Genomic DNA, 57,671 nt, shown 5'->3' with positions numbered 1-57,671 from the left:
AGAAATAAACTATCAAGTGGTGTAGTTATATTATTTAGTAATGTAGGTGGTAAGGTAAATTTAATAGCTATGTCTACTAAAGATGTATTAGATAAGGGAATTCATTGCGGTAAGATAATTAAAGAAGTAGCTTCTATAGTTGGAGGCGGTGGTGGAGGAAGACCAGATATGGCTCAAGCTGGTGGTAAGAATCCTGAAAATATCAAAGCTGCAGTAGAAAAAGCATACGAAGTAGTAGATAATTTAGTAAAATAGTGTACTTTTAAACTTTTATAAGGTATAATATAATTAATTTAAAAACCTTGTATAGAATTAAAAATATGTGAAATACTATAACTAGGAAACTATTAACTAAATATAAGTAAGGAGGTGGAGCTGCATTTAGCAGCGATTGTATGAATAATAACTTAGACCAAACAATGCAGTTTAACTTAAACATCAACAAAGGAGATTTAACTAAATCCATACTAACAGATGTTTACAATGCGTTACAGGAGAAAGGTTATAATCCAGTAAACCAACTGGTTGGATATCTTATTTCAGGGGACCCTTCTTACATCACAAGCTACAACGGAGCAAGAGCTTTACTAAGAAAACTTGAAAGAGATGAAATTCTTGAGGAAGTTATAAAATCTTATTTAGAAATAAAATAAAGAGTGCCCGTTAATTCGGGCACTCTTTAATATTTTAAGGAGATAAAATGAGAATATTAGGATTAGATATCGGCTCGAAAACAATTGGGGTTGCAATAAGTGATCCATTAGGATGGACTGCACAAGGAATTACTACTATCAGAAGAAGCAAGAAGGAAAAGGATCTTGAGGACATAAAAAAGATTTGTAATGAATATTCTGTAGAGACAATAGTAATTGGACTTCCTAAAAATATGAACGGTACTATAGGTGAAGCAGGTGAGAAGGTACAAGAATTTGCAGAACTTATAAAAGAATTTACTGGAGTTAATATTGAGATGTGGGATGAAAGATTAACTACAGTAGCGGCCCATAGGGCTATGTTAGAAGCTGATTTATCAAGAGGTAAGAGAAAGAAGATAGTAGATAAAATAGCAGCTACTTACATACTTCAAGGCTATTTAGATAGACTAAGTAATAAATGATTTTTGAATTTCAATTGAAAATTATTATTGACAAGTTTAAAGGTAAAAATTACAATTATAAAGAAGGAGTTTATTTTTATGGATAAAGATTTAAAGCAATTAGAATTATATGACGAAGATGGAAACTTAGTGAAATTAAACGTAGTAGCTTTTTTTGATATGGTTAATCCTGATACAGAAGAAAAAAGTGAGTACGTTATAGTTTATGATGATAACTACACTGAAGATGACATTTTTGCCTTAAAGGTAGGAGTAGATGAAGATGGTGATGATTTACTAATACCTATAGATGATGAAGTTGAACTTGCTGCAGTGCAAGAAGCATATGATACTATTTTTTCAGAAGAAGAATAGTAAGGGAAAAAATAAATTAAGAAAGGGGTGTTGACTGTGGAACATTCAAATAGTATAGACTTTAATGTTTTAAAGGAAGACTTAAAGCAAAAAGGATATAAATTAACGCCTCAAAGAAGAGCGATAGTAGATACTATTATTGAAAAGGAAGGCGAACATTTAACTGCAGAGGAAATATATGATGAGGTTAAAAAAAGCTGCCCAGAAATAGGTTTAGCAACAGTATATAGAACTATAATTCTATTAGAAGAGTTAGGAGTTATATGTAAGCTTGATTTAGATGATGGTTGTAGTAGGTATGAACTAGTTCGTAAAGATGAAGGTCATAGACACCATCATTTAGTATGTAATGAGTGTAAATGTGTCATAGAAGTACAAGATGATCTTTTAGATGAATTAGAAGAAGAGGTTGAAAGATCTTATGGGTTTAAGATCTTAGATCATAGTGTTAAATTCTTTGGCGTTTGTAGAAAGTGTCAAAGTAAAATGGAATTAGAAGAAAAGAAGTAGGATGAAAAGGTGGCCTTGTTTGTAGGCAACCTTTGAAATACATATTATAGAAGAAGGAGGGGACATATTGAAAAACGAGAAGGCAAAGGTTAGAATTATTCCTTTAGGTGGGATTAATGAAATAGGCAAGAATATAACTGCAATAGAATATAAAGATGACATAATAGTTATAGATTGTGGACTTAAATTCCCAGATGAAGATATGTTCGGTATAGATTTAGTTATACCAGATATAAGTTATTTATTAAAAAATAGAGATAAGATTAGAGGAATATTTTTAACTCACGGTCATGAGGACCATATAGGGGCACTACCTTATGTATTAAGGCAGTTAAATGTACCTGTGTATGGAACAAAACTTACTCTTGGAATAGTTGAGACAAAGCTTAAGGAACATGGACTTTTAAGTTCAACTGAGCTTGTTAGAGTTAAACCAAGAGATGTAATAAAATTAAATTCAGTATCTGTAGAATTTATAAAAACAAACCATTCAATAGCAGATTCAGTTGCAATAGCAATTCACACTCCATTAGGAGTAGTACTACACACAGGTGATTTTAAAATAGATTATACACCTATTGATGGAGAACCAATGGATTTCGCTAGATTTGCAGAAATAGGTAAGAGAGGTGTATTAGCTATGCTGGCTGACTCAACTAATGTTGAAAAGCCGGGATATACATTATCTGAAAGAGTTGTAGGAGAAAGCTTTGCAAGACTTTTTGGTAAGGCAAAGGGAAGAATAATTGTTGCAACATTTGCATCAAATGTTCATAGAATACAGCAAATTATTGATGCTGCTAGCATGTATGGAAGAAAAGTAGCAGTATCAGGAAGAAGTATGGAAAATATAGTTGCTGTAGCTGCAGAACTTGGATATTTAGAGTTTGAAAAAGATATATTAGTTGGTATTGACCAAATTAATAAATATAATAACGATCAAATTGTTATAATAACTACAGGTAGCCAAGGTGAGCCAATGTCTGCACTTGCAAGAATGGCAAACTCTGAACACAGAAAGGTAAATATTGTAGAAGGAGATACTGTAATTATTTCTGCTACACCTATTCCTGGAAACGAAAAAACAGTTTCTAAGGTAATTAATAGATTATTCCAAAAGGGTGCAGAAGTAATATACAAATCACTAGCAGAAATTCATGTTTCTGGCCATGCTTGCCAAGAAGAGTTAAAGCTAATGCAATGTTTAGTTAAACCAAAGTTCTTTATTCCAGTTCACGGAGAATATAGACATTTAAAACAACATGGTGAGCTTGCAATATCTTTAGGCATGCCACAAGAAAATATTGTAATACCTGAAAATGGTGGAGTAATTGAAGTTAATAGAAACAGCATCAGAAAAAATGGAACAGTAACTTCTGGACAGGTATTCGTTGATGGATTAGGAGTTGGAGATGTTGGAAATATAGTATTAAGAGATAGAAAACATTTATCTCAAGATGGTATATTAACAGTAGTTGTAACTCTATCAAAAGAAAATAACTCAATTATTGCAGGACCAGATATTATTTCAAGAGGCTTTGTTTATGTAAGAGAATCAGAAGGATTGATGGATGAAGCTAAGGAAATAGTTAAGGAAACATTAAGAAGTTGTGAAGAAAACAACATTACAGATTGGGCTAGCTTAAAGTCTAAAGTAAGAGATGATCTTAGAGTGTATTTATATGAAAAGACAAAGAGAAAGCCAATGATATTACCAATTATAATGGAAATATAATCTTTAAGGTTGACATTTCTTTATAATAATCTTAGAATAAATATAGTTTAAATAAATCATTAGAAAATTGGATGCCTAGGTATCCAATTTTATTTTGGAAAAAATAATTTATAGGTTTACATTGATAAAAAAACCTTATTGGAGGAAATTTAATGAATTTAAGTAGTAGAGATGATATTAGAAATATTGCTATAATAGCTCACGTTGACCATGGTAAAACTACATTAGTTGATGCGTTATTAAAAGGAAGTCATATTTTTAGATCAAATGAAAAAGTTGAAGAGAGAGTTATGGACTCTAATGATTTAGAAAAAGAAAGAGGAATTACTATTCTTTCAAAGAATACAGCACTAATGTACAATGGAGTTAAAATAAATGTTGTAGATACTCCAGGACATGCTGATTTTGGTGGAGAAGTTGAACGTGTTCTTAAGATGGTTGATTCAGTACTATTAGTAGTTGACTCTTATGAAGGACCAATGCCACAAACAAAGTTCGTATTAAAGAAGGCTTTAGAATTAGGTCTTAAACCTATAGTTGTTATAAATAAGATAGATAAACCAAATGCAAGACCAGAAGATGTAATTGATGAAGTGTTCGAATTATTTATAGAGCTTGGTGCTGATGATGAACAATTAGATTTCCCAATAATCTATGCTTCAGCTAGAGAAGGATTTGCAAGACATAATGTAGAAGATACAAATAATGATATGGTACCATTATTTGAAACTATTATAGAAAATGTTGAAGCTCCAAAGGGAGAATTAGATGGACCATTCCAAATGCTTATTACTACATTAGATACTAACGAGTATGTAGGAAGAATTGCAATTGGAAAGATTCATAGAGGAAAAGTTAAAAAGAATCAACAAGTTGCTTTAGTAAGACAAGATGGAAGTACTTCAAATTATAAAGTATCTAGTATATTTACATATAACGGGTTAAATAGAGAAGATGTACAAGAAGCTTCATTAGGAGATATTATTGCGTTAAGTGGTATTCCAGATTGTAATATTGGGGAAACTATAGCTGATGCTTTAAATCCTGAAGCATTACCATTCGTTGAAATCGACGAACCAACATTAAGCATGAACTTTATGGTTAATGATTCTCCATTTGCAGGTAGAGAAGGAGAATTTGTAACATCAAGACATTTAAGAGATAGATTATTAAAGGAACTTGAAACTAATGTAAGTTTAAGAGTAAATGAAATATCACCAGAGTGTTTTGAAGTTTCAGGAAGAGGAGAACTTCATTTATCTATATTAATAGAAACTATGAGAAGAGAAGGCTATGAATTCCAAGTTTCAAAGGCGAATGTTATATTAAAAGAAGAAAATGGCAAGAAGCTTGAGCCTATGGAATACTTAACAATAGATGTTCCGGAAGAATTCATGGGACCTGTTATGGAAAAACTTGGACCAAGAAAAGCTGAAATGGTAAATATGACTTCTGCTGTTAATGGATATACAAGACTTGAATTCATTATTCCTGCAAGAGGATTAATTGGATTTAGAAATGAGTTTATGACTGATACTAAAGGTAATGGTATAATGAACCACGTATTCCATAGCTATGATAGCTATAAAGGAGAACTTCCAGGAAGAAGTAGAGGATCTATTTGTTCATTTGAAGATGGAGATGCTATAACTTACGGTCTATTCAATGCTCAAGAAAGAGGAACGTTATTTATAGGGGCAGGAATCCCTGTTTACCAAGGTATGATAGTTGGAGAATGTTCAAGAGCAGAAGATATAGATATTAACGTTTGTAAGGGTAAAAAGCTTACTAATACTAGAGCCTCAGGTTCAGATGATGCAGTAAAGCTTACACCACCAAGACAAATGTCATTAGAACAATGTCTTGAATTTATAAATGCAGACGAATTAGTAGAAGTAACGCCAGAAAATATTAGAATGAGAAAGAGAATTTTAGATTCTGCTGAAAGAAGAAGAATTTCAAGTAGAAGTAAAAAATAATAAAAATCTTTATTATCAAAAAGAAAAGTATTATAATAGGGTAAATAGCCTAAATTAGGCTATTTACTTTCTATGTAGGGGGTTTTTATGAGAACTTTAAGCAAAAAAACTATATCTATTATGATAATACTATTGTTTTTACTTATATTAGTATCTTTTGTTTCTGTAATTAATAGTCCTTTAAAGGGAAATGAAGACGTTGTAGTAAGAGTTGAAGAAGGGGATAATTTTTATAGTATTATAAATAGGCTAGAGGAAGATAAAAAACTTAAGGGTGTTCCAATTATAAAACTATATGTTAAGTTTTCAGGTAAGAGTATAGATATTAAACCAGGGGAATACCTGTTATCTAAAGATTCTTCAGTTACTGATATTATTGATTCATTAAATACTGAATCTTCTTTAAATAAAGTTAAATTTACTATTCCTGAAGGATATACTATAGATGATATAGCTAATAAGCTAGAAGAAGAAGGTATTTGTAGTAAGGATGACTTTATTTTAGGTATAAAAGAATACCCATTACCGTCTTATGTAAAATCTAATGAAGAAAAAAGATACAACTTAGAAGGATATTTATTTCCTGATACATATATAATAGAAATCGGTGAAACGCCTAAAACAATAATTGATAAGATGATTAAGAGGTTTGAAGAAGTACTAGATGAAGCAACCAAATCAACAAATGTAACTGTAAAGAATGAAGATATAGAAACAGTAGTTACTATTGCTTCAATGATAGAAAAAGAAGCAAGGTTAGATAATGAAAGACCTACTATTGCTTCAGTAATTATTAACAGGTTAAACATTGATATGAAGCTTCAAATAGATGCAACTGTAATTTATGCTCTTGGAGAACATGTTAATACAGTCACTTATGATCACTTAGAAGTAGATTCACCTTATAATACTTATAAAAATTATGGATTACCTGTTGGGCCAATTTCTAACCCAGGAGTAGAGTCAATTAAAGCTACATTAAAACCTGATAGTACAGATTATCTATTTTATGTGTTAATGAATGATAATAGTCACTATTTTACAAATGATGATAAGGATTTTTTAAGAAAGCAAGAGGAGCTTGGTTACTAATATAATTACTTAATATTTTGGAGGATACCATGAGCGGAATTACCCATGATTATATGGAAGATTATATAAGGAGCTTAATACCAGAGTCTACTAATCAATATAAAGAATTAGAGGATTTTGCAAAGGAGCATAAAGTTCCTATAGCTCAAAAAGAAACTGCTAAATTTTTAGAGTTCATAGTTAGTATGAAGAAACCTTTGAGAATATTAGAACTTGGTACTGCAATAGGCTATTCAGCTATATTAATGTACGAAGCATCTGGTTATAAGGCAAGTATTACTACTATTGAACGTGATGAAAATATGATAAAATATGCTAGTGAAAACTTTAAAAAATACGATTTAGAAGACAAAATAGAAATTAAAGCAGGAGATTGTCTTGAAGTGTTAGAAAGCTTGGAAGAACCTTATGATTTGATTTTTATGGATGCAGGTAAAGGTCATTATAATCACTTTTTACCTCATTGTTTAAGACTTCTAAAGGAAGATGGAATTATAGTTGCCGATAATGTATTATTTAGGGGAATGGTAGCATCTAATGATTTAGTTAAGAGGAGAAAAATAACTATAGTAAAAAGAATGAGACAATACTTAGATTTAGTTTCTAAGGATGAAAATTTAATAACTTCTGTAATACCAATGGGGGATGGAATTGCAGTGACTAAAAGGAGGTAAGGATAATGAAAAAACCAGAGATTTTAGCACCAGCAGGGAGCCTAGAAAAATTAAAAATAGCTATAGATTTCGGTGCAGATGCCGTTTATATAGGTGGAGGAAGATTAAATTTAAGAGCCTTTTCAGACAATTTTACTAATGATGAAATGGCTGAAGGAATTAAATATTGTCATGATAGAGGGAAAAAATTATATGTTACTATGAATGTATTCCCAAGAAATCATGATTTAACAGGAGTAGAAGAGTATATAAAAGGTCTTTATGATTTAGGAGTAGATGCAATTATAGTTGCTGACCCTTCAATAATTATGGCAGCAAGAACTGCAGCTCCAGATTTAGAAATACATTTAAGCACTCAAGCTAATGTTACAAACTGGATGGCTACTAAGTTCTGGCATGAACAAGGTGCTAAGAGAGTAGTTTTAGCTAGAGAATTAACTTTTAATGAAATAAATGTTATTAAAGAAAATATACCTGAAGAATGTGAACTTGAAGTATTCATTCATGGATCAATGTGCATTGCATATTCAGGAAGATGCTTAATTTCTAACTATATGTTAGGAAGAGATGCTAATAAGGGTATATGTTCAAATGCATGTAGATATAAATATTATTTAGTAGAAGAAACTAGACCTAATGAATATTATCCAGTAGTTGAAGATGATGATGGAACTTACATTATGAATTCTAAAGACTTATGTATGATTAATCATATTCCAGAACTTATAAAAAGTGGAGTTCATTCTTTTAAAATTGAAGGAAGAATGAAGAGTGAATTTTATGTTGCGTCAGTAGTTAAAGCATATAGAGCAGCGATAGATGCTTACTTTGAAAATCCAGAAGGATATAAGTTTAAGGAAGAATGGCTTGAAACACTTCTTAAGATTAGTCATAGACAATATCACACAGGTTTCTTCTTTGGAAAGACTGGTGAGCAAAACTACGATGGATCTTCATATGTAAGAGATTATGATATAGTTGGAGTAGTAAAGAGCTATGATAAAGAAACTAAAGAAGCTACAATTCTTCAAAAAAATAGAGTATTTGAAGGAGATGAAGTAGAGGTTCTAAGAGCACATACTCCATACTTTAATGTTAAATTAAATGAAATGTTTGATATGGAAAAGAATAAGCCAACAAATGTAGCAAACAGAGCACATATGATGTTCAAAGTTAAAGTAGATACTGAGCTTAAGGAAAATGATATGTTAGTTAAAGGAAAAAGAGTTTTAGAGCTTTAAACATAAGAAGGAGGAACTATAATGGAAAAGCCAATACTAATTGGAATAACTGGTGGAACAGGATCAGGTAAAAGTAGTATTGCAGATGCTATATATTCTAGTTTTTCAACTGAATGTATAGCTATGATTCAGCAAGATATGTATTATAAAGATCAAAGCCATCTATCTATGGAAGAGAGAGTTAAAACTAACTATGATCATCCAAGAGCCTTTGATAATGATTTGTTAATAAGCCATTTAGAAGCTTTAATGAAGGGCGAGGCAATAGATAAGCCAATATATGATTTCTCATGTCATAATAGAGCTAAAGAAACTATTAAAGTATATCCGAGACGTATAATAATAGTTGAAGGAATATTAGTTTTAGAAGATGAAAGACTTAGAGATCTATTAGATATTAAAGTATATGTTGATACAGATGCTGATATTAGGATATTGAGAAGATTAGTTAGAGATATAAACGAAAGAGGAAGAACTGTAGACTCAGTTGTAACTCAATATTTAGAAGTAGTAAGACCTATGCACTTACAGTTTACTGAACCGACTAAAAGATATGCAGATATTATAGTTCCAGAAGGCGGACAAAATAAAGTTGCTATTGATATACTTGTAACTAAAATAAAAGATATTTTAAAATAATGAATAAACAATACCTTCCAAGGCTAGAATTAAGCCTAGGGAGGTGTTTTTTTGTTTAAAAAAAATAATAAAATCCATAAGAAAAGAATATTTTTAGTGAGTGGGTTTTTTTCGATAATAAGTGTGATTTTAGTAATAAGATTGTATTTTCTCTTGATACATCCTTCTAAAATAGTTTCAGGAGATATAGAGAACTATCAATATGAGAACACTGCACAAAACAGATATAAAGTTTTAGATGCGAATGGAAAAGATTTAACTAAATACAATAAAAAATATATATTAGTTTTAGATACTAAACCATTTATGCTTAATAATTATGAAGAAACTTTAGAAGATTTAATGGCGCTTAATTTCATAATGAAGTCTGAAGATGCTGATTTTAATTATTCAGATATTATGAAGGAAGATGGAAAGATATATTATAATATTAGCGAAGAGACATTCAATAAGGTTAATAAACTTAAAAATATTAAGGGTATATATACTTATATTTATGATGAAGTAGATGCAAAAGAAGCTTGGAAAACTAATAATTTTTTATCTAATATTAATAATGATAATGTAGTAGAGGGATCTTTAGAAAAAGATTTAAATGAATATTTAAAAGATAATTCTTATCCAGCATCAAAGTTTTATTTAGATGATAAGGCTATCTATGGTGAAGGTGAAGAGGTTTTAGAAAATAATAATAATATTCAATTAACTATAGATTCAGATATTGAAGATAAAATAAGAGAAATATTAAACAAAAAAGACTATGAATTTTTGAAGAATATCGGAGTTGTATTAACTGAAGCAAATACTGGTAAGATTAGAGCTATGGTTCAAAAGGATGAAAGTCAAGCAAGTGTAAATTTAGGGATAGGTCAATTAGGATATGAACCGGGATCAATTTTTAAAGTTATAACAGAAGCAATTGCATTAGACAAAGGTCTTGTAAGTTCAACAGATACATTTCTTTGTTCTGGAGAAATATGTATGAAGGATGGGAAACCATACAGTCATGGATGGCTATCTATTGAAGATGCACTAAAGGTATCATGTAATGATGTTTTTGCTAAAGTTGGCAATAAAATAGGATACAGTGACATGATAGATTATATAGGTAATATGGGATTGTTTAAGCCTGTTTTAAATTTAAAGGGTGATAACAGAAATGAAGCTTCAGGGGTAAAGCCTACATTAGAAAATAGTATGAACAATATAGCTATAGGTCAAACGGTTATGGTAACACCTCTTCAAATGGCTGGATTATATAACACTGTTGTAAATGATGGAATATATAATAAACCAACAATCATCGAGTCAATTGTTGATGATAATAACAATATTGTTAAAGAGTTTAAGAGTAAAGAAACTAGAATATTTAGTGAAACCGCAGCTAAATTAACACAGGACACTATGGCTAAAGTAATATGGCAGGGATCTGGGTTTGAAGCTAAGGTTGAAGGTGTTAACATAGGTGGAAAAACAGGAACATCAACTGGTAGTGGTGGAACAAATCATGGATGGTTTGCAGGATATTTTGAAATGAACAATAAATATTATACTCTAGTAGTAATAGCACCCAATATAGGGGAGAAGCATCCAGATGGAAGAGAACTTGGAGGAGGAAATACTGGTGCTCCTATTTTTAGAGATATTGTAACAGAACTTACAAAAGGTTAGTCATAAAATAACTAGTAGTTTTATGTAATAATAAATTTAAAATTCTAACGCAATATTTTAAATTTTCATCATATTATATAATAAGCACTACTAGGAGGAAGTTCTGTGTTTTTTTTATCTAATATTTTAGAATTGCTTTGTAATTCAGTTTTTTTAACAGGATATATTACAGGCAACAATACATTTCCAAAGCCTCTTGATGAAGAGGAAGAGGAGCGTTATTTAAAGCTATTTAAAGAAGGGGATAAAGAGGCTAAAAGTATATTGATTGAGAGAAATTTGAGATTAGTTGCTCATATTGTGAAAAAATATAATTTCCCAAATAAGGATATAGATGAATTAATATCTATTGGTACAGTTGGATTAATTAAAGCAATAGATTCTTTTGACGCAGGTAAGGGAACGAGACTTGCAACATATGCTTCAAGATGTATCGAAAATGAAATACTTATGCTTTTTAGAAATAATAAAAAACAAAAAAATGAAGTCTATCTTCAAGATCCAATAGGGGTTGATAAAGAAGGTAATGAAATCTGTCTTATTGATGTATTAAGCAGTGAGAGGGACTCGGTATTAGAAAAAGTTGAAAGTAATTTACAGATAAGGCAGCTTTATAAAAAGATAGGTGCATCACTTACAGAAAGAGAAGGTTCTATATTGAAAATGAGATATGGACTTATTGATGGTATGTGCCGAACTCAAAGAGAAATAGCAGCACTTTTAGGTATATCTAGATCTTATGTCTCTAGGATAGAAAAAAAAGCGCTAAAAAAACTTAAAAAAGAACTATCAAGTAAGTAAAAAACTACTAAAGATAAGAATATTTTAAATAATATGATAGAAATAAAAAGGAAACTTGGGAATTTTATCGAATTATTTAAATTATAGCAATGACCTAGGAGGTAAATGTGGTGTATGTGTTAAATGAATTGTTAAAGGAAACGATAAATAGAGGAGCTTCAGATTTACATTTAACTGTTGGATTACCTCCAACTATAAGATTAAACGGTAAATTAATAAGGCTTGGAGAAGAAAGATTACTTCCAGATGATCTAAAGGAATATGCGCAGGAAATATTACAAGAGAATTTTGATAAATATACTAATATAGGAGAATTCGATACTTCATATTCTGTAGCAGGAACTGGTAGATTCAGAGTAAATGTATTTAAACAAAGAAATAGTGATGCAATAGCTATTAGAGTAATTGCATTAAAAATACCAACTTTAGATGAGTTAAAGCATCCAAAGGTAATAAAAGATATAGTTCAAAAACAAAGAGGACTAGTTTTAGTTACAGGGCCAACGGGTAGTGGTAAAAGTACAACTTTAGCAGCAATGATAAATGAAATTAACAATACTAGGGAGGCTCATATTATTACTTTAGAAGATCCGATAGAATATTTGCATAAGCATAATAAATGTATAATCAATCAAAGGGAAATTGGTAAAGATAGTTCAAGCTATCAAAGTGCATTAAAGGCAATATTAAGAGAAGATCCGGATGTTATACTTGTAGGGGAGATGAGAGATTTAGAAACTATTTCAATTGCAATTACAGCAGCTGAAACTGGTCATTTGGTATTCTCCACACTACATACAATAGGTGCTGCCAAAACCATAGATAGAATAATTGACGTATTTCCACCTCATCAACAACAGCAAATTAGAGTTCAATTAGCTGCTGTTCTTCAAGGAGTTATATCTCAACAGTTAGTTCCTATTGCTTATAAAGCGGGTAGAGTTGCAGCTTTGGAAGTTATGACTACAACACCAGGTATTCAAAACCTAGTTAGAGAAGGTAAAACGCATCAAATTGAATCTGCAATTCAAACAGGTGGAAAATATGGTATGAAAACTATGGATATGGCTTTAGCAGAGTTATATAAAAAAGGTATTATCGATGAAGAGACTGCTTTAACATATTCAGTTGATAAAGAAACTATTAAAAGAATAATGATTTTATAAAAAACAGAGTTTGCTCTGTTTTTTATAAAATCGAAATAGTTAAAAGGAAATTTTGAATTTACGTTGAATATACTTATATATCTTAATTATAATTATGATTATAAAATACATAAGATTTTATTAAAATGTAGATTATGTCTAGGAAAAGGTTGAGTTATTTGAATTTAAATGATAAAATTATAATTGAATTTCATTAAATTTAATAAAAAAAATTAAGGAATTATTATGTAATTCGTTTTTGATAAATTTTTTATTAAAATAATGATAAGTTGGAATTATAATTTTATAGGTGAAAAAACTACACATACTATCTTTATATTACAAATTTCTAAGGTTTACATAGCTAAACTATTGTTAAGTATGTATAGTATGTTGTAAAATTAAATTATAACAATATTTAAGAATTATATTATGGAGAGAAACAAAGTAGAAAATTACTAGTAGATATTTTCTAAAGGAGGAGTTATTTTGTTAGATTTCGAAGTAGATATGCAAGAATTAACCAATATTAAAGTTGTTGGTTGTGGAGGCGGCGGTGGAAATGCCGTTAATAGAATGATTGCAGAAGGGTTAAAGAATGTAGAGTTTATAGCTGTTAATACAGATAAACAAGCTTTAATGTTATCACATGCTAATGTTAAAATTCAAATTGGAGAAAAATTAACAAAAGGTTTAGGTGCAGGAGCTAACCCTGAAATAGGTAAAAAAGCAGCAGAAGAAAGCAGAGAAGAAATAGCAGAAGCTATAAAAGGTGCCAATATGGTATTTATTACTGCTGGTATGGGTGGCGGAACTGGTACTGGTGCAGCACCTATAGTTGCAGAAATCGCTAAGGCAATGAACATATTAACAGTAGGAGTAGTAACAAAACCATTCCCATTTGAAGGAAAGAGAAGAATGAGACATGCGGAAATGGGAATTGAAAATCTTATGAAGGCAGTAGATACATTAGTTATAATTCCTAATGAAAGACTATTAAGTATGGCTGATAAGAAAACAACTCTTTTAGATTCATTTAGATTAGCTGATGACGTATTAAGACAAGGTGTACAAGCTATTTCTGACCTTATCACTATACCAGGGGTAGTTAACGCAGACTTTGCTGACATAGAAACTGTTATGTTAAATAAAGGTTTAGCTCATATGGGAGTTGGACATGGTACTGGTGATAATAAAGCTCATGACGCAGTTAAGCAAGCTATTTCATCACCTCTTTTAGAAACATCTATTGATGGCGCAACTGGAGTTATTATTAACTTTACAGGTGGAGTAGACTTAGGTGCTATAGAAGTATATGAAGCAGCAGATATAGTAAGAGAATCAGCAGATCCTGATGCAAACATAATATTTGGTGCAGTTATTGATGAAACTTTAAATGATGAAATAAGAATTACAGTTATTGCAACTGGATTTGAAGATGATAATGAAAAACTTATAAATCGTGAACCGATATTCGATAAAAAAGTTGTAAAAGAGACTAAGGAAAAAGTAGTTGAAGCTCCAAAAGAGAATGTAAAAAAAGTTGATCCTCTTTTAGATTTTGAGACTGATAGCGTAAATATACCTAGTTTCTTAAGATCAAGAAAATAAGAATGTATTTGAGACCAAGAATTTATTTCTTGGTCTTTTTTTTATTTTGGAACATATTAATAATTAAAATCTATATTTGTTATATTTTATTGCTTTAATCAAATAAGTGTAATTATATGTAATAAATGATAGATGAAAATAAAGAATACATTGATTTATTATGACAAAATTTTATAACTCAACAGTTTATAATTTATATTAAAGGAGGGGGAGAGATGATTGTCTACATAGATATACTTTTAATTGAAAATTTTATAGTGAATTTATTTTTGCTATTAATAACATTTAAGGTGCTTAGATATAAGTATTATAAGACTATTTATTTAGCGGCTGTTATTGGCTCATTATATACATTGGTATTATTCTATGATAATAAAATTCTAGTCTCAATACCATTTAAAATGATAGTAGCTATATTAATGATAATAATTAGTATGAAAAGCATTAATTTCTTAAAGACTATAAAGTCTTTATTAACTTTCATAATATCATCTTTTATATTATGCGGATTAACATTTTCTTTTTCCTTCTTAGAGAATTATTATAGTGTTTTTAATTCATACAGTATTAGTAATTACTCACTAAAATATTTAATACTTGCCCTAATGTGCTTCTATATAGTTTCTATAAAAGTTGCAGATTATATTAAAGATAGAGCGAAGGTAAGTAGTTTTATTTATGATATTGAAGTGAGTAGTGCTGAAAAAACTATATTTATAAAAGGATTATTAGATACAGGAAATGCTCTTAGAGAACCTGTTACTAACTTACCTTGTATTATAGTTGAAAAAGATTTTTTAGAAGAATTTAATGTTAAGAGTAACGAAGAATTTACAATTCCATTTAGGACTATAGGTGAAGAAGGGAATCTTAAGGGATTTAAAATTAATGATGTAAGAATTAGAGGAGCAGATATGGAATGGAAGGTTGTAGATGTTATTATTTGTAGATGTAAGAATAAATTAAGTAAAGAAAATGAGTTTAATGCATTATTATCAAGAGGAGTAATTTAAAGGTATGATGAGTTTAAAAATATTATTAAATAAGATATTAGTGAAACTAGGGATATTCAAAGAAGAAGTTTTTTATGTTGGAGGAAGTGAGGCTCTTCCACCACCTTTAAAAAAAGAGGAAGAAGAGGAATTAGTAGAAAAGTTAATTCATGGAGACGAATCAATAAGAGATATATTAATAGAAAGAAATTTAAGACTTGTTGTATATATTGCAAGAAAGTTTGAAAATACAGGTGTAGGTGTAGAAGACTTAATTTCTGTTGGAACTATAGGATTGATTAAGGCAGTTAACACATTTAATCCTGAGAAAAAAATAAAACTCGCAACATATGCTTCTAGATGTATAGAAAATGAAATACTAATGTATTTAAGAAGAAATAGTAAAGTGAAGGCAGAAATATCTTTTTATGAACCTTTAAATATAGATTGGGATGGTAATGAACTTTTATTATCAGATATATTAGGAACAGAAAATGATACTGTATATAACTTAATAGAAGACGAAGTTGATAGGGAACTTTTATTTTTAGCTCTTAAAAATTTGAATGATAGAGAAAAAGAAATAGTAAGACTAAGATTTGGTTTAAATGGAACTAGGGAAAAGACACAAAAGGAAGTTGCTGATATGCTTGGTATATCACAATCTTATATTTCTAGACTAGAAAAGAAAATAATTAATAGATTAAAGAAAGAAATCAATAAAATGATTTAAGGTTGTCTTGGGTATAAAAGATATTACTATCGGGGATACTCTTTAATGCAGTATGATATTACTTCTAAAGGAGTTGATTAGCTTGATTATTAATAAGGTAGAAATATGTGGAGTAAACACATCCAAGTTACCTGTATTAAAAGAAAAAGAAAAAAGAGAGCTACTTTTGAAAATGAGGGATGGAGATAAAAGTGCAAGAGAATCCTTTATAAAAGGGAATTTAAGATTGGTTTTAAGTGTAATTCAAAGATTTAATAATAGAGGTGAAAATGTTGATGATTTATTTCAAGTTGGATGTATTGGTTTAATGAAAGCAATTGACAATTTTGATTTAAGTCAAAATGTAAAATTTTCTACCTATGCAGTTCCTATGATTATAGGAGAAATAAGACGCTATTTAAGAGATAATAACTCTATTAGGGTAAGTAGATCATTAAGAGATATAGCATATAAGGCTTTACTCGTAAGAGATAAGTTAGTTAAAGATAATAATAAAGAGCCTACTGTATCTCAAATTGCTAAAGAACTGAATTTGCCGCGAGAAGAAGTAGTATTTGCATTAGATGCTATACAAGATCCAGTTTCTTTATTTGAGCCTATTTATCATGATGGTGGAGATGCAATATATGTAATGGATCAAATAAGTGATTCTAAAAACACAGATGAAAGTTGGCTTGAAAATATATCTATAAAAGAAGCCATGAAAAAGCTTAATGATAGAGAAAAGCTTATTTTAACTTTAAGATTTTTTAATGGAAGAACTCAAATGGAAGTAGCTGATGAAATTGGAATTTCACAAGCTCAAGTGTCAAGATTAGAAAAAACTGCATTAAAGCATATGAGAAAATATGTTTAGAGCTCTTTTATAGAGCTCTAAAAAAGAAAGAAATATGTACATGCTATTATGAAAAGGGGGATTTTTATGGGTTTTTTTGATAACAATGAAATTGAGAATGAAGAAATATTAGAAGAAAATGATATCGCACTACATTCTTTAAATGCTCTTAGAACAATGGAAGTAATAGATATTAAAACAGGATCTAAAATTGGATTTATTAAGGATTTTGTTATAGATATAAAAGAAAGTAGAATAGTATCAATATTACTACCTGGAATGGCAAAAGGGTGGTTTGGCAAGGAAGAAGATATAGAAATTCCTTGGGATAAAGTGAAAAAAGCAGGAATGGAAGTTGTATTAGTGGATAGTAGTGATGTTGATGGCCTTAAGAAGTAAAAAATCCTAGCAAATAATAAGGAAAATATGTATAATTTATAGTGTACTAGATAAGTTAGGAAAGGCGTGAATTAAATGAGGTGTCCATTTTGTTCCTTTGAGGAAAGTAAGGTAGTTGATTCGAGATCCACAGATGATAATACTACAATAAGAAGGCGTAGAGAATGCTTGAAATGCAGTAAAAGATATACTACATATGAAAAGGTAGAAGATATTCCAATATTGGTTGTTAAAAGAGATTCTACAAGAGAGAATTTTAACAAAGAAAAGATCATTAATGGATTAATCAGAGCGTGTCAAAAAAGACCTATTTCTAGAATGCAAATTGAGTCCATCGCAGAGGATATAGAAAAAACTATAAGTAATAAGATGATAACAGAAGTAAATTCTAAGGATATCGGAGAAATGGTAATGGATAGACTTAAGGATATTGATGAGATATCTTATGTAAGATTTGCATCTGTATATAGGGAATTTAAAGATATTAATACATTTTTAGAAGAAATAAAAAGTTTAGTTCATAAAAAATAGGACTGTTTATAATGATTTAAGGATCGTTTTAGCAGTCCTTTTTCATATTCTTTTTAATTTTCTATGAGTTTTATATAAAGAAATGGCTTTTTATTTTAATTAAATTTAAGTTAAAAGTAAGTTAAAAATGATATTAAAATTTAAATTAAATAGCAAAAAGTCCATAATAATGGTAAAATTAATAAAAATATATTAATGAGGTGAATCAATGAAAATCTTGTATGCTAAAGATTTTAAAAGGATGTTAGACTTTCTAACAATAAATTTAGATGGGGTAACGGTAGCTTTTTCAACGGCAGAAAATGATAGAAGCTTTAATAGGCACAAGGACTATGGTATAGATAATCTAAATAGCATTGTTAAAGATTTTAAGATAAATAATATAGAATACTTAAATCAAATTCACAGTGATGAGGTGCTAATTTATAAAAGTGAACTTGGAAGTATTATTGATCAAGAAGGGGATGCATTAATTACTAGCGACAAAAAATGTGCTATAGGCGTATTTACTGCAGATTGCGTTCCAATTATTATAGTTGATGAAAAAAACAAGGTGATTGCTGCTATTCATAGTGGATGGAAAGGAACTTATAATTCAATAGTTTCTAGAACATTAGAAAAGATGGAAAATGAATTTAATATAGATAAAAGTAATACAAAGATATTTATTGGACCACATATTAGACAATGTTGTTATGAAATATCAGAGGAACTTAAAGAAAAATTTATAGATAAGACTAAGATAAATGAAGATATTCTATTTAAAGATAGAAATCTAAGTTTAGAAGAATGTATATTAAAAGATATTAGAGAGTTTGGTATAAAAGAGGATAATATATATTCTTTAAATCTTTGTACTCATTGTGAAGAAGAATTAAAATTATTTTCTTATAGAAAATCTGTTGGGACATATGGAAGATTATTTTCATTTGCTTTTATTAAATAGGGAGGTTTAGTGATGCAAGAAAAAATATTAGTAGTAGATGATGAAGATCATATTGTAGAGTTAATAAGCTATAATCTAATTAATTCAGGGTATACCGTGTTAACTGCAAATAACGGGTTAGATGCAGTTAGCATAATAAAAAAGGAAAGACCAAGTTTAGTTTTATTAGATTTAATGCTTCCAGGATTAGATGGCTTTGATGTTTGTAAGGCTGTAAGAAGTGACTCTGACACTAAAGATATTTCAATAATTATGTTAACTGCAAAGGGTGAGGAGTTAGATAAAATCTTAGGACTTGAACTAGGTGCAGATGACTATATAACAAAACCATTTTCTATTAGAGAACTTTTAGCTAGAATAAAAGCAATTTTAAGAAGAACAAAATCTTCAGCTGGAAATGAAGAATTATTTAAGACTAATGAGATATACATTAACTTTGATAGAAGAGAAGTAATTATCTTAGATAATAAAATAGATTTGACATTAAAGGAATTTGAACTTTTAGAGATTCTAGTTAAAAACAGAGGTAAAATATTAACTAGGGAAACTTTATTAGATAAAATATGGGGATACGAATATGTTGGCGAAACAAGAACTGTAGATGTTCATATAAGATATTTACGAAAGAAAATAGAAGTAGATGATAAGAATCCAAGATTTATAGAAACTATAAGGGGAGTAGGATATAGGTTTAATCCTAATTATAATTAAATTATGAAGAAGAGAATACTTTTTTCTTCTTTAATTACTGTTATTTTTGCATTAGTTATAGTAACCTGCTCATTTATTGCCTTAGTAAATATAAAGGGAATAGAAGTAACTAAAGAAACTTTAAAAAATTATAATGATATCTTAATTAAAACTGATAGTTTAAATAGTGATTTCTTAAAGGATTTTACTATTAATAGTTCAAAGGTTAGATTTACTTTTGTAGATAAGAATGGAAAAGTAATTAAAGATACAGAAAATGAGACTTTAGAAAATCATTTAGATAGAGAAGAAATAACAAATGCTTTTACACTAGGAGAAGCATCAACAACTAGACATAGTAATACCCAAGGCGTTAATGTAGTATATTATGCGACTAAGGTTAATGATAATTTAGTTATAAGATCTTCAGTGCCTTTAAATACTATTGAATTTTTTGCTAAAAATTATACTATCTATTATTTAATTGTTATTTTACTTGTGTTATTTTTATCCATTGGACTTTCATTAAAGTTAATTAGAGCAGTAATTTATCCGTTGAAGGAGTTAAAATCTGTTACTAATAAGATTGCTAATGGAGATTATAGTAGAAGAGTAAATATTTATACTAATGACGAAATTGGTTCACTAGCAAATACTTTTAACAATATGGCAGATCAATTACAGTCTAAAATAAGTGATTCTTTAGACAAGCAAAATAAGCTTGAAGCCATATTAGAAAGTATGGAAAGTGGAGTAATTGCAGTAGACAATAATAAGAAAGTTATTTTAATTAATCCCTATGCTAAAAATCTTTTTGGAATCGATGGGAATATTATAGGAGAAAATATTTCGGAGCATATAATAGATTATGATTTAATTAGTTTTATTAAAAGTATCCATGAAATTGAAACTAAAGAGATTAAACTTATGCATCCTATTGAAAGGGAACTTAGAATAAAGAAGGCACCTATAATTAATTATAGAAAAATGCCTATGGGGATAGTTGTTACTGTATTAGATATTACAGATATAAAAAGATTAGAAAATATAAGGAGTCAATTTGTTGCAAATGTATCTCATGAGTTAAAGACTCCACTAACATCTATAAAGGGTTTTGCAGAAACTTTAAAATATGTAGATGATGCTAGTACTAGGGAAAAGTTCTTAGACATAATAGATAAAGAAGCTGAAAGACTGACTAGTTTAATTAATGATATTTTAATTTTATCAAATATAGAAAATAGCAATAAGATGATAGAAGAGGAATTTACTCCTAGTGAGATTATTGAAGATGTAATTAATATGTTTACAACTAATGTTAGTAAAAAGGAAGTAATCATAAATTATGAAGGTAGTAAATCTGGAATACTTATAGGCGATAAAGACAAATTCTTTCAAATGATGTTAAACCTAGTTGAAAATGGAATAAAATATTCTAGTTCAAAAACAATAATAAATATTAATTCATATGAAAAAGGTGACTATTATTTTATTACAGTTGAAGATAATGGAATAGGAATTCCTAAGGAAGATTTACCAAGAATATTTGAACGGTTTTATAGGGTTGATAAGTCTAGAGCTAAAGGGGGAACTGGGCTAGGACTTGCAATAGTTAAGCATATAGTAAAGATGTTTAATGGTGAGATATATGTAAAGTCTATTTTAAATGAAGGAACTAAGTTTACTATAAAACTTAGAAAATCAAAAAGGTTAGCAGAATATAATTATTAATTAAAAGCTATATCAAAATTTATTGATATAGCTTTTTTTATAATATTTTATTTAAGACTATAAGAGTATAAATAAGCTACATAAAAGTAATTATTTGTAAGGTTATGTTAAATTCATTTAACAATATCATAACTTTTCTTAACCTTTAAATAATATTAACTTAACTTTCAGAGATTAATATAAGTATGTAAAGTGAATTAATAAAAAAGGCGAAACGTCAATTTGGAGGAGAATTTTATGAAAAGAAAAAGTTTAAAACTTTTATGTACTGCATTATTAATTTCTGTAGTGGGAGGAGCTATTGCTGGATGTGGAAACTCTGGTGAAAAAGCAGAAGGTGGTAGTTCAAACCCAGTAACTATATCAGTATCAGGATCTACTTCAGTTGGACCTCTTATGGAAAAGATTGCTGAAAAGTATGAAAGTACAAATAGTAACGTTTCTATAGAAATTAATCAAGTTGGATCTTCAGCAGGAATTAAAGATGCAATAAATGGAGTTTCTGAAATCGGAATGTCTTCAAGAGAACTTAAGGCAGAAGAAGAAAGCCAAGTTAAATCAAATGTAATAGCATATGATGGAATAGCAATTATAACTAATAAAAACAATCCGATTAAAAACATAACTTTAGAACAAATTCAAGGAATATATACAGGAAAAATAACTAACTGGAATCAGATCGAAGGTGGAAAGGATGCTCCGATAGTAGTAGTATCAAGAGAAGAAGGATCAGGAACTAGAGATGCATTCCAAGAAATAGTTAAATATAAATCAGAAGAATTAAAAGCTGATGCTATGATATCTAATGGTAATGGTGGAGTTAAAGAATCAGTTGTTGGAAATGAAAATGCAATTGGATTTGTATCATTCGAATACTTAGATGATAAAGTAAATGTTGCAAATGTAGAAAACGTAGAACCTAAAGCAGATTTAGTTAAGTCAGGAGATTATAAAATTTCAAGACCATTCTTACTTGTAAATAAAGATGGAGCGTTAAGTGAAGATGGACAAAAACTTATAGACTTTATATTAAGTGATGAAGGACAAACAATAGTTAAAGAAAACAAGTTAATTCCAATTAAATAACTTGACATATTAAGAATGCTCCCTAGTTGAGCATTCTTACTTTCATAGGAGAGTGTATTAATGTTAAATGTTAAAAGAAACAACAATAGTAAATATGTAATAGAAAAAGTATCTAAGGCAATATTTTTAGTAAGTGCTCTTATTGCAGTAGTAAGCTTATTATTAATTATAGGCTTTGTATTTTATAAAGGACTTACACCTTTTGTAAGTAAAGGATATTCTTTTAAGGAGTTTTTATTTGGTACTAAGTGGATACCAAGCTCAGATCAATTTGGAATATTACCTATGGTTTTAGCTTCTATATTCGGAACGTTAGGATCTTTAATATTAGGAGTACCAATAGGAATATTAACAGCTATATTTATAGCTGAAATTGCACCTAAAAGAATAGGAAAGATTATATCTGGAGCAGTAGAACTTTTAGCAGGAATTCCATCAGTATTATATGGGGTTTTTGGATTGGCAGTTATAGTTCCTTGGATTATGAATACATTTAATTTACCAAAGGGACAAAGCTTATTAGCAATTATTATAGTATTATCAATTATGATGTTGCCAACAATAGTTACAGTTTCAGAAACTGCAATAAGAGCAGTTCCTAAATCATATAAGGAAGGTTCTTTAGCTTTAGGTGCTTCGCATATAGAAACAACATTTAAGGTTGTAGTTCCAGCTGCAAAATCTGGTATTTTAGCAGGGGTAGTTTTAGGAATAGGTAGAGCAATAGGTGAAACTATGGCTATTATATTGGTTGCAGGAAATTCACCTGTAATCCCTACATCAATAATGGATTCTGTAAGACCATTAACTACTAATATAGCACTTGAAATGGGGTATGCCTTTGGAACTCATCAAGAAATGCTATTTGCTACAGGCGTTATATTATTCTTATTCATATTATTATTAAACTTAGTTTTAAGTAAACTTTCTAATAAGGAAGGTAACTGATTATGAGGAAATTTAAAGAAAATATTTTAAAATTGTTACTTTGGTTATCTGCTATAGCAACAGTAGCAGTGCTAGTATTTATTTTAGGATTTATATTTATTAAAGGATATAAATTAATCAACATAGATTTTATTACTAAAAATTACTCTCCTTCAGGAGATGGTGGAATATTACCGATGATAGTTTCTACTTTATATACAGTATTTATCTCTATTATAGTGGCAACACCAATTGGAGTATTAGCAGCAATATATTTAACAGAATATGCAAAGCAAGGTAAGATGGTAAAATTAATTAGATTTGCAACTGAAAGTTTATCAGGAATACCATCTATTGTATATGGTTTATTTGGTTCTATATTCTTCGTAATAACATTGAAGTTTGGTTACTCATTACTTGCAGGTTCTTTAACAGTAGCAATTATAATATTACCTGTAATAATTAGAACTACAGAAGAAGCTTTGAAAGCTGTACCAACTTCATATAAAGAAGCTTCATTAGGTCTTGGTGCAACAAGATTCCAAACTCTTTATAAAGTAGTAGTTCCAAGTGCATTACCAGGAATACTAGTTGGTGTAATACTTTCGATTGGACGTGTAGTTGGAGAATCAGCAGCTATATTATTAACAGCAGGAACAGTCGCTAAAATGCCTAAAGGGATAATGTCAAGTGCAAGAACTTTAACAGTTCAATCTTATTTGGTTACTCAAGAGGCAGGAAATATAGAACAAGCTGCAGCTGTAGGAATTGTATTAATAGCAATTATACTAGTTTTAAATATATCAGCTAAGCTTATTAGTAAGAAGTTTAGCAAGGCAAATTATTAAAAAGTGCTATGAGGTGTAAAGTATGTCAAATGAACAAGTAAAAAAGATTCAAGTTCGTGATTTGAATTTATATTATGGAGATAATCAAGCGTTAAAGAACATAAACATAGATTTAGAAGCAAATAAGGTAACTGCTTTTATAGGTCCATCTGGATGCGGTAAATCTACATTCTTAAGAACTTTAAACAGAATGAATGATTTAATAGATGGAGTGAAAATAGATGGGGAAATATTAGTTGATGGAGAAGATATATATAAGAGTAAAGATGTAATAGCCCTTAGAACAAAGGTTGGGATGGTATTCCAAAAGCCAAATCCTTTCCCTATGTCTATTTACGATAATATAGCATATGGTCCTAGATTACATGGAATAAAAGATAAAAAGACTCTTGATGAAATTGTTGAGAAAAGCTTAAAAGGTGCTGCTTTATATGACGAGGTTAAGGACAGGCTTAAAAAGAGCGCTTTAGGGCTATCAGGTGGTCAACAACAGAGGTTATGTATAGCTAGAACTATTGCTGTTTCTCCTGAAATTATATTAATGGATGAACCAACATCCGCTTTAGATCCAATTTCTACGAATAAAATGGAAGAATTAATGGAAGAATTGAAGAAGAAATATACAGTTATAATAGTAACCCATAATATGCAACAAGCTGGAAGAATAGCAGATAAAACAGCATTCTTCTTAAATGGAGAAATTATAGAATATGCTGATACTGAAGAAATATTCTATAAGCCTAAGGATAAGAGAACAGAAGATTATATTACTGGAAGATTCGGTTAAAAATTATAAGAGGTGATTTGAAAATGATGAGAGAATTGTTAAGTAATAAGATTAAGCTACTTAACTCAGAATTAATTGAAATGGCTAGCTTGGTAGAAAAGCAAATAGTAGATAGTATGACAGCCTTAAAGGATCAAGACATAGATTTAGCAAAAAGTGTAATTAAAAATGATGATAAGGTAGATGATTTTCAAAAGCTTATTGAAGAAAAATGTATTAAGTTTATGGCTACTGAATCTCCAGTTGCAGGAGATCTAAGAAATATATATACTACTTCTAAAATAGTAACAGATTTAGAAAGAATGGCAGATTATGCAGTAGATATTTGTAAGATTGTACCTAGAGTTAAAGGAGTAGATTTTTCAGATGATATATCTCCAATTTGGGAGCTTGTAGATATAGTTACAAATATGATTAAGCTTGCTATTGAGGCATATGTTAAAGGTGATGAAAAAGCTGCTTATGAAATATGTGATATGGATGATAGAGTAGACGAAATATATAGGGGAATGTTTGGAATAGTTCTTAAAAAGATGGTAAAAGATGAATCTATGATTAATCAAGGAACACAAATATTATTTGCTTCTAAATACTTAGAAAGATTAGGCGATCATGTTACTAATATTTGTGAATGGATAATATTCTCTAAAAAAGGTAATTACGTTGATTTAAATGAATAATCTATAAATCTAACTTAATTTTTAATTGGGGCTGTCAGAAGACAGTCCTTTTATTGCTTTTATCATCATTAAATTACAAAGATAAGGTTACTTTTTATGTTGACTAGATAGTATTATTAATGTAAGATAACATCAAGTGATTATTAAAATTAGGATAACTATGTTTAAGTGAATAATTGCTGTAATAAGAATAAATGTATATTTGTATTGATTTGATTTTTCTATATAAATAGATTTTAATTTTATAAATATTGAGGTGAGGAAAGTGAAAAATTTAATAAAAAAAGTTGATGAAGGAAGTATAGCTGAAGAGGTAGGTATTGAAGTAAATGATGTTCTAATATCTATAAATGGTACTCCAATTGACGATATAATTGATTATAAGTTTTTAGCAGTAGATGAAGAGGTACTACTAGAAATAGAAAAGCCAGACGGAGAAATATGGGAGTATGAAATAGAAAAAGAATACGGGGAAGATTTAGGTCTTGAATTCCAAGGCGGTATAATGGATAAAGCAAAAAGCTGTTCAAATAAATGCATGTTTTGCTTTATAGATCAACTTCCAAAAGGGATGAGAAATACATTATATTTTAAGGATGATGATTCTAGATTATCATTTTTACAAGGTAATTTCGTTACACTAACTAATATGAAGGATGAAGATATAGATAGAATAATAAGATATAAAATAAGTCCTATAAATATATCTGTACATACTACTAATCCAGAACTTAGAGTTAAGATGCTTAAAAATAGATTTGCTGGATCTATTATGGAAAGGCTTAAGAAATTAAAAGATGCTGAAATAGAAATGCATGCACAAGTTGTATGTATACCTAATGTAAATAATGGTGAGGAATTAAGAAAGACTGTAAGTGACTTATATGAACTTAGACCATATGTAAAGAATGTAGCAGTAGTACCAGTAGGGGTAACAAAATTTAGAGAAAATCTTCCTCAGTTAGAAACCTTTACAAGTGAAACATCAAGAAATGAAATAATGATGATTAAGGATTTACAAGAGAAGTATATAAAAGAAACTGGAGCACCGTTTGTTAGATTATCTGATGAGTTTTATATAGTTGCAGGATTAGATGTACCTAATAATGAATTTTATTCAGAATACGAACAGCTTGAAGATGGTGTCGGAATGATTAGATACTATAGAGAAGCTGTAGAAGGTGCTATAAATAATTTAGATGTTAAATTAAAAGGAAGTTTCTCAATGGTAACAGGTGAACTTGCCTTTGAAGAAATAAAAAGATCAGCAGACCTTATAATGAAACATAATCCTAATATAAGTATTGACGTATATAAGGTTATAAATAACTTCTTTGGAAATACTATAACAGTAGCAGGTCTGTTAACAGGAACTGATATAATTGATCAACTTAAGGGCAAAATTAATTCAGAGTATTTAATTATGCCAAATAATATGTTTAGAAAAGGCTATGAATTAGCACCAGCTGACATGGTAATGTTAGATGATTTAAGAATTAACGATATAGAAGAAGCTTTAAATGTTAAGGTTATAGTTTGTGATTATACTGGTGATGACCTTATTGACATAATAAATGCAAATTGCAAGGAGGATTAATAATGGGTAAACCGATAGTAGCCATTGTTGGAAGACCTAATGTAGGTAAATCGACATTATTTAATAAATTAGCAGGACAGAGAATATCTATAGTACAAGATACTCCTGGTGTAACAAGGGATAGAGTTTATGCTCAAGCAGAATGGTTAAGTTATAACTTTACTATGATAGATACAGGTGGTATTGAGCCTGAAAGAGAAGATATAATTGTAAAACAAATGAGAAGGCAAGCTAATATTGCTATTGAAACAGCAGATGTAATTGTATTTGTTGTTGATGGAAAAGAAGGATTAACACCAGCAGACCACGAAGTAGCTGGAATGCTTAGAAAGAGTAAAAAAGAAGTTGTCTTAGTAGTAAATAAAGTAGATTCTTTAAAAGAAGAAGACAATGCATGGGAATTCTATAATTTAGGTATAGGTGATCCTATAACTATATCAGCAGCTCAAGGATTAGGTCTTGGAGATATGCTTGATAGAGTAGTTGAAAACTTTGATAAGTTTAATGAAGCAGATGAAGAAGATGAATATATTAGAATTGCAATGATAGGAAAACCAAATGTAGGTAAATCTTCATTAATTAATAGACTTTTAGGAGAAGATAGATTAATAGTTTCTAATATACCAGGAACTACTAGAGACTCTATAGATAGTACATTAGAAACTGATCTTGGAAAGTTTGTATTAGTAGATACTGCTGGTCTTAGAAGAAAAAGCAAGGTAAAAGAAGAGATAGAAAGATATTCTGTAATTAGAACATATACTGCAATTGAAAGAGCTGATGTATGTATTTTAATGATAGATGCTACTGAAGGTGTAACAGAGCAAGATGAAAAGATAATAGGATATGCTCATGAAATGAATAAGGCTATAATGGTTATAGTTAATAAGTGGGATCTTATTGAAAAAGATGATAAAACAATGCAAAGATATAAAGAAGATTTACAAATGAGTTTAAAATTTTTAAAGTATGCTAAATATTTATTTATATCAGCAAAGACAGGACAAAGAACTCATAAAGTTTTAGAAATTGCAAAAGAATGTTATGAAAATTATTCAAAGAGAATTCCTACTGGTATTTTAAATGAAGTAATTAATAAAGCAGTTCTTATGAAAGAGCCTCCTATAGTTGGACTTAAGAGAATGAAAATTTATTATGCAACACAAGTTGCTACTAAACCACCGAAATTTATCTTCTTTGTTAATGATTCAAATGCAAGACATTTCTCATATGAAAGATATCTTGAGAATCAATTAAGAGATAGTTTCGATTTTAGTGGAACAGGTATTCAAATGGAATTTAAGGAGAGGAAGGAATAATTATGAGTAATGTGGCTTTTTTAGGAGGAGGAAGCTTTGGAACAGCTTTAGGAATATTATTGGCTAACAAGGGGTTAGATGTTAGTATTTATGATAGAGATAAAGCTGTTGTAGAAGATATAAACTTAAATAGAAAAAATGATAGGTATATAAAAGATTTAGTAATACCTAAAAATGTCACAGCTTTTAATGATTTAGATGAAGCGTTAAAAGATATAAAATTCTTAGTTCTAGCTGTGCCTTCACATGTTGTAAGGACAGCTGCTAGATCATTAAAAGGCAAGATTAATAGTGATGTTATAATTGTAAGCATTGCAAAGGGAATAGAGGAAGGTACTAATCTTAGGTTATCTGAAGTAATAGAAGAAGAGCTTCCTAATAATAAAATTGTAATATTATCTGGACCTAGCCATGCAGAAGAAGTTGCCTTCGATATTCCAACTACTGTTGTTGTTTCTTCAAAAGATAATGAGGCAGCAAGTATAGTTCAAGATTTATTCATGACAAGTAGCTTTAGAGTTTATAGTAATGAAGATCTAGTTGGAGTTGAGATAGGTGGAGCAGTAAAAAATATTATAGCTTTAGCTGCAGGAGTATGTGATGGTATTGGGTATGGAGATAATTCCAAAGCTGCCTTAATGACTAGGGGGATGGCTGAAATAGTTAGAGTAGGAATGAAGCTTGGTGGAAAGCCTGAAACCTTTCTAGGGTTAACTGGAATGGGTGACCTTATAGTTACTTGTACTAGTTTGCATTCAAGAAATAGAAGAGCTGGTTTCTTAATAGGTAGTGGAAAAAGTACAGAAGAAGCTACTAAAGAAGTTGGAATGGTAGTTGAAGGAATAAAGGCATGTAGAGTTTTTTATGAACTTAAAGAAAAACTTCAAGTAGAAATGCCAATTACAGATGTCCTATATAAGATATTATTTGCAAATAAGGACCCAAAAGATGCAGTTACCTTTTTAATGGGAAGAGAAAAAAAGAGTGAAATATATTAAAAAATAAAAGAATTAATGATTAAAAAATAAAAGGGTTTGGATGTCATTTAACCAAATTACTGAAAATAAATTAATTTTAAAAACTCCTTAGGGAGTTTTTTTATATCCCAAAATTATATTATAGTTTAATATATGATTTTAAATTATTATTTATATATTTAAAAAAGTTGTATATTTTTTTTAATACTAGAATATATATATAGTGTTAAAAATAAGTAGGAGGTACACCGTGGACAGCTTTAATATATATAAAGATATAGCTGAAAGGACGCAAGGGGACATTTATGTAGGTGTTGTTGGTCCTGTAAGAACTGGGAAATCTACATTTATTAAAAAGTTTATGGACCTTATGGTAATACCAAAGATTGATAATAATTATAAGAAGGAAAGAGCAAAAGATGAATTACCTCAAAGTGGTTCTGGTAAGAGTATTCATACTACTGAGCCTAAATTCGTACCTAATGAGGCAGTGGAAATAACAATTGATGAAGAAATAAAGTTTAAAGTTAGAATGGTTGACTGTGTAGGTTATATAGTAAAAGGAGCAATAGGTTATATGGATGGGGAAGAGGCTAAGATGGTAAACACTCCATGGTATGATTATGAAATTCCTTTTGAAGATGCAGCTGAAATAGGAACGAGAAAAGTTATTACTGATCATTCAACTATCGGACTTGTAGTAACTACTGATGGCAGTATAACAGGGATAGAAAGAAGTGAGTACTTAGAAGCAGAGGAGAGAGTAATAGAAGAGTTAAAGGCTATAAGAAAGCCTTTTATAGTTGTACTTAACACTAAACATATAAACTCTCCAGAAACAAGAACATTAAAGAAAGAACTAGAAGAAAAATATGATGTTTCAGTTCAGGTTATGGACGTAGCAAACATGAATGAAGATGATGTTGAAGATGTATTTAAACATGTACTTAAAGAATTCCCAGTTAGAGAAATAAACATAGATATGCCAACATGGGTAGAAAAATTAGAAGTTGATAATTGGCTTAAAAAAGATTTCTTTAATATAATAAAAAATATGTGCGAAAATATAAGTAGGGTTAGGGATGTTAAGGCTATTTCTGATATGCTTAAAGATGAAGAAAATTTAGCACCTGTTGAAATAAGCCAAGTAAACTTGGGTGAAGGAAAAGCAACTATTAAGATGAAACCTAAGGATGGAATTTTCTATAATATATTAAGTGGTATTTGTGATTTAGATGTAAAATGTGAAAGTGATTTATTATCAATTATTAAAGATTTGAATTTCGCTAAGAAAGAGTATGACAAGGTTAAAGATGCTTTAATAGATGTTAGAGAAACGGGATATGGATTAGTTCCACCTCAATTATCTGAAATGAAGTTTGAAGAACCTGAAATGGTTAAACAAGGAAATAGATTTGGGGTTAAATTAAAAGCTTCAGCACCATCATTGCATTTTATAAAGGCGAATATTAAAACTGAAATTAGCCCTATTATGGGATCTGAAAAAGAAAGTGAAGAGCTTGTAAAATCTCTAATGGAACAATTTGATAATGATCCTCAATCATTATGGCAAAGTAACATGTTTGGAAAGCCTTTAGAGGTTTTAATTAAAGAAGGCTTACAAAATAAACTATACAAGATGCCTGAAGATGTTCAAGTTAAAATCCAAAAAACTTTACAAAAGATAATTAATGAAGGTAGTGGCGGATTGATTTGTATTATATTATAATTTTTGAGGTTGGTGTGTAACCAACCTTAATTTTTTGAAATAATATAGTAAAGAATACTAATAAATGCTGTAATATAAGTCGATTATAAAAACTAATATACACTATATAGAATTGAGGGGTATTATGGAAGATAGATTTTGTACCTATAAGAGAGTTGGATATTTTAAAGACAAGATGGCAGAAAACTTAGGGGTAAAATTTACAGGAACCATTTATGCTTCCCTAGGGGTAGTAAGGCATATCAAAAAGAAACATGGCAAACATTTAGGAAAGAAAATTTTAAGTAATATGATTGAGCATATGAAAGAAGTAATAGAGGATCCTGATTATGTAGGAGTATATAGTATGACTAATGAGGGAGCTCATATTGAGTTAATAAAAGAAGGAGAAGTTAATATATTAATAGGGATTGATATTGATTATAAAAAAGACTATATCTATGTATCGACAATGTATCCAATTACGGATAGTAAAATAGATAGTAGAAAATTTAGCGGAAAATTAATTAGATATACTGGATAATTATCTGTTGAAAGAAAATTAGTATAAAGATATAATAGTATAGTAGTTTCAAGTATTAATTGTTGAGGTGAGAAAAGGCTCCTCACACGCTGTTTCAGTAAAAAGAGATGTAGGATACGCCGCCCTACCAACAATATATATTTTGTATTAAACTTTTGGGTTCACCAAGAGTTTTTATTTTATATTAAACTTTAGGAGGAGAGCTATGAAAAAAGTAGCAGTGGTATTTAATGGTGGAACTATATCTATGAAGGTAGATGAGAGAATAAAGGCAGCAGTACCTAGTCTTACGGGCGAAGAAATTATGTCTATGGTTGCTGGAATTGAAAATTATGCAGAAATTGAATCATATAGTTTTTCAAGTAAGCCTTCACCTCATATGACTTTAGAAGATATGCTAGGATTAAGTAAATTAATAAAAGAATTAGTTGAGAGAGATGATATAGAAGGTGTGGTTTTAACTCATGGAACTGATACATTAGAAGAAACGGCATACTTTCTAGATTTAACTATAGACACGGAAAAAGTTATAGTTGTAACAGGGGCTATGAGGAGTAGTTCGGAGTTAGGTTATGATGGACCTTTCAATTTAGCTACTTCAATTTGTACAGCTATTTCTGAAGATGCAAAAGGAAGAGGTGTTTTAGTTTGCTTTAATGGAGAATTAAATTCTGCGTCAGAAGTTACTAAAGCAAATTCTATGGCGTTAAATGCCTTTACAACACCTAATTTTGGACCTATAGGAATAGTAGATAATAATAAAGTATTATTTTATAGAAGAACAATAAAACATAGAGTTTATAATATAGATAGAGTAGTAGAAAAAGTTGCCTTAATAAAGTGCGTGGCAGGTATGGATTCTGAGTATATAGATTTTTTAATAGATAATGGATACAAGGGTATAGTTATAGAAGCTTTAGGTAGAGGGAATGTGCCACCTCAAATGATTGGTGGAATAAAGAGAGCCTTAAATAATAATGTACCAGTAGTGATAGTGTCTAGATGCTTTGAAGGTAGAGTATTTGAATCCTATGGTTATGAAGGTGGTGGAAAGATGCTTAAAGACTTAGGAGTATTTTTTGAAGAAAGTATGCCAGGTCAAAAAGCGAGAATTAAGTTAATAGTAGCATTATCTAGTGATAAGGCAATAGATATAGAGGAGTCTTTTAAGAAAAAAACGAATTTTAGATAAAAAGCCTTTAAGTTCATACGGTATTATTGACAAAGTTAGACATAAAATATATAATAATATTCGTAAGAGAGATAACTCATATAAAGTTGACGATAAGGGTCAAAAGTTTCTACCAAGATGCCGTAAATATCTTGACTATGAGTAAGGTGCTATTTTAGCATTTGAAAATCCTAAGAGTTATCTTTACAAAGATAACTCTTAGGATTTTTTTTACACATAAAACATAGGGGGATCAGAAATGGAAAATTCACAAAAGAAACAAGGCTTATTACCTATTCTATCAAACAAAGATGTAAATATTAAAAGAGAAATAATGGCTGGGATTACAACATTCTTAACTATGGCTTATATAGTAGCAGTAAATCCTAACATATTATCTGCAGCTGGAATGCCAGCAGGAGCATTAGTAACTGCTACATGTTTAGCAGCTGCAATAGGATGCATACTAATGGGACTATTTGCTAACCTGCCTTTTGCTTTAGCTTCAGGTATGGGACTTAATGCATTCTTTGCTTTCTCAGTAGTAATTGGTATGGGAATATCATGGGAAATGGCATTAACAGCAGTATTTATTGAAGGTATTATATTTATATTTTTATCATTATTTAAAGTTCGTGAAGCAGTAGTTAATTCTATACCTATGACTATGAAACATGCAGTAACAGCTGGTATAGGTATTTTTATAGCTTTCATTGGAATGGTTGGTTCAGGTTTAGTTATTAATGATGATTCTACATTAGTGAAAATGGGAGAATTTTCACCTACAGTAATGATTGCTTTAGTTGGATTAGTAATTATAGCTGTTTTAGATAAGAAAAAAGTAAAAGGTTCTATATTATTTGGTATTTTAACTAGTACTTTATTAGCTTGGGGATATGCTCTAATTAATCCTGAAGTGGCAACAAATCTTGGTATATACTTACCAGAAGGTGTATTCAAATTTGAAAGTATAGCACCTATAGCTGGAAAAATAGATTTTTCACATTTCTTTACTGCAGAGTCTGCTGGTAAATTAATAGTTGTAGTTTGTACATTCTTATTTGTTGATTTCTTTGATACAGTTGGAACATTAGTAGGTGTTGCTTCAAGAGCAAACATGTTAGATGAAAAAGGAAATGTACCAAATGCAGGTAGGGCTCTATTAGTAGATGCTATTGCTACAACAATTGGAGCAGTTTTAGGAGTTTCTACAGTTACTACATATGTTGAAAGTTCAACAGGAGTTGCAGCAGGTGGTAGAACTGGATATACAGCAATAACAGCAGGTGTTTTATTCTTAATTGCTATGTTCTTCTCACCAATATTTATAGCTATTCCATCATGTGCAACTGCACCAGCTCTAATTTATGTTGGATATTTAATGCTTGGAGCTGTTAAAAACATAGAATTTGATAACATTACAGAAGGCGTACCAGCGTTCATTACTATTTCTACAATGGCATTAACATATAGTATTGGTGATGGTTTAACTTTAGGAATATTATCTTATGTTGTAATTAATTTAATTTACAATGCAATATGCAAAGATGAGAAAAAGAGAACTAAAGTTTCTCCTGTAATGATAGTACTTGCTATAATATTTATATTTAAATTATTATTCTTATAAAAAATATAAAATATATATGATTTTAATTTGATATTTTACTAAAGTTTTAATTTGATTTTAATTTTATGTAATAACATTTAGTTAGATAATTAATTGAAATTAATTATATATAAATTAAAGAGATAACTCTTTTGATTTGTAAATCCCAAAAAAGAAGAAGCAGATAAGGTCTGCTTTTTCTTTTTTTTTATATCAAATGTTAACAATTTGTGAACAAAGCATTGACTTTACTTTGCTCTTAAATTATAGTAGATATGTTCTGAAAATAAGAAATAATTTATATTATGTATAAATAGCTTTGGAGGTATATATGGTTAAGAGTATGACTAGCTTTGGGCGAGCTAGTAATGAGGAAGGAAATAAGTATTTATTTTCTGTAGAAATGAAAAGTGTAAATAGCAGATATTTAGATGTAAATGTTAGAATACCAAAAAGTTATATTTCTTTAGAAGAAGAAATAAGAAAGCTAATTAATTCTAAACTTTCTAGAGGAAAGGTAGATGTATTTATTAATCAAAAGAGTTATTCTCAAAATGATGGAGTTTGTAAGCTTAACTTAAAGCTTGCAGAAAGCTACTACAATGCTTTAAAGGAAATAGAAGAAAATTTAAATGTTAAAAATGATATTACTGTAACACAAATAGCAAGATTTCCTGAAGTAATTAATATAGTAGAAGAAGAGGAATCAATAGATGAAATATGGAATTTGATTAAACCTCTTATTAATTCATCTTTAGATATGATGGAAGTTATGAGAATAACAGAAGGAGAAAAGCTTAAAGAAGATATATTAAAAAAGCTAGTAGAAATAGAAGATATAGTAGTAGAAATTGAGAAAATATCTGATTTAGTTCCAAAAGCCTATAAGAAAAAATTAGAAAGCAGAATAAAAGAATTACTTGACGGAGTAGATATTGATGAAGTAAGAATGGCTCAAGAAATTGCAATAATTTCAGATAAGTCAGCTGTAGATGAAGAAATTACAAGACTTAGAAGTCATTTGAATCAAATGAGACTAACTTTAAATGATGGAGAACAAATAGGAAGAAAGTTAGACTTTATAATTCAAGAAATGAACAGGGAAGCAAATACTATAGCTTCAAAATCAAGTGATATGGATATGACAAACTATGTCATTAACATAAAAAATCTAATAGAAAAAATAAGAGAACAAGTGCAAAATATAGAATAATTAGGAGGAAAATCATGGGAATCAAGTTAATTAACATTGGATTTGGTAACATAGTATCTGCAAATAGACTTGTTGCTATAGTAAGTCCAGAATCAGCACCTATTAAAAGAATAATTCAAGAGGCTAGGGATAGAGGGATGCTTATTGATGCAACCTATGGTAGAAGAACTAGAGCTGTTATTATAACAGATAGTGATCATGTGATTTTATCAGCTGTACAACCTGAAACTGTTGCACATAGATTAGTTGTTAAAGATGAAACAGTAGATGAGGTAGATGAATAATGCAAAGTAATAGAGGGGTATTAATAGTTATTTCAGGTCCATCAGGAGCTGGAAAAGGTACTATTTGTAAGGCTTTATTAGAAAAGCATAAAAATATTTATCTTTCAGTTTCAGCAACTACAAGACACCCTAGAGAAGGTGAAGTTGAAGGAGTTAATTACTATTTCTTAACAAAAGAAAATTTTGAAGAAAAGGTAAGAGAAAATGGTTTTTTAGAATATGCTAATGTACATGGTAATTTCTATGGTACACCTAAAGTAAATGTTGAAAAAATGCTTGATGATGGAAAAGATGTAATATTAGAAATAGATATTCAAGGTGCACTTCAAGTAAAAGAAAACTTTAAAGAAGGCGTATTTATATTTATTCTTCCACCATCTATGGAAGAGTTAAAGCAAAGAATAATTAAAAGAGGAAGCGAAACAGAAGAATCCTTAATGACTAGATTTAAAAATGCATATAAGGAAATTAATTACGTTTCAAAATATAACTATGCAGTAGTTAATGATACTTTAGAAGTAGCAGTCTCTAAAGTGGAAGCAATTATTTCTGCAGAAAAATGTAGAGTAGACAGAATAAAAGAAAATACAATTTTAGATTCTAAGGAGGGCTTAATTCATGAACAACTCTATGATTAATCCATCAATAATGGATTTATTAAATAAGGTAGATGATAGATATTCTCTAGTAATGGTAACATCAAAAAGGGCAAGACAAATAATTAATGGTAGTGAACCATTAGTGGCAACAAAGTCTAAAAAAGCTCTTACTATTGCAATAAATGAAGTAAATGAGGGGGAAGTTGGATTCGAACCAGCTCCTACAAAAGAAGGTTCTAGATAATATGGATAATAAAAGGTGTGTTTGTATAGGAGTTAGTGGAGGGATTGCTGCTTATAAGGCTTTAGATGTTGTAAGTGCATTAAGGAAAAAAGATATTGACGTTAGAGTTATAATGACTGAATCAGCAACAAAGTTTGTAACACCACTTCCATTTCAATCTTTAAGTCAAAATATGGTTACAACTGATATGTTTGAAGAACCAAAAGCTTTTGAAATACAACATATATCTTTAGCCAAGAGAGCAGATATTTTTTTAGTTGCACCAGCTACAGCTAATATTATTGGGAAAGTAGCGAACGGAATTGCAGATGATATGCTTTCAACTACTATTATGGCAACAAGAGCAAAGGTTATATTTGCTCCAGCAATGAATACTAATATGTATGAAAATAAAATAGTTCAATCAAACATAGAAAAACTTAAGGGATTAGGTTATGAATTTATTGAACCAGCATCCGGAAGGCTTGCTTGTGGAGATGAAGGTAAGGGTAAACTTGCAGATGTTAATACAATTGTAGAAAGAGTATTAGATGCACTAGAAAGTAAGGATATTCCTAAAGATTTACTTGGGAAGAAGGTCTTGATTAGTGCAGGACCTACATATTCAAATATAGACCCTGTTAGATTTATTACTAATAGATCTACAGGGAAAATGGGATATTATATAGCAGAAGAAGCAAGAAATAGGGGAGCAGAGGTAACTTTAGTTTCAGGACCTACTAACTTAAAGCCTCCTTCTGGAGTGAAAATTATTAATATTACTACTAATGAAGAAATGAAGAATGCTATATTTGAAAACTTTGAAAATAGCGATATTGTTATTAAGTCAGCTGCTGTAGCAGATTATAAAATAAAGAACTATAGCAATGAAAAAATAAAAAAAGGCGAAGGAGACTTAGTCTTAACATTTGTTAGAGATAATGATATATTAAAACTTCTTGGAGAAAAGAAGAAAAATCAAATCCTTGTTGGCTTTGCTGCAGAGAGTAATAATATACTTGAAAATGCAAAGAGAAAGCTAAAAAACAAGAATTTAGATTATATAGTGGCCAATGATATTACAAGTTCAGATACTGGATTTGGTAGTGATGATAATAAAGTAGTTATCTTTACAAAAGATGGAGAAGAAATTAATTTAGATAAGATGAGCAAAAGAAAAGTTGCTTCAAAAATCTTTGATACTATTTTAAGAAAGCGCTAAAATGCGCTTTCTTTTATATGATGATTAGTAGTACCTAATAAAAGGGTGAGTAAATTTGAAAAAATATGCAGAAATTGTTATTAATAATGATGCCTTAGATATAGATAAACCTTTTACTTATGAAATCCCAAAAGAATTGGAGGGAAAAGTTAAAATTGGTCAATGGGTGAAGGTACCTTTTGGAATAAAGAACTCACTTTCTGATGGATTTGTTATGGCTATAAAAGAAGAACAAGTAGAAGGCATTAGAATTAAGAGTATTAAGTTTATTGCTGAAGAAGAGCCACTTTTAAATGCTGATGATTTAAAAGTAATTGAATTTTTAAAAGAAAATTATCTATGTAGATACATTGATGGGATAAGGCTTTTAATTCCGCAAGGAGTATTAAAAGGTGCAAAAAATAAGATGAAGTTAGTAGTTTCTTCTGGAGTAGTCCCTACAGATGAAATTGAGGAAAAATATAAGGATATATTTGATTTTATACGAAATAATGAAGGTAAGTTTAACAAAAGTGAACTTATTAAAGAAAATGGATTTTCTAGCTATAAGCTTAATAAGCTTATAAAAGAGGGATATTTAAAAGTTTCTGAAGAAATAGTATATAGATATAATGTAAAAGAATATATTGATTATAAAGAGAAATCATTAACTATGGAGCAGATGAATGCACTAGAAACAATAAGAAGTTCAGATAATAATGTGTTTTTACTAAAAGGTGTTACTGGTTCAGGGAAAACTGAAATATATATGCAATTAGTAAAAGATGCAATTAATGAAAATAAGTCTTGTGTAGTTTTAGTGCCGGAAATTTCTTTAACCCCTCAAATGATAGAGAGATTTAAAGGAAGGTTTGGAAAAGAGGTAGCAGTATTCCATAGTAAACTTTCAGATGGTGAAAAATATGATGAATGGTATAGAGTTAAGAGTGGTAAGGCAAAACTAGTAATTGGAGCTAGAAGTGCTTTGTTTCTACCTTTTGTAAACTTAGGACTAATAATAATAGATGAAGAGCATGAAAACACGTACAAATCTGAGCAAAGCCCAAGATATGTTACTAGAGAAGTTGCAGAATATATTAGTATTTTAAAAGATGCAAAAGTTATATTAGGTTCGGCTACTCCATCAATTGAGACTTACTATAGAGCCTTAAGTTCTGAAATTCAATTAGTGGAATTAAATAATAGGGTAGATAATAAGCCTATGCCTAGCATGGAAATAGTTGATATGAGAGAAGAACTTAAAGATGGAAATATTTCTATGTTTAGTAGAAAACTATATCATGAAATGAAGGAAGCTCTAAGTAGAAAAGAGCAGATTATATTATTCTTAAATAGAAGAGGTTTCTCAACCTTTGTTTCATGTAGATCTTGTGGATACGTATTTAAATGTCCTAAATGCGATATTTCAATGACTTTTCACAGAAATGGATATTTGGTATGCCATTATTGTGGTCATGGAGAAGCTCAACCTAAAACTTGTCCGAAGTGTAAAAGTAAATATGTAAAACATTTTGGTGCAGGTACAGAGAGAGTAGAAGAAGAAGTAAAAAAATACTTCAAAGATGCAAGAGTGTTAAGGATGGATATGGATACTACAAGGAATAAAAACTCTCATGAGCATATATATAATTCCTTTAAGAATGGTGAAGGTGATATTTTAATAGGAACCCAAATGATATCTAAAGGATTGGATTTTGAAAATGTAACTTTAGTGGGTATTTTAGCAGCAGATATGTCATTAAATATCCCGGATTATAGAGCGTCTGAAAGAACATTTCAGATAGTAACTCAAGTTGCTGGAAGAGCAGGTAGAGGAGAAAAAGAAGGTAAAGTAGTTATTCAAAGTTATAATCCAACACATTATAGTTTATTATATGCTAGAAACTATGATTATGAAGGATTTTATAATGAAGAATTTACAACTAGAGGTTTGATGTATTACCCACCTTTTGGTAGAATACTATTAATAAATGCGTCTTCTAAAAATGAAAATTCATTAAAGAAGTTTATGATTGATTTAAAGAATGAACTAGAGATAATTGCAATGAATGAAGATAACATCGAAGTTTTAGGACCTGTACCTTGCATTATTTCAAAGATTAAAGATAATTTTAGATGGCAAATAATATTTAAAGGGGATTTATCATTAGTTTTTTGTAAAAAAATTAAAGATAAACTTTATCAATTAAACAAGAATGTATATAATGAAATAAAAGTATATATTGATATTAACCCAAATAACTTGACTTAAGGAGGTAAAATAAATGGCGATTAGAAATATAAGAACAAATGGTGATGAGGTATTAAGAAAACAATGTAAAAATGTTAAAGAAATAACTCCTAGAACCATTAAGTTAATTAAAGATATGGCTGAGACTATGTATGAAGCTGATGGAGTAGGATTAGCTGCCCCTCAAGTTGGAATATTACAAAGAATATTTGTTATAGATGTTTTTGATGATGAAGGGCTTAGAGTATTTATAAACCCAGAGATATTGGAAGTTTCAGGTAGTCAAATAGGAGAGGAAGGCTGTTTAAGTGTTCCGGGAGAATCCTTTGAAGTTGAAAGAGCGAATTATGTTAAAGTAAAAGCTTTTAATGAAAAAGGAGAAGAATTTGTATTAGAAGCTACAGAGCTTTTAGCAAGAGCAATATTACATGAAAATGATCACTTAAATGGAAAATTATTTATTGATTATGTAAAATAACAAAGGAGGATTGACATGAAGATAGTATTTATGGGAACTCCAGAATTTGCAGTACCATCTTTAGAAAAAATTATAGAAACTTTTGATGTTGAGTGTGTCTTTACACAACCAGATAAACCAAAAGGTAGAGGAAAGAAAATGGCTATATCTCCAGTTAAGGAAGTGGCTCTTAAGCATGATATAAAAGTATTGCAACCTATTAAATTAAAAGATGATAGAGAAGCAATTGATTATTTAAAAAGCTTAGAACCAGATTTTATTATAGTAGTTGCCTTTGGTCAAATATTAACTAAAGAGGTATTAGATATTCCAAAGTATGGTTGCATAAATCTTCATGCCTCCTTACTTCCAATGTATAGAGGTGCAGCTCCCTTAAATTGGGCCATAATTAAGGGAGAAAGAAAATCTGGAAATACTACTATGTTAATGGATGTTGGATTAGACACAGGCGATATGCTGCTAAAAGATGAAGTAGATATTCCTTGTGATATGACATCAGGAGAGCTTCACGATATATTAATGGAAAGAGGAGCAGATCTTTTAATTAATACTATAGAAAAGCTAAAAAATAACGAAATTACTCCAATTAAGCAAACTGATGAAACATTTTATGCTAAAATGTTAAATAAAGATATTGCTAAAATAGATTGGAATAATAAAGCAATAGATCTTCATAATTTAATAAGAGGCCTTAATCCATGGCCAGTTGCCTTTACAAATTATGAAGATAAACCAATGAAAATATATAAGTCTAAAGTTTTAAAGGAAAACTCTAATAAAGAACCAGGAACTATTTTAAGTGTAAGTAAAGAAGGAATAAAAGTTTCTACTTTAGAAGATGTACTTTTAATAGAAAAAATTCAATTCCCTAATGGAAAGCCTTTGACTGTGGAACAATATATTAATGGAAATGAAATAAAGGTAAATAATAAGCTAAGTTAACTAAATAGAAATTTAAAGGAGATGGCTATATGTTTTATCCGGGATTTTATTTTGATACAACTTATTTAATTTTAGTCCCAGCTGTAATTATAGCTTTTTGGGCACAAAGTAAAATAGATAATGCTTATAAGAAGTATAGAACTGTAAGAACTGCTAGTGGCGTTACTGGGAGTGAGGTTGCTAGAAGTATTTTAGATGGAGCTGGACTGTTTGATGTAAGAGTTGAGAGATATGGTAAACATTTAGGTGATCATTATGATCCATCATCGAGGGTAATAAGATTATCGCCTGAAGTTTATGATGGTGCGACAGTTGCGGCGGCAGGTATTGCAGCTCATGAATGTGGTCACGCAATTCAACATCAAAATCATTATGCACCTTTAGTTTTAAGAACTAGAATTGCTCCTATAGTTAATATAGGAAGCAATATATCTATATGGTTATTTATGATTGGTATATTTTTAGGTAACCCTCTATTTGCCAATATAGGTATAGTATTCTTTAGTGGGGCTGTTATTTATCAATTAGTAACTTTACCAGTTGAATTTAACGCGTCAACTAGAGCACTTAGTATATTAAAAACAAGAACATTTTTATATGGCGATGAATTAAAAGGAGCACAAAAGGTTCTAGATGCAGCAGCTATGACATATGTTGCAGCTACACTTATGGCTATTTCTCAATTAATAAGATTAATAGCTTTAAACAATAGATATAACGATAATTAAGAGGTATAAGGATGAATAGTAGAAAACTTTCAAGACAAATAGTACAAAGAGTTTTAGAAGAAGGGGCTTATTCTAATTTAGTTTTATCAAAAGAATTAAATAGAGACGATATAGATGAAAAGGATAAGGGGCTTATAACTGAAATAGTTTATGGTACTTTAAGAAGAAAAAGAACCTTAGATGTGCTTATAAGTAATTTTGTTAAAGATATTAAGCTTATAGATTCTACAGTATTAAATATACTTAGAGTAGCGATTTATCAAATGTATTTCCTGGATAAAATACCAGAATATGCAGCTTGCAATGAAGCTGTTGAAGAAGCTAAAGAAGTTTCTTTAGAAGCATCTAAATTAGTAAATGGTATTTTAAGAAATTTCATTAGAGATGAAAAAGAAATAGTTGTTCCAGGAAATAGAATAGATGAACTTGGATATAAGTTCTCTTTTGAACCGTGGATGATAAGGCTTTTTATTAAGCAATATGGCGAAGAAAGAACTATGAAAATAATGGCTGGCTTAAATGAAACACCAAAAGTTACTGTAAGAGTTAATGAATCTAAAGGTGAGTATGATGAAGTTTTTGAAAACCTTGAAGAAATGGGATATAAGATTGAAGAAGGATATGCTTGTCCAGAAGCCATCAAAATAGAAGGTGGAAAAGGTGTTGAAGGTAATGAGTTATTTAAAGAAGGACTTATTACAGTTCAAGATGAAAGTGCAATGCTTGTTGCACCTCTATTAGAAATTAATAAGGGAGAAAAAATCTTAGATTTATGTGCTGCACCAGGAGGAAAAACAACTCATATTGCAGAGTTATTAGATAATACAGGGGAAGTATTAGCTTTTGATTTACATGAAAATAAGTTATCTTTAATTGAGGAAAATGCTAAGAGATTAGGTTTAACTAATATAGTTTGTAAAACTATGGATGCAACTAAACTTAATCCAGATTATATTAGCTATGGAGATAAGGTATTAATTGACGTACCTTGTTCAGGACTTGGAATAATAAGAAAGAAACCTGAAATAAAGTGGAATAAAACAAGACAACAATTAAGAGATTTAGTTGAAATTCAAAGAGATATAATGGAAAATGCATGGCAATATTTAAAACCAGGCGGAACACTATTATATTCTACTTGTACATTAAATAAAGAAGAAAATGAAGATAATTTAAAATGGTTCTTATCTAAACATAGTGATGCAGAAATTGAAAAACTATATATAGGTAATAATAATAATTTTATATACAACGTAGATGGAAGTTTAACTATATTACCAAATGATTCTATGGACGGTTTCTTTATGGGTAAAATAAAGAAGAAAAAATAGGTGATATAATGAATAATATATTAGATTATAGTTTAGAAGAAATTTCTTTATGGATGAAAGAAAATGGAGAAAGTTCTTTTAGAGCTAAACAAGTTTTTACTTGGATTTATAACAATGTTTGGAATTTTGATGATATGAAAAATTTACCTAAGGCTTTAGTAGAAAAGCTTAAGAATAATTTTTACATAGGTGTTCCAGAAGTAATAGAAAAATTTGAATCAACCTTAGATGGTACTAGTAAGATACTTCTAGCTTTTAAGGATGGAAATATAATTGAAAGTGTAATTATGAAATATAATTATGGAAATACAATTTGTATTTCTACTCAAGTAGGTTGTAGAATGGGTTGTAAGTTTTGTGCTTCAACATTAGAAGGAAGAGTTAGAAATTTAACTGCTGGAGAAATTTTATCAGAAGTTATGGTTGCTCAAAAGGTTTTAGGTGAGAGAATTTCTAACATAGTTCTTATGGGAAGTGGAGAACCTTTAGATAACTATGAGAATGTAACTAAGTTTTTAGATTTAGTTAATGCAGAATATGGATTAAATATTGGTCAAAGACACATAACTCTTTCAACTTGTGGGCTTGTACCTAAAATATATGAATTAGCAGATAAAGGATATAGTATTACTCTTGCAATTTCATTACATGCTTTTAATGATGAAACAAGAAGAGAAATTATGCCGATAGCAAATAAATATTCAATTAAGGAAATCTTAGAGGCCTGTGATTATTACTTTAATAAGACTGGAAGACGTATTAGTTTTGAATATTCATTAGTTTCAGGAATAAATGATAGTAAGGAACATGCAAAGTCTCTTGCAAAACTTTTAAAGGGAAGACAATGTCATGTTAATCTTATACCTGTTAATGAAATAAAAGAAAACACTTTAAAAAGACCATCAAAGAAAACAATTGACGATTTTGAAAAAATAGTAAGTGATCATGGACTAGATGTAACAGTTAGAAAAGAAATGGGAAATGATATAAATGCTGCATGTGGCCAATTGAGGAGGAACTTTTTAAAGCTTGAAAAATAAAGGGAGTGGGTACTTGTGATTGGTATAAAAAGTGATCAAGGTAATGTTAGAACATTAAACGAAGATTATGCTGAGTTTTATGAAGATGAAAATTATACGATATGTGTTGTAGCTGATGGTATGGGAGGCCATAATGCTGGTGAAATAGCCAGCAAAACGGCCTCTAAAGCCTTAGTTAAGTATATAAGAGAAAATATGGATTTAAATTTTGCAAAGGATGTTTTAATAAAAGCAATTAAGCATGCTAATTTAAAGGTATATAATCTTTCTCATTGCTCAGAACATTATATAGGAATGGGTACGACTTTAGTTGCCTCTTTAATAACTAAAGATAAAACTTTAATTGCAAATATAGGTGATAGTGCTTGTTATACAATTAAGGATAAAGAAATAAAGAAAATAACTAAAGATCATTCTTTAGTTCAAGAATTATTAGATTCAGGTAGTATCTCTCCTGAACAGGCTAGTAATCATCCTAAGAAAAATGTTATTACAAGAGCTGTTGGAACTGAAGAAGAGGTTGAAATAGATATTTTTGAACTTAATAATGAAGATTATGATTATTTTCTTTTATGTAGTGATGGATTGACTAATGAAGTAAACTTAGAAAAAAAATTATCCTTTAATATTGAAGAAAATCAATTACAGAATATTTGTGAGAAGTTAGTAGAAGAAGCGAAAGCTAATGGTGGAAGAGACAATATAACTGTAATCTTATTTGGAGGAGGGGTGCAAATATGAATGGAATAATTTTAGGCGGAAGATATGAACTATTAGAAAAAATAGGCGAAGGTGGAATGTCAGAAGTCTATAAGGCTAAATGTAATAAGCTAAATAGATTTGTGGCTGTAAAAATTCTTAAAAAGCAATTTGCAGATAATGCTGATATTGCTCAAAAATTTAAAAGAGAAGCTACTGCCATAGCAAATTTATCTGATACTAATATAGTTAATATTTTAGATGTTGGAACTCAAGATGATATTGATTATATAGTTATGGAACTAGTAACAGGGAAAACTCTTAAAGAATTAATAAATTTTAGTGGAAAGCTGTCTTTTAACACCGCTATAAAAATAGCACTTCAAATTGCTAAAGCTTTAGATTGTGCACATAGGAATAATATTATTCATAGAGATATTAAACCACAGAATATATTAGTTACTGAAAGTGGAGAAGTAAAGGTAACAGATTTTGGTATTGCAAAATCAACAGATTCTCAAACTATTACAAATACTACAAGTATTATTGGTTCTGCTCATTATCTTTCACCTGAACAAGCAAAAGGTACTTATATAGATTTTAGATCAGATATCTATTCTTTTGGTATAGTAATATATGAAATGGTAACTGGTAGATTACCTTTTGAAGGTGATTCACCTGTAACAGTAGCTTTAAAGCATCTGCAAGAAGAACCTGTACCTCCTAAAAATATAAATTCTGCTATTCCAGATAGCTTAAATAAATTGATACTTAAGGCAATAGAAAAAGAGCCAATAAAGAGATATCAAAATGCAAAGGAAATGATACAAGATCTTCAAAAAATACAAGAAAATCCTGATGTTGTAATTGGAAATGTTGTAGATACTAATAATGATAGTACTATAATAATGGCACCTATATCTAGCGTTAAAGCAAATAAAAACTCTAGTATAGAAGATGATTATTATGATGATGACTATGATGAAGAATATGATGATGAAGACTACGATGACTATGATGATGATGATGAGAAGCCTAAGAAAAAGAATAAAAACACTAAGAAAAAAATACTTGTATCTATTGGAATTATAGTAGCATTATTACTTTTAGGTTCTATAGGATTCTTTTTAGCAGGTGGCGCTGGTAGTAGTGACATAGTTGTACCTAGTATAGTAGGGAAGACAGTAGATGATGCAAAGAAAGATGTAGAACCTTTAGGAATATCAATAGAAGTAAGTAAAGCAGATAAAAGTGATAAGCCTGAAAATACAATACTTGATAGTGATCCGAAACCTGGAGTTAAGGTTAAAAAAGGAGCTGTAATTAAGGTCGTAGTTTCTGCAGGTGAAGAGTTAGTAGATATGCCTGATCTTAGAGATTATGAAATTACTAATATACTGAACATATTAAAAAATCAAGGCTTCAAGGATCCTGAAATAGTAAAAGATTACGATGATACTATTCCAGAAGGTTATTTAATTAAACAAAGTCCTGAAAAAGGAGAAAAAGTAAGTAAGAACACAAGTATTAAGCTTACTATTAGTAAAGGTCCTGAGTTTATTGAGGTAGATGTACCTAATGTGGAAGATATGACATTAGAAGAAGCTACGTCTATATTAGAAAAAGCAAAATTAAAAGTTGGAGAAGTTAAATACGAACCAACTAGTAATCAAGATCTAGATGGAAAAGTATTTAGACAATATCCTAATTCTGGTACCCTAAAAGAAGGTTCAGAAGTTAATTTGACAGTTTGGCAATTTAAAGAGGAACCAATAGATGTAACTAAGCATTTAAGTAAAGGTATGTCAGTTAAAGAGGCAAGGAAAAAACTTAAAGATTTAGGTTTATCTATTAGCTTTAAAGACGGCTCTTCAAGTGATGATGATGCAATAGTTACAGATTTTACACAAGAAGTTAAAAAAGGTGGAGAAGTAACTCTTACAACAGAAAAGAAACAAAATAATAATGTAAATAATAATGTAAACAATAACGGAAACAATGGAAATAATAATCAATAAATGGGAATCAGCCTAGGGCTGATTCTTTTTTATAAAAATTATTTGCATTTTTTAGGGAAATCTGTTTATTATAATTATGAAGATAAAATTATATGGAGGAATTATGGAAGGAAAAATAATTAAGGGAATTGGTGGGTTTTACTATGTTAAAACTAAAGAAGAAGTAATTGAATGTAAAGCTAGAGGCAAGTTTAGGCATAAAGATCTAAAACCTATGGTAGGTGATAATGTAATTATAAATGTCTCTAATGGAAAAGGTGTAATAGAAGATATATTAGATAGATCTTCTGAGCTTATAAGACCTACTGTTGCAAATGTTACACAAGCTTTTGTAGTTTTTGCAATTAAAAATCCAGATATTAATTTTGACCTTTTAAATAGATTCTTAATTTTATGCGAACATAATAATATTAAGTCCATAGTATGCTTAAATAAAGAAGATTTAGCAACTAATGAAGAAAAGGAAGAAGTTAAAAAGAAAATAAATGATATAGGATATGATGTATTATTTATTAATGCAAAGAAGGCTATAGGAATAGAACTATTAAAAGAAAGATTAGAATCAGAAGTAACTGTCTTATGTGGACCTTCAGGTGCAGGAAAGTCAACTTTAATTAATACTCTTATTGATAGAAGTCATATGGAAACAGGGGCAGTATCTGATAAAATAGGAAGAGGTAAGCATACAACTAGGCATAGTGAGCTTATTGAAATCGAAAATGGATATTTAGTAGATAGTCCAGGTTTCTCAAATATAGATATTAGTTTTATTGATAAAGATGAACTTAGATATTGTTTTCCAGAGTTTGAAGACTATAATCATAATTGTAAGTTTAGAGGATGCCTTCATAATAAGGAACCCCAATGTGCGGTTAAGGCTGCAGTAGAAGAAGGCAAAATAAATGAATATAGATATAATTTTTATATTAGAATATTGGAAGAGTTATTAGACGGGAGGAAGAACAAATGGTAAAAATATCACCATCAATATTATCAGCTGATTTTTCAAAGTTAGGTGAAGAAATAATAAAAGTAGATAAGGCAGGTGCGGATTTCATTCATATAGATGTAATGGATGGGATTTTTGTTCCTAATATTACTATAGGTTTACCAGTAATTAAGGCTATAAGAGATAAAACTAAAAAAGTTTTTGATGTTCATTTAATGATAGAAAATCCATCAAGATACATAGATGAGTTTGTTGAAGCAGGTGCTGATATAATAACTATACACTATGAAGCTGAAAAGCATATAGATAGAGCTATAGATTATATTAAATCAAAAGGAGTAAAGGCTGGAGTTTCATTAAATCCAGGGACTCCGACATCAGTATTAAAAGATATAATTGAAAAGTTAGATTTAGTGCTGATAATGTCCGTAAATCCTGGGTTTGGAGGTCAAAAGTTTATTCCATACTCAATTAACAAGATAAAAGAAGTTAAAGAAATGAGCTTAGGTGTAAATAAAGATTTACTTATTGAAGTAGATGGTGGAGTAGATAGAAATAATTCTAAGGTTATTGTTGAAGCAGGAGCAAATGTATTAGTTGCAGGATCTGCAATATTTGGTGATGGAAAGCTTAAAGAAAATATTGAAGCTATTAGAGGGTAAGGAAATGAAGGTAGTAATTGTTTCAGGTGGTAAGGCTCCCTCCAAAGAGGTTTTATTAAGGGAAGTAGAAGATGCTAACTTAATAATAGGAGCAGACAAAGGATGTGAGGCCTTATACAAATATGATATTACACCTGATGTTATTTTAGGGGACTTTGATTCTGCTGATATGAGAATTATAGACGCTATTGAAAAGAAAGCAAAAAAGAAAATAAGATTTAAAAGAGAAAAAGATTATACAGATACAGAAATTGCTTTTAATCTAGCTTTACAAAATAATCCAGATGAAATAGTACTTTTAGGGGCAACAGGGACAAGATATGATCATTCTCTAAGTAATATTGGTCTTTTAAAGAAGGCTTTAGCAAAAGATATTAATGCTAGAATTATAGACGATAATAATATAATGTTTTTAACAGATAAAGATATATTATTAAAAGGTAATCCAGGAGATACTATTTCATTCCATGCATACAGTGATGAAGTTAAAAACTTTACTATTAAAAATTCGAAATATGATTTAAATAATCATTTATTAAAATTAGGTGATAGTTTAACAACTTCAAATGAATTCGTAGGAGAATATATAGATATATCATTTGATAGTGGAATAATATTAGTACTTTATACAAAAGATTAAAATATTTAATCACTGATTTTATATCTCTGCATACAATGTATATATAAACAAGACATTAATGGGGGATATTAATGAAAATAATAGCAATAAAATTACCTAGATTTCTATCTAATCTTATAAAGTTTTTTAGAAGAAAAAGATAATACATATGAAAAAAATAAATAAAATAAAAAATGCAATTGTTAAATCAATTGCATTTTTTATTTGAACTTATATTGCTCTTTGAACCTTACCAGATCTAAGGCATCTTGTACATACATGAACTGTCTTTGGTGTTCCATTAACTAAAGCCTTTACTCTCTTTATGTTAGGAGCCCAAGTTCTCTTTGATTGACGATGTGAGTGGGAGTATTGAGTTCCAGATACAACCCCTTTATTACATACTTCGCATCTTCTTGCCACTTGAAAACACCTCCTTATTTGTGAAGATAATTTCTCTTCAATAGGACAGATTAAATTTTAACATAGTATATACAATAAAAGCAAGGAAAAATCATAAAAAAGTAAAAAAACTTTTAAATTAGACATTTTCATATATTTTTATAAATCTTCATATAATAAGCTATGTAATATTTACTTGAATAATAAATAAAGGTAATATAAAATAGATGGTATAGATATATATAAGGAGGATTCTGTATGGTAGGATATTCAAATGAACTTGGAAATATACATTACTCTGAAGAGGTGCTTGCTAAAATAGTAGGTTTATCTACTATGGAGTGCTATGGAGTAGTTGGTATGGTTTCTAAGAACGCAACTGAAGGACTATGGGAATTAATGAGAATAGAAAATTTAAGCAAAGGCGTAAAGTTAAAAGTTAATGAAGATAAATTAGTAGTTGAATTATTTGTTATGGTTGAATATGGAACAAAAATTTCAGAAATAGCAAATAACATTATACAAAAGGTGCGCTATAGTGTGGAAAACTTTACTGGATTAAAGGTTTCATCTGTTACAGTAAATGTTCAAGCAGTTAGAGTCTAGGAGGTAAAAAGATGAAATATCAGACAATAAATGGCCATGATTTTTTTAACATGGTTGTTAATGCTAGCAATAGATTATTAGAAGAAAGCGAATATGTTAATGCTTTAAATGTATTCCCTGTTCCAGATGGAGATACAGGTACTAATATGTCAGCTACTTTTAAATCAGCAGTAAAAGAAATAGAAGGCTTAAATTCTAGTTCTATTGGAGAAACTTCAAAGAAGCTAGCTAAAGGAGCTTTAATGGGAGCTAGAGGTAACTCAGGAGTTATCTTATCTCAAATATTAAGAGGTATTTCTAAGGGATTAGAGGGTAAGGAAGAAGTAGATGCTGTTGAACTTGCTATTGCTTTTAAAGAAGGAAGCAATGCTGCTTATAAAGCAGTTATGAGACCGACTGAAGGAACAATTTTATCTGTTATAAGAGCAGCAGCAGAAGCAGCAATTGAAACAGATAAAAAAGACATCGTAGAACTATTGAATGTCATAGTAACTGAAGCAAAGGTTATGCTTGATAAAACCCCAGAATTATTACCAGCATTAAAGAAGGCTAAGGTAGTAGATTCAGGTGGGATGGGATTATACATCATTTTAAATGGTATGTATGATGCACTAAAAGATGATATTAAGGCAGAAATTAAAGATATTAAGCCATCTGAAGCTAAGATGCAAGGTGCTCAAGGAACAGAAGATATTGATATTAAATTTGGTTACTGCACAGAGTTTATTATTTTAGCAGATGCAAATCATGCAGAAAAGTTTAGAGATGACATAACACCTATGGGTGACTCTCAAGTAGTAGTTGGATATGAAGATGTAATAAAGGTTCATATTCATACTAATGACCCAGGTGCAGTATTAGCTAAAGCTGTTAAACTAGGTGAATTATCTAAGATAAAGATAGATAATATGAGAGAAGAACATAGAGAAGTTCTTTTAAGCAAAGAAGAATATAAGCTTAAGGATGTAAAGCCAGAAGTAGCTGCAGAAGCAGAAGAAACTAAAAAGTATGCTTTCGTTGCTGTTGCAATGGGAGATGGTATTACAAATATATTTAAAGATTTAGGTGTAGATTATGTAATTGAAGGCGGTCAAACTATGAATCCTTCAACACAAGATATAATGGAATGTATAGCTAACTTAAACGCTGAGAATATTTTTGTTCTTCCAAATAATAAAAATATAATAATGTCTGCAAATCAAGCAGCTGAAATTTCTGATAAAAATGTTATTGTAATTCCTACTACTTCAATACCTCAAGGAATAACTTGTGTAACAATGTTTAACCCTGAAAATGAAGTAAATGAGAATGAAGAAGCTTTAAAAGAAGCTATGGAAATGGTTAAGACAGGTTCCGTAACATATGCTGTAAGAGATACAGAAATGGATGGAATTGAAATAAAAGAAGGCAACATGCTTGGTTTAGTAGAAGGAAAAATTAAAAAAGTTGGAGAAGACTACTGTAATGTAGCTGAAGAAGTATTAGAAGAAATTGTAGATGAAGATAGTGAACTTATTACTATTTTCTATGGTAGTGATGTTTCAGAAGAAGAAGCTGAAAGATTTACTGAAAAGTTAGAAGAAAAGTATCCTGATTTAGATGTTCAATGCTATCAAGGTGCTCAACCTCTTTATTACTTCTTATTATCTGTAGAATAATTAAAGGCACAAGTTACTACTTTATTTACATAAGTGGCAACTTGTGCTTTAATATTTAGCGTATATATAAATTTGAGGTGATGAAATGGATATAAAAATGGAAGTATCCACCTTAAAGGGAGTAGGTCCAAAATTAACAGAAAAACTAAATAAGTGTGGTATTTTTACTATTTATGATTTACTCTTATACTTTCCAAGAGATTATGAGTTTATAAAAAGCGATGTAGCTTTTGATGAAATAGATGGAGAAGAAAAGCAAATCTTATCTTGTAGAGTTATTGGGTATGATAGAGATATTAAAACTAAAAATGGTAAGACTTTAACTACAATAAAATTTGATTATAATGGACATATTGTTCTTGGTAAGTGGTTTAATCAAAAATATATCAAAAATACTTTTAAAATGAATAATACATATGATTTAGTAGGGAAATTTAAAAAGAATGGTAAAATGCTAGAAGTTATTAATCCAATGGTTGGGTGTAATGATGCGAAAAAAAGTGAAATTATACCTAAGTATCCTTTAAAGGGAGACTTAAATGATAGAGTAATAGCAAAACTTATTAATGAGGCTTTAGATAAGGTTATTATTACTGACAATTTACCAAAATCTATTTTAGATAAATATAATTTATTAGACTTAGATACATCTCTTAGAGAAATTCATTTTCCAAAAGGGAAGGCTGAATTAACTAATTCTGTGAATAGGCTTAAATTTCAAGAGTTATTCACATATTCTATGAAGCTTTTACTATTAAAAAACAAGTTAAGAAGTAATGATGGAATAACATTTCAGTGGCATGATGATTTAGTTAAATTAAAGGAGTCTCTTCCTTTTAAGTTAACAGATGCTCAAACTAATGTTGTAAGAGATATTTTAAGAGATCAAAAGAGCAAGTACTCTATGAATAGATTAGTCCAAGGAGATGTTGGTAGCGGAAAGACTATAGTTGCTTTAATTGCAATATTTAATGTTATAAAGAATGGGTACCAAGCAACTTTAATGGCACCCACAGAAATATTAGCTAACCAGCATTATGCAGAAGCTTTAAAAATATATAAGGACTTTGATATTAAGGTAGAACTTTTAACAGGTAGTACTAGCGCTAAAGAAAAGAAAAGAATTAAGGAACTTATTTCTGACGGAACACCATTATTAGTAGTAGGAACTCACGCTTTAATACAAGAAGATGTAGATTTTTCTAATCTTGGATTAGCTATTACTGATGAACAACATAGATTCGGAGTTGAGCAAAGAAATAAGTTAATAAATAAGGGAAGAAGACCTGATGTTTTAGTTATGACAGCAACACCTATTCCTAGAACTCTTGCGTTATATATGTATTCAGATTTAGATGTCTCTATAATTGATAAACTTCCACCTGGAAGAAAGAAAATAGATACGAGGTTTTATACTGATAAGAATAGAAGAGAAGCTTATGAACTGGCTTTAAATGAAATTAATTTAGGAAGACAGGTTTATATAGTATGCCCATTAATTGAAGAAAATGAAAAAATGGAATTAAATTCTGTTGAAAAGCTTTATGAAGAGTTAAAAGATGATGTCTTTAAGAATGTCAGTGTAGAAATACTTCATGGAAAGATGAAGCCTAAAGAAAAAGATGAGATAATTAATTCTTTTAAAGAAGGTAAAGTGAAAGTTATAATTTCAACTACTGTAATTGAAGTAGGTGTTAATGTGCCTAACGCTTCAGTTATGATTATCGAAAACTCAGAAAGATTTGGATTAGCACAGCTTCACCAATTAAGAGGAAGAGTTGGAAGAGGAGAATATGCTTCTTATTGTATTCTTATAGGTAAAGCAAATAATAATAAGACTAAAAAAAGGATGGAAATAATGACATCTTCTACTGATGGATTTTTCATATCAGAGCAGGACTTAAAATTAAGAGGTGCTGGTGAAATGTTTGGACTTAGACAAAGTGGTGATATAGGATTAGTATTAGCAGATATATATGAAGACATTGATATATTAAAATGTGCAAGACATGAAGCAAGCAATTTAATATCTTCAAAAGAATTGGAAAATGTAAAACTTTGTATAGAAATATCTAAATCTATTGAAAGATATAGTCGATATATTTGTTTTAATTAAAAAAATTGTATATAAATTAATATTATGATAAAATTGAAATAATAATAGCTAAGGAGGAAACTACATGAGGATAATAGCAGGTAAGGCTAGAGGAAGAAAGCTAATTCCGCCCGAAACTATGGAGACTAGACCAACGTTAGATAGAGTAAAAGAAGCTATGTTTAGTATAATTCAAAATTATATACAGGATTCAATTGCTTTAGATGTTTTTGCAGGAACAGGTAGTCTTGGACTTGAAGCAGCAAGTAGAGGAGCAAAGGAAGTATATTTAGTAGATAAAAGTAATACTACATATCCTTTATTAGAAAAAAACATAGATAGTTTAAAGTTCAATGATTTTTGTTTTCCATTAAATATGGATTCTTATGAAGCTTTAAAAACTTTAAGTAAAAAAGGTAAGGTTTTTGATATAATTTTTATTGATCCACCATATTGTAAGGAAATGATACCAAAGGCAATAGAAATAATTAAAGAAAATAATATGTTAGATAAAGATGGAATAATCGTAACTAAGATTGATTCAATAGAAGAAATATATGAGGGATATAAAGATATACAAATAGTTAAAAGTAAAAAATATGGTAACACTACAGTATGCTTATATAAATATGAGGAGTAATAAAAGGTGAGAGATATGAATATTGCAATTTATCCAGGAAGTTTTGATCCTGTTACTAATGGACATTTAGATATAATCGATAGAGGTGCTAAAATTTATGATAAGCTTATTGTGGCTGTTTTAGTTAATGTTGATAAGAAATGTTTATTTAGTATTGATGAAAGAGTTGAACTTATAAAAAGAGTAACGAAAGATTTAGATAATGTAGAGGTTTTAAGTTTTGAAGGTTTACTAGTAGACTTTGCTAGATTACATAATTCTAAAGTTATTTTGAAAGGTCTTAGAACAATGTCTGATTTTGAGTATGAGTTTCAAATGGCACTTATGAATTCAAAATTGAATCCAGATATTGAGACAGTATTTATGATGACGTCTTCAGCATATTCTTATGTTAGTTCATCTTCAGTAAAGCAAGTTGCAAAATTTGGAGGGTCAATTAATGGCCTAGTTCCAGAAGAATTAATAGATGAGGTTATGGATAAGTTTGAATAATTATATAGAGGGGGAAGAGGGATGGATAAAGTAGAAGTGAATATTATTGAGCTTTTAGACTACTTAGAAGAAATATTAGACAATGCACCAAAGGTACCTATAACAGGAAAAAGTGTTGTAGATAAAAAGGATATTTTAGAGGTAATTGATCAAATACAAAACTATCTACCAGATTCAATAAGAAAAGCAGAATGGATAGTGAATGAAAAAGATAGAATTATAGGTAGTGCTCAAAAAGAATATGAATCTACTAAAACAGAAATCATGGAAATGATGAAACAAAATGTAGAAAACCATGATGTAGTTAAGGAGGCTAAAGCTAGAGCTAATGAAATAATTGCCCTAGCACAAAGAGATGCTAAGGCAATTAGATTAGGCTCTAGAGAATATTCTATTGAAATTCTATCTGAATTAGATAGGCAAATAGAAGCTAAAAAGGTTGAACTTATTGAAAGTATGCAGAAATCTTTTGAATCAGTAGCTAAAGAAATAGATGAAAGCTTAAGTAACACTGCAGCTATGATAAAAGAAAATATTTCTGAATTAAGAGGAATGTAATTTTACTTTTAATTTTTTGACTATAATAGTAAATATTAATGTGGTTGTTAAAATTATTAATATTGTAATAAAAGTTTTATAAGTTACAATATTGGAGTTATAACTGTAATTATTATTAAAGGTTGTAATTGAGTTTAAGATAACATTGCTAGATATAAAGGTTATTATAAAGCCTAAAATACCTTGTATAAATTTTAGAAAAATATATTTTTTAAAGTTGGGGTTATCTTTGCTAATGAAAGAAGCCACTTGAGCTATAATTGAAAGACTAGAAAAACATAGTATAAAGCTTATTAAGCTTAATTTTAGGCTTATTACTATATTAGTTGAAGCTATGATTTTAGCTCCGTTAGTAAATTCAATACTTCCAAGTAATAAAGTATAAAGTATTTCACTAGCGATATAAGAATAATTTGATAAATTAAGGAAAGCAGCGCTAATTAAAGTGTTGCTTTTTATTATGCTTATAATTACAGAAAACAGTATTACGAAGGCACTAATATTTAAGGTTGTATTAATTGCTCCTTCAATGGCGAATTTTAAATTCGCTCCAAAAGGTTTGTTTTCAAATTTGATATTTTTATCAGGCATAGTATTATAGTGAGTTCCTCTTCTAGTTATTAGCCCTATTATAATGATAGATAAATAGTTGGCAATAAGAAGTATATATCCATAAACTACATTGTTAAGCATAGCTACAGAAATAGATCCAAGAATAAAAATTGGTCCAGCATTAGAAGCAATATTTAATAATCTTTCATATTCTTTTTTATGTATAAAACCAAGATTATATATATCGGATGCATATTTAGCTCCAAGAGGATATCCACAAATAAAGCTTGCTACTATAGGAAAAGAACAGTTATTAGATAAACCAAGAGGTTTACATATTAAAGGACCTAATATTTTAGAGTATAAAGTTATACCATCATAGCATATTAGTAAATTACATATTACTGTAAAGGGGAAAATAGTAGGCAAAATTGCTTTAAAGGCTAGTTTTGCTCCATTCATTGCAGCTGTAATACTACTTTCTAAGTTAATTACGAATAATATTATAAATATACTAATTAAAAAACAAATAATATAATTTTTTTTGATATCGAGAAATTTTAATAGTAAAGCAATCAATAAAAAAATAAAAAGCCATAATATATAAATACTAAACATAGAAATTACCTCCTAAATATATATGTTTCAATACATAAGTTACACTTTAATGTTTTATAACATTTTAATTAAAAAACACTTTGCAAAGTAAATTACATAAATTGAAAGCATATATATTTTAATTCTTATATATTTAT

The 57,671-nt window shown here is 29.4% G+C and carries 59 protein-coding genes and 1 riboswitch (1 of these 60 cut by a window edge); of the genes, 57 read left to right on the top strand and 2 right to left on the bottom strand.

Annotated elements, in window-relative coordinates; all coding sequences use genetic code 11:
• From alaS to GPX08_RS01910, 51 genes are all read left to right on the top strand, one after another.
• On the top strand, window positions 1-255 hold the 3' end of the coding sequence (gene alaS, locus GPX08_RS02160; RefSeq protein WP_156624970.1) for an alanine--tRNA ligase. It extends 2,385 nt beyond the left edge of the window; the window shows 255 of its 2,640 coding nt (coding positions 2,386-2,640); its start codon lies off the left edge, out of view; the stop codon is at window positions 253-255.
• A gap of 140 nt (window positions 256-395) precedes the next feature.
• Entirely contained in the window at window positions 396-653 is a 258-nt protein-coding gene (locus tag GPX08_RS02155; RefSeq protein ID WP_156624968.1) for an IreB family regulatory phosphoprotein, read from the top strand.
• A 47-nt stretch (window positions 654-700) separates the two neighbouring features.
• Entirely contained in the window at window positions 701-1,117 is a 417-nt protein-coding gene (ruvX, locus tag GPX08_RS02150; RefSeq protein ID WP_156624965.1) for a Holliday junction resolvase RuvX, read from the top strand.
• Window positions 1,118-1,195: 78 nt separating this feature from the next.
• Complete coding sequence (locus tag GPX08_RS02145; protein WP_156624963.1) at window positions 1,196-1,471, top strand: DUF1292 domain-containing protein; 276 nt, start codon at window positions 1,196-1,198, stop codon at window positions 1,469-1,471.
• A gap of 36 nt (window positions 1,472-1,507) precedes the next feature.
• Window positions 1,508-1,981, top strand: coding sequence for a transcriptional repressor (locus GPX08_RS02140; protein ID WP_156624961.1), 474 nt, complete (start codon window positions 1,508-1,510; stop codon window positions 1,979-1,981).
• A gap of 67 nt (window positions 1,982-2,048) precedes the next feature.
• Entirely contained in the window at window positions 2,049-3,716 is a 1,668-nt protein-coding gene (locus GPX08_RS02135) for an RNase J family beta-CASP ribonuclease (protein WP_156624958.1), read from the top strand.
• A 152-nt stretch (window positions 3,717-3,868) separates the two neighbouring features.
• Window positions 3,869-5,695: a translational GTPase TypA gene (typA, locus tag GPX08_RS02130; RefSeq protein WP_156624957.1), complete on the top strand. Its 1,827-nt coding sequence runs from the start codon at window positions 3,869-3,871 to the stop codon at window positions 5,693-5,695.
• Between the two features lie 87 nt (window positions 5,696-5,782).
• Entirely contained in the window at window positions 5,783-6,787 is a 1,005-nt protein-coding gene (gene mltG, locus GPX08_RS02125; protein WP_156624955.1) for an endolytic transglycosylase MltG, read from the top strand.
• Window positions 6,788-6,816: 29 nt separating this feature from the next.
• Window positions 6,817-7,461, top strand: a complete 645-nt coding sequence (locus tag GPX08_RS02120) for a methyltransferase domain-containing protein (RefSeq protein WP_156624953.1) — start codon at window positions 6,817-6,819, stop codon at window positions 7,459-7,461.
• A gap of 5 nt (window positions 7,462-7,466) precedes the next feature.
• Window positions 7,467-8,702, top strand: a complete 1,236-nt coding sequence (locus tag GPX08_RS02115; protein ID WP_156624951.1) for a U32 family peptidase — start codon at window positions 7,467-7,469, stop codon at window positions 8,700-8,702.
• Window positions 8,703-8,723: 21 nt separating this feature from the next.
• Entirely contained in the window at window positions 8,724-9,341 is a 618-nt protein-coding gene (locus tag GPX08_RS02110; protein ID WP_156624948.1) for a uridine kinase, read from the top strand.
• A 51-nt stretch (window positions 9,342-9,392) separates the two neighbouring features.
• Entirely contained in the window at window positions 9,393-11,012 is a 1,620-nt protein-coding gene (locus tag GPX08_RS02105; protein WP_156624945.1) for a penicillin-binding protein 2, read from the top strand.
• 105 nt (window positions 11,013-11,117) lie between these two features.
• Window positions 11,118-11,813, top strand: coding sequence for an RNA polymerase sporulation sigma factor SigK (sigK, locus tag GPX08_RS02100; protein ID WP_156624942.1), 696 nt, complete (start codon window positions 11,118-11,120; stop codon window positions 11,811-11,813).
• A 110-nt stretch (window positions 11,814-11,923) separates the two neighbouring features.
• Window positions 11,924-12,979 carry a PilT/PilU family type 4a pilus ATPase gene (locus tag GPX08_RS02095; protein WP_156625013.1) on the top strand — a complete coding sequence of 352 codons (1,056 nt, stop codon included), beginning with the start codon at window positions 11,924-11,926 and terminating at the stop codon, window positions 12,977-12,979.
• A 468-nt stretch (window positions 12,980-13,447) separates the two neighbouring features.
• A complete protein-coding gene (gene ftsZ, locus GPX08_RS02090; RefSeq protein ID WP_156624939.1) occupies window positions 13,448-14,569 on the top strand; it encodes a cell division protein FtsZ in 1,122 nt (373 codons plus the stop codon).
• A gap of 215 nt (window positions 14,570-14,784) precedes the next feature.
• Entirely contained in the window at window positions 14,785-15,582 is a 798-nt protein-coding gene (locus GPX08_RS02085; protein ID WP_156624936.1) for a peptidase U4, read from the top strand.
• 4 nt (window positions 15,583-15,586) lie between these two features.
• Complete coding sequence (sigE, locus tag GPX08_RS02080; RefSeq protein WP_156624935.1) at window positions 15,587-16,294, top strand: RNA polymerase sporulation sigma factor SigE; 708 nt, start codon at window positions 15,587-15,589, stop codon at window positions 16,292-16,294.
• 82 nt (window positions 16,295-16,376) lie between these two features.
• Window positions 16,377-17,150 (top strand): RNA polymerase sporulation sigma factor SigG, encoded by a 774-nt coding sequence (gene sigG / locus GPX08_RS02075; protein WP_156624932.1) that lies wholly within the window; start codon window positions 16,377-16,379, stop codon window positions 17,148-17,150.
• 66 nt (window positions 17,151-17,216) lie between these two features.
• Complete coding sequence (locus GPX08_RS02070; protein ID WP_156624929.1) at window positions 17,217-17,528, top strand: YlmC/YmxH family sporulation protein; 312 nt, start codon at window positions 17,217-17,219, stop codon at window positions 17,526-17,528.
• A gap of 75 nt (window positions 17,529-17,603) precedes the next feature.
• Window positions 17,604-18,059 carry a transcriptional repressor NrdR gene (gene nrdR / locus GPX08_RS02065; protein ID WP_156624926.1) on the top strand — a complete coding sequence of 152 codons (456 nt, stop codon included), beginning with the start codon at window positions 17,604-17,606 and terminating at the stop codon, window positions 18,057-18,059.
• 208 nt (window positions 18,060-18,267) lie between these two features.
• A complete protein-coding gene (gene pgeF, locus GPX08_RS02060; RefSeq protein ID WP_156624925.1) occupies window positions 18,268-19,005 on the top strand; it encodes a peptidoglycan editing factor PgeF in 738 nt (245 codons plus the stop codon).
• A gap of 9 nt (window positions 19,006-19,014) precedes the next feature.
• On the top strand, window positions 19,015-19,716 hold the full coding sequence (locus GPX08_RS02055) for a response regulator (protein ID WP_156624922.1): 702 nt from the start codon (window positions 19,015-19,017) through the stop codon (window positions 19,714-19,716).
• A gap of 3 nt (window positions 19,717-19,719) precedes the next feature.
• Window positions 19,720-21,426, top strand: coding sequence for a HAMP domain-containing protein (locus GPX08_RS02050; RefSeq protein ID WP_156624919.1), 1,707 nt, complete (start codon window positions 19,720-19,722; stop codon window positions 21,424-21,426).
• 237 nt (window positions 21,427-21,663) lie between these two features.
• The gene (pstS, locus tag GPX08_RS02045; protein ID WP_156624916.1) at window positions 21,664-22,512 is read left to right on the top strand and encodes a phosphate ABC transporter substrate-binding protein PstS family protein; all 849 of its coding nucleotides are present in this window, start codon (window positions 21,664-21,666) and stop codon (window positions 22,510-22,512) included.
• Between the two features lie 60 nt (window positions 22,513-22,572).
• A complete protein-coding gene (pstC, locus tag GPX08_RS02040) occupies window positions 22,573-23,460 on the top strand; it encodes a phosphate ABC transporter permease subunit PstC (RefSeq protein ID WP_156624913.1) in 888 nt (295 codons plus the stop codon).
• 2 nt (window positions 23,461-23,462) lie between these two features.
• Complete coding sequence (gene pstA / locus GPX08_RS02035) at window positions 23,463-24,287, top strand: phosphate ABC transporter permease PstA (protein WP_156624910.1); 825 nt, start codon at window positions 23,463-23,465, stop codon at window positions 24,285-24,287.
• A 22-nt stretch (window positions 24,288-24,309) separates the two neighbouring features.
• Window positions 24,310-25,074, top strand: a complete 765-nt coding sequence (pstB, locus tag GPX08_RS02030) for a phosphate ABC transporter ATP-binding protein (protein ID WP_156624908.1) — start codon at window positions 24,310-24,312, stop codon at window positions 25,072-25,074.
• A 23-nt stretch (window positions 25,075-25,097) separates the two neighbouring features.
• Window positions 25,098-25,754 (top strand): phosphate signaling complex protein PhoU, encoded by a 657-nt coding sequence (phoU, locus tag GPX08_RS02025; protein WP_156624905.1) that lies wholly within the window; start codon window positions 25,098-25,100, stop codon window positions 25,752-25,754.
• 265 nt (window positions 25,755-26,019) lie between these two features.
• Window positions 26,020-27,351, top strand: coding sequence for a DUF512 domain-containing protein (locus GPX08_RS02020; protein WP_156624902.1), 1,332 nt, complete (start codon window positions 26,020-26,022; stop codon window positions 27,349-27,351).
• 2 nt (window positions 27,352-27,353) lie between these two features.
• Window positions 27,354-28,670, top strand: a complete 1,317-nt coding sequence (locus GPX08_RS02015) for a ribosome biogenesis GTPase Der (RefSeq protein ID WP_156624900.1) — start codon at window positions 27,354-27,356, stop codon at window positions 28,668-28,670.
• 2 nt (window positions 28,671-28,672) lie between these two features.
• Window positions 28,673-29,668, top strand: a complete 996-nt coding sequence (locus GPX08_RS02010) for an NAD(P)H-dependent glycerol-3-phosphate dehydrogenase (RefSeq protein WP_156624898.1) — start codon at window positions 28,673-28,675, stop codon at window positions 29,666-29,668.
• A 229-nt stretch (window positions 29,669-29,897) separates the two neighbouring features.
• On the top strand, window positions 29,898-31,376 hold the full coding sequence (gene spoIVA / locus GPX08_RS02005) for a stage IV sporulation protein A (protein WP_156624895.1): 1,479 nt from the start codon (window positions 29,898-29,900) through the stop codon (window positions 31,374-31,376).
• Window positions 31,377-31,500: 124 nt separating this feature from the next.
• On the top strand, window positions 31,501-31,899 hold the full coding sequence (locus GPX08_RS02000; RefSeq protein WP_156624892.1) for a hypothetical protein: 399 nt from the start codon (window positions 31,501-31,503) through the stop codon (window positions 31,897-31,899).
• Between the two features lie 205 nt (window positions 31,900-32,104).
• Window positions 32,105-33,091 carry an asparaginase gene (locus tag GPX08_RS01995; protein WP_156624889.1) on the top strand — a complete coding sequence of 329 codons (987 nt, stop codon included), beginning with the start codon at window positions 32,105-32,107 and terminating at the stop codon, window positions 33,089-33,091.
• Between the two features lie 56 nt (window positions 33,092-33,147).
• A riboswitch (purine riboswitch) is annotated at window positions 33,148-33,249 on the top strand.
• An 80-nt stretch (window positions 33,250-33,329) separates the two neighbouring features.
• Window positions 33,330-34,697, top strand: a complete 1,368-nt coding sequence (locus GPX08_RS01990) for an NCS2 family permease (RefSeq protein ID WP_156624886.1) — start codon at window positions 33,330-33,332, stop codon at window positions 34,695-34,697.
• A 310-nt stretch (window positions 34,698-35,007) separates the two neighbouring features.
• Complete coding sequence (locus GPX08_RS01985) at window positions 35,008-35,889, top strand: YicC family protein (protein WP_156624884.1); 882 nt, start codon at window positions 35,008-35,010, stop codon at window positions 35,887-35,889.
• A gap of 14 nt (window positions 35,890-35,903) precedes the next feature.
• Window positions 35,904-36,173, top strand: a complete 270-nt coding sequence (locus tag GPX08_RS01980) for a DUF370 domain-containing protein (protein WP_066893902.1) — start codon at window positions 35,904-35,906, stop codon at window positions 36,171-36,173.
• Window positions 36,173-36,811, top strand: a complete 639-nt coding sequence (locus tag GPX08_RS01975; protein WP_156624881.1) for a guanylate kinase — start codon at window positions 36,173-36,175, stop codon at window positions 36,809-36,811. Before GPX08_RS01980 ends, GPX08_RS01975 begins: the two co-directional genes overlap by 1 nt.
• Complete coding sequence (locus GPX08_RS01970) at window positions 36,792-37,016, top strand: DNA-directed RNA polymerase subunit omega (protein WP_156624878.1); 225 nt, start codon at window positions 36,792-36,794, stop codon at window positions 37,014-37,016. The genes GPX08_RS01975 and GPX08_RS01970 overlap by 20 nt, the downstream gene beginning before the upstream one ends.
• 1 nt (window position 37,017) lies before the next feature.
• Window positions 37,018-38,217, top strand: coding sequence for a bifunctional phosphopantothenoylcysteine decarboxylase/phosphopantothenate--cysteine ligase CoaBC (gene coaBC / locus GPX08_RS01965; RefSeq protein WP_156624875.1), 1,200 nt, complete (start codon window positions 37,018-37,020; stop codon window positions 38,215-38,217).
• A 55-nt stretch (window positions 38,218-38,272) separates the two neighbouring features.
• Window positions 38,273-40,468 (top strand): primosomal protein N', encoded by a 2,196-nt coding sequence (priA, locus tag GPX08_RS01960; RefSeq protein WP_156624872.1) that lies wholly within the window; start codon window positions 38,273-38,275, stop codon window positions 40,466-40,468.
• A gap of 13 nt (window positions 40,469-40,481) precedes the next feature.
• Window positions 40,482-40,925, top strand: a complete 444-nt coding sequence (gene def / locus GPX08_RS01955) for a peptide deformylase (protein ID WP_156624870.1) — start codon at window positions 40,482-40,484, stop codon at window positions 40,923-40,925.
• A 15-nt stretch (window positions 40,926-40,940) separates the two neighbouring features.
• A complete protein-coding gene (locus tag GPX08_RS01950; RefSeq protein WP_156624867.1) occupies window positions 40,941-41,867 on the top strand; it encodes a methionyl-tRNA formyltransferase in 927 nt (308 codons plus the stop codon).
• A gap of 29 nt (window positions 41,868-41,896) precedes the next feature.
• Window positions 41,897-42,595, top strand: coding sequence for a peptidase (locus tag GPX08_RS01945; protein WP_156624865.1), 699 nt, complete (start codon window positions 41,897-41,899; stop codon window positions 42,593-42,595).
• 11 nt (window positions 42,596-42,606) lie between these two features.
• Window positions 42,607-43,926 carry a 16S rRNA (cytosine(967)-C(5))-methyltransferase RsmB gene (gene rsmB, locus GPX08_RS01940; RefSeq protein WP_156624862.1) on the top strand — a complete coding sequence of 440 codons (1,320 nt, stop codon included), beginning with the start codon at window positions 42,607-42,609 and terminating at the stop codon, window positions 43,924-43,926.
• Window positions 43,927-43,934: 8 nt separating this feature from the next.
• On the top strand, window positions 43,935-44,966 hold the full coding sequence (gene rlmN / locus GPX08_RS01935; RefSeq protein WP_156624859.1) for a 23S rRNA (adenine(2503)-C(2))-methyltransferase RlmN: 1,032 nt from the start codon (window positions 43,935-43,937) through the stop codon (window positions 44,964-44,966).
• A gap of 15 nt (window positions 44,967-44,981) precedes the next feature.
• Window positions 44,982-45,707, top strand: coding sequence for a Stp1/IreP family PP2C-type Ser/Thr phosphatase (locus GPX08_RS01930; RefSeq protein ID WP_156624856.1), 726 nt, complete (start codon window positions 44,982-44,984; stop codon window positions 45,705-45,707).
• Complete coding sequence (gene pknB, locus GPX08_RS01925) at window positions 45,704-47,683, top strand: Stk1 family PASTA domain-containing Ser/Thr kinase (protein ID WP_156624853.1); 1,980 nt, start codon at window positions 45,704-45,706, stop codon at window positions 47,681-47,683. Before GPX08_RS01930 ends, pknB begins: the two co-directional genes overlap by 4 nt.
• Before the next feature lie 103 nt (window positions 47,684-47,786).
• Window positions 47,787-48,656, top strand: a complete 870-nt coding sequence (rsgA, locus tag GPX08_RS01920; protein ID WP_156624850.1) for a ribosome small subunit-dependent GTPase A — start codon at window positions 47,787-47,789, stop codon at window positions 48,654-48,656.
• Window positions 48,650-49,294, top strand: a complete 645-nt coding sequence (locus GPX08_RS01915; RefSeq protein ID WP_156624847.1) for a ribulose-phosphate 3-epimerase — start codon at window positions 48,650-48,652, stop codon at window positions 49,292-49,294. The genes rsgA and GPX08_RS01915 overlap by 7 nt, the downstream gene beginning before the upstream one ends.
• A 4-nt stretch (window positions 49,295-49,298) precedes the next feature.
• Window positions 49,299-49,934: a thiamine diphosphokinase gene (locus tag GPX08_RS01910; protein WP_156624844.1), complete on the top strand. Its 636-nt coding sequence runs from the start codon at window positions 49,299-49,301 to the stop codon at window positions 49,932-49,934.
• Window positions 49,935-50,144: 210 nt separating this feature from the next.
• Here the strand turns inward: GPX08_RS01910 and rpmB are convergent, their stop codons facing one another.
• Window positions 50,145-50,336, bottom strand: a complete 192-nt coding sequence (gene rpmB, locus GPX08_RS01905) for a 50S ribosomal protein L28 (protein ID WP_008678335.1) — start codon at window positions 50,334-50,336, stop codon at window positions 50,145-50,147.
• A 237-nt stretch (window positions 50,337-50,573) separates the two neighbouring features.
• Between rpmB and GPX08_RS01900 the strand changes: the two genes are divergently transcribed.
• From GPX08_RS01900 to GPX08_RS01875, 6 genes are all read left to right on the top strand, one after another.
• Window positions 50,574-50,921, top strand: coding sequence for an Asp23/Gls24 family envelope stress response protein (locus GPX08_RS01900; protein ID WP_136004787.1), 348 nt, complete (start codon window positions 50,574-50,576; stop codon window positions 50,919-50,921).
• Between the two features lie 11 nt (window positions 50,922-50,932).
• Window positions 50,933-52,579, top strand: a complete 1,647-nt coding sequence (locus GPX08_RS01895) for a DAK2 domain-containing protein (RefSeq protein WP_156624842.1) — start codon at window positions 50,933-50,935, stop codon at window positions 52,577-52,579.
• Window positions 52,580-52,664: 85 nt separating this feature from the next.
• A complete protein-coding gene (gene recG, locus GPX08_RS01890) occupies window positions 52,665-54,695 on the top strand; it encodes an ATP-dependent DNA helicase RecG (protein ID WP_156624839.1) in 2,031 nt (676 codons plus the stop codon).
• Between the two features lie 64 nt (window positions 54,696-54,759).
• Window positions 54,760-55,314, top strand: coding sequence for a 16S rRNA (guanine(966)-N(2))-methyltransferase RsmD (gene rsmD / locus GPX08_RS01885; protein WP_156624837.1), 555 nt, complete (start codon window positions 54,760-54,762; stop codon window positions 55,312-55,314).
• A gap of 15 nt (window positions 55,315-55,329) precedes the next feature.
• Window positions 55,330-55,806, top strand: coding sequence for a pantetheine-phosphate adenylyltransferase (gene coaD / locus GPX08_RS01880; RefSeq protein WP_156625010.1), 477 nt, complete (start codon window positions 55,330-55,332; stop codon window positions 55,804-55,806).
• 21 nt (window positions 55,807-55,827) lie between these two features.
• Complete coding sequence (locus tag GPX08_RS01875) at window positions 55,828-56,364, top strand: ATPase (RefSeq protein ID WP_156624834.1); 537 nt, start codon at window positions 55,828-55,830, stop codon at window positions 56,362-56,364.
• Here the strand turns inward: GPX08_RS01875 and ylbJ are convergent.
• Window positions 56,350-57,534 carry a sporulation integral membrane protein YlbJ gene (ylbJ, locus tag GPX08_RS01870; protein ID WP_156624832.1) on the bottom strand — a complete coding sequence of 395 codons (1,185 nt, stop codon included), beginning with the start codon at window positions 57,532-57,534 and terminating at the stop codon, window positions 56,350-56,352. The genes GPX08_RS01875 and ylbJ overlap by 15 nt on opposite strands.
• Window positions 57,535-57,671: the final 137 nt, after the last annotated feature.

It is taken from the genome of Clostridium tertium (genome assembly GCF_902652255.1).
Lineage (GTDB): Bacteria > Bacillota > Clostridia > Clostridiales > Clostridiaceae > Clostridium > Clostridium tertium_A.
The sequence above is the reverse complement of the archived record's forward strand: the minus strand, read 5'-3'. Positions and strand labels throughout refer to the sequence as shown.

What these genes read in the sequence shown, in the direction of transcription:
- pstC (WP_156624913.1), top strand. Translation starts at nt 22,573, where the DNA reads ATGTTAAATGTTAAAAGAAACAACAATAGTAAATATGTAATAGAAAAA.
- GPX08_RS02070 (WP_156624929.1), top strand. Translation starts at nt 17,217, where the DNA reads ATGGGTTTTTTTGATAACAATGAAATTGAGAATGAAGAAATATTAGAA.
- GPX08_RS02145 (WP_156624963.1), top strand. Translation starts at nt 1,196, where the DNA reads ATGGATAAAGATTTAAAGCAATTAGAATTATATGACGAAGATGGAAAC.
- sigE (WP_156624935.1), top strand. Translation starts at nt 15,587, where the DNA reads ATGATGAGTTTAAAAATATTATTAAATAAGATATTAGTGAAACTAGGG.
- pstB (WP_156624908.1), top strand. Translation starts at nt 24,310, where the DNA reads ATGTCAAATGAACAAGTAAAAAAGATTCAAGTTCGTGATTTGAATTTA.
- coaBC (WP_156624875.1), top strand. Translation starts at nt 37,018, where the DNA reads ATGGATAATAAAAGGTGTGTTTGTATAGGAGTTAGTGGAGGGATTGCT.
- def (WP_156624870.1), top strand. Translation starts at nt 40,482, where the DNA reads ATGGCGATTAGAAATATAAGAACAAATGGTGATGAGGTATTAAGAAAA.
- GPX08_RS01895 (WP_156624842.1), top strand. Translation starts at nt 50,933, where the DNA reads ATGAAATATCAGACAATAAATGGCCATGATTTTTTTAACATGGTTGTT.
- GPX08_RS01900 (WP_136004787.1), top strand. Translation starts at nt 50,574, where the DNA reads ATGGTAGGATATTCAAATGAACTTGGAAATATACATTACTCTGAAGAG.
- GPX08_RS02000 (WP_156624892.1), top strand. Translation starts at nt 31,501, where the DNA reads ATGGAAGATAGATTTTGTACCTATAAGAGAGTTGGATATTTTAAAGAC.
- recG (WP_156624839.1), top strand. Translation starts at nt 52,665, where the DNA reads ATGGATATAAAAATGGAAGTATCCACCTTAAAGGGAGTAGGTCCAAAA.
- GPX08_RS01975 (WP_156624881.1), top strand. Translation starts at nt 36,173, where the DNA reads ATGCAAAGTAATAGAGGGGTATTAATAGTTATTTCAGGTCCATCAGGA.
- rsmB (WP_156624862.1), top strand. Translation starts at nt 42,607, where the DNA reads ATGAATAGTAGAAAACTTTCAAGACAAATAGTACAAAGAGTTTTAGAA.
- coaD (WP_156625010.1), top strand. Translation starts at nt 55,330, where the DNA reads ATGAATATTGCAATTTATCCAGGAAGTTTTGATCCTGTTACTAATGGA.
- GPX08_RS01970 (WP_156624878.1), top strand. Translation starts at nt 36,792, where the DNA reads ATGAACAACTCTATGATTAATCCATCAATAATGGATTTATTAAATAAG.
- pstA (WP_156624910.1), top strand. Translation starts at nt 23,463, where the DNA reads ATGAGGAAATTTAAAGAAAATATTTTAAAATTGTTACTTTGGTTATCT.
- GPX08_RS02085 (WP_156624936.1), top strand. Translation starts at nt 14,785, where the DNA reads ATGATTGTCTACATAGATATACTTTTAATTGAAAATTTTATAGTGAAT.
- rsmD (WP_156624837.1), top strand. Translation starts at nt 54,760, where the DNA reads ATGAGGATAATAGCAGGTAAGGCTAGAGGAAGAAAGCTAATTCCGCCC.
- ruvX (WP_156624965.1), top strand. Translation starts at nt 701, where the DNA reads ATGAGAATATTAGGATTAGATATCGGCTCGAAAACAATTGGGGTTGCA.
- GPX08_RS02120 (WP_156624953.1), top strand. Translation starts at nt 6,817, where the DNA reads ATGAGCGGAATTACCCATGATTATATGGAAGATTATATAAGGAGCTTA.
- GPX08_RS02110 (WP_156624948.1), top strand. Translation starts at nt 8,724, where the DNA reads ATGGAAAAGCCAATACTAATTGGAATAACTGGTGGAACAGGATCAGGT.
- GPX08_RS01995 (WP_156624889.1), top strand. Translation starts at nt 32,105, where the DNA reads ATGAAAAAAGTAGCAGTGGTATTTAATGGTGGAACTATATCTATGAAG.
- pgeF (WP_156624925.1), top strand. Translation starts at nt 18,268, where the DNA reads ATGAAAATCTTGTATGCTAAAGATTTTAAAAGGATGTTAGACTTTCTA.
- GPX08_RS02010 (WP_156624898.1), top strand. Translation starts at nt 28,673, where the DNA reads ATGAGTAATGTGGCTTTTTTAGGAGGAGGAAGCTTTGGAACAGCTTTA.
- GPX08_RS01915 (WP_156624847.1), top strand. Translation starts at nt 48,650, where the DNA reads ATGGTAAAAATATCACCATCAATATTATCAGCTGATTTTTCAAAGTTA.
- GPX08_RS02015 (WP_156624900.1), top strand. Translation starts at nt 27,354, where the DNA reads ATGGGTAAACCGATAGTAGCCATTGTTGGAAGACCTAATGTAGGTAAA.
- GPX08_RS01875 (WP_156624834.1), top strand. Translation starts at nt 55,828, where the DNA reads ATGGATAAAGTAGAAGTGAATATTATTGAGCTTTTAGACTACTTAGAA.
- rlmN (WP_156624859.1), top strand. Translation starts at nt 43,935, where the DNA reads ATGAATAATATATTAGATTATAGTTTAGAAGAAATTTCTTTATGGATG.
- GPX08_RS01980 (WP_066893902.1), top strand. Translation starts at nt 35,904, where the DNA reads ATGGGAATCAAGTTAATTAACATTGGATTTGGTAACATAGTATCTGCA.
- typA (WP_156624957.1), top strand. Translation starts at nt 3,869, where the DNA reads ATGAATTTAAGTAGTAGAGATGATATTAGAAATATTGCTATAATAGCT.
- GPX08_RS01950 (WP_156624867.1), top strand. Translation starts at nt 40,941, where the DNA reads ATGAAGATAGTATTTATGGGAACTCCAGAATTTGCAGTACCATCTTTA.
- GPX08_RS01990 (WP_156624886.1), top strand. Translation starts at nt 33,330, where the DNA reads ATGGAAAATTCACAAAAGAAACAAGGCTTATTACCTATTCTATCAAAC.
- GPX08_RS02115 (WP_156624951.1), top strand. Translation starts at nt 7,467, where the DNA reads ATGAAAAAACCAGAGATTTTAGCACCAGCAGGGAGCCTAGAAAAATTA.
- nrdR (WP_156624926.1), top strand. Translation starts at nt 17,604, where the DNA reads ATGAGGTGTCCATTTTGTTCCTTTGAGGAAAGTAAGGTAGTTGATTCG.
- pknB (WP_156624853.1), top strand. Translation starts at nt 45,704, where the DNA reads ATGAATGGAATAATTTTAGGCGGAAGATATGAACTATTAGAAAAAATA.
- rsgA (WP_156624850.1), top strand. Translation starts at nt 47,787, where the DNA reads ATGGAAGGAAAAATAATTAAGGGAATTGGTGGGTTTTACTATGTTAAA.
- pstS (WP_156624916.1), top strand. Translation starts at nt 21,664, where the DNA reads ATGAAAAGAAAAAGTTTAAAACTTTTATGTACTGCATTATTAATTTCT.
- mltG (WP_156624955.1), top strand. Translation starts at nt 5,783, where the DNA reads ATGAGAACTTTAAGCAAAAAAACTATATCTATTATGATAATACTATTG.
- phoU (WP_156624905.1), top strand. Translation starts at nt 25,098, where the DNA reads ATGATGAGAGAATTGTTAAGTAATAAGATTAAGCTACTTAACTCAGAA.
- ylbJ (WP_156624832.1), bottom strand. Translation starts at nt 57,534, where the DNA reads ATGTTTAGTATTTATATATTATGGCTTTTTATTTTTTTATTGATTGCT.
- GPX08_RS01910 (WP_156624844.1), top strand. Translation starts at nt 49,299, where the DNA reads ATGAAGGTAGTAATTGTTTCAGGTGGTAAGGCTCCCTCCAAAGAGGTT.
- GPX08_RS01945 (WP_156624865.1), top strand. Translation starts at nt 41,897, where the DNA reads ATGTTTTATCCGGGATTTTATTTTGATACAACTTATTTAATTTTAGTC.
- GPX08_RS02155 (WP_156624968.1), top strand. Translation starts at nt 396, where the DNA reads ATGAATAATAACTTAGACCAAACAATGCAGTTTAACTTAAACATCAAC.
- GPX08_RS01985 (WP_156624884.1), top strand. Translation starts at nt 35,008, where the DNA reads ATGGTTAAGAGTATGACTAGCTTTGGGCGAGCTAGTAATGAGGAAGGA.
- GPX08_RS02050 (WP_156624919.1), top strand. Translation starts at nt 19,720, where the DNA reads ATGAAGAAGAGAATACTTTTTTCTTCTTTAATTACTGTTATTTTTGCA.